The organism is Ramlibacter sp. WS9, assembly GCF_003797765.1.
GTDB lineage: Bacteria > Pseudomonadota > Gammaproteobacteria > Burkholderiales > Burkholderiaceae_C > Ramlibacter.
This window is the reverse complement of the sequence record NZ_RKMB01000012.1, coordinates 114205-170167: the sequence shown is the minus strand read 5'-3', so window position 1 is coordinate 170167 and position 55963 is coordinate 114205. Positions and strand designations below refer to the sequence as shown.

54 protein-coding genes and 1 pseudogene (2 of these 55 running past the window's edge) are annotated in these 55963 nt (G+C 66.4%); 22 read left to right on the top strand and 33 right to left on the bottom strand.

The genetic code is table 11. From position 1 onward, the window contains the following. The 4 genes from EEB15_RS18795 to EEB15_RS18780 all read right to left on the bottom strand — a co-directional run. On the bottom strand, positions 1–270 hold the 5' end (the start) of the coding sequence (locus EEB15_RS18795) for a beta-ketoacyl-ACP synthase III (RefSeq protein WP_141511402.1). 708 nt of this gene lie to the left of the window's left edge; the window shows 270 of its 978 coding nt (coding positions 1–270); it begins with the start codon at positions 268–270; the stop codon falls past the left edge of the window. A 4-nt stretch (positions 271–274) separates the two neighbouring features. After that, complete coding sequence (gene plsX / locus EEB15_RS18790; protein ID WP_141511436.1) at positions 275–1324, bottom strand: phosphate acyltransferase PlsX; 1050 nt, start codon at positions 1322–1324, stop codon at positions 275–277. 88 nt (positions 1325–1412) lie between these two features. After that, the gene (rpmF, locus tag EEB15_RS18785; RefSeq protein WP_141511401.1) at positions 1413–1595 is read right to left on the bottom strand and encodes a 50S ribosomal protein L32; all 183 of its coding nucleotides are present in this window, start codon (positions 1593–1595) and stop codon (positions 1413–1415) included. Positions 1596–1743: 148 nt separating this feature from the next. Continuing rightward, positions 1744–2289, bottom strand: coding sequence for a DUF177 domain-containing protein (locus tag EEB15_RS18780; protein WP_141511400.1), 546 nt, complete (start codon positions 2287–2289; stop codon positions 1744–1746). A gap of 25 nt (positions 2290–2314) precedes the next feature. Here EEB15_RS18780 and EEB15_RS18775 point away from each other — a divergent pair, with 25 nt between their 5' ends. Next, positions 2315–2920, top strand: coding sequence for a Maf family nucleotide pyrophosphatase (locus tag EEB15_RS18775; protein WP_141511399.1), 606 nt, complete (start codon positions 2315–2317; stop codon positions 2918–2920). Next, positions 2920–3687, top strand: coding sequence for an SAM-dependent methyltransferase (locus EEB15_RS18770; RefSeq protein WP_141511398.1), 768 nt, complete (start codon positions 2920–2922; stop codon positions 3685–3687). The genes EEB15_RS18775 and EEB15_RS18770 overlap by 1 nt, the downstream gene beginning before the upstream one ends. A gap of 11 nt (positions 3688–3698) precedes the next feature. On the opposite strand, the gene EEB15_RS18765 is transcribed toward EEB15_RS18770, so the two are convergent. The 5 genes from EEB15_RS18765 to EEB15_RS18750 are packed head-to-tail and all read right to left on the bottom strand — an operon-like array spanning position 3699 to position 6883. Next, the gene (locus EEB15_RS18765) at positions 3699–4709 is read right to left on the bottom strand and encodes a S49 family peptidase (protein WP_141511397.1); all 1011 of its coding nucleotides are present in this window, start codon (positions 4707–4709) and stop codon (positions 3699–3701) included. 4 nt (positions 4710–4713) lie between these two features. Beyond that, complete coding sequence (locus EEB15_RS18760; RefSeq protein ID WP_141511396.1) at positions 4714–5082, bottom strand: Rieske 2Fe-2S domain-containing protein; 369 nt, start codon at positions 5080–5082, stop codon at positions 4714–4716. 5 nt (positions 5083–5087) lie between these two features. Continuing rightward, positions 5088–5756, bottom strand: coding sequence for an HAD family hydrolase (locus tag EEB15_RS18755; RefSeq protein WP_141511395.1), 669 nt, complete (start codon positions 5754–5756; stop codon positions 5088–5090). A 7-nt stretch (positions 5757–5763) separates the two neighbouring features. Then, positions 5764–5913, bottom strand: coding sequence for a hypothetical protein (locus EEB15_RS33730; protein WP_158290167.1), 150 nt, complete (start codon positions 5911–5913; stop codon positions 5764–5766). Beyond that, entirely contained in the window at positions 5900–6883 is a 984-nt protein-coding gene (locus EEB15_RS18750) for an RluA family pseudouridine synthase (protein WP_141511394.1), read from the bottom strand. The genes EEB15_RS33730 and EEB15_RS18750 overlap by 14 nt, the downstream gene beginning before the upstream one ends. A gap of 561 nt (positions 6884–7444) precedes the next feature. On the opposite strand from EEB15_RS18750, the gene EEB15_RS18745 reads away from it, so the two are divergent. Further along, complete coding sequence (locus EEB15_RS18745; protein ID WP_141511393.1) at positions 7445–10543, top strand: Rne/Rng family ribonuclease; 3099 nt, start codon at positions 7445–7447, stop codon at positions 10541–10543. A gap of 137 nt (positions 10544–10680) precedes the next feature. Here the strand turns inward: EEB15_RS18745 and EEB15_RS18740 are convergent, their stop codons facing one another. Genes EEB15_RS18740 through hemC form a run of 4 tightly spaced genes read right to left on the bottom strand, consistent with a single transcriptional unit; the run spans position 10681 to position 14694 of the window. Next, positions 10681–11934 carry a heme biosynthesis protein HemY gene (locus tag EEB15_RS18740; RefSeq protein WP_141511392.1) on the bottom strand — a complete coding sequence of 418 codons (1254 nt, stop codon included), beginning with the start codon at positions 11932–11934 and terminating at the stop codon, positions 10681–10683. Positions 11935–11940: 6 nt separating this feature from the next. After that, entirely contained in the window at positions 11941–13017 is a 1077-nt protein-coding gene (locus tag EEB15_RS18735; protein WP_141511391.1) for a uroporphyrinogen-III C-methyltransferase, read from the bottom strand. Continuing rightward, on the bottom strand, positions 13014–13781 hold the full coding sequence (locus EEB15_RS18730; RefSeq protein ID WP_141511390.1) for a uroporphyrinogen-III synthase: 768 nt from the start codon (positions 13779–13781) through the stop codon (positions 13014–13016). The genes EEB15_RS18735 and EEB15_RS18730 overlap by 4 nt, the downstream gene beginning before the upstream one ends. A gap of 13 nt (positions 13782–13794) precedes the next feature. Then, the gene (gene hemC / locus EEB15_RS18725) at positions 13795–14694 is read right to left on the bottom strand and encodes a hydroxymethylbilane synthase (protein ID WP_141511389.1); all 900 of its coding nucleotides are present in this window, start codon (positions 14692–14694) and stop codon (positions 13795–13797) included. Between the two features lie 77 nt (positions 14695–14771). On the opposite strand from hemC, the gene ppc reads away from it, so the two are divergent. After that, on the top strand, positions 14772–17591 hold the full coding sequence (gene ppc, locus EEB15_RS18720) for a phosphoenolpyruvate carboxylase (protein WP_141511388.1): 2820 nt from the start codon (positions 14772–14774) through the stop codon (positions 17589–17591). On the opposite strand, the gene EEB15_RS18715 is transcribed toward ppc, so the two are convergent. The 5 genes and pseudogenes from EEB15_RS18715 to EEB15_RS18695 all read right to left on the bottom strand — a co-directional run bounded on the left by EEB15_RS18715 (position 17588) and on the right by EEB15_RS18695 (position 21288). Further along, positions 17588–17938 (bottom strand): DUF86 domain-containing protein, encoded by a 351-nt coding sequence (locus EEB15_RS18715; RefSeq protein WP_141511387.1) that lies wholly within the window; start codon positions 17936–17938, stop codon positions 17588–17590. The genes ppc and EEB15_RS18715 overlap by 4 nt on opposite strands. Positions 17939–17957: 19 nt before the next feature. After that, positions 17958–18236 (bottom strand): annotated as a pseudogene (locus EEB15_RS34650) (nucleotidyltransferase family protein); the annotation flags it as partial. 43 nt (positions 18237–18279) lie between these two features. Then, entirely contained in the window at positions 18280–19500 is a 1221-nt protein-coding gene (locus tag EEB15_RS18705; RefSeq protein ID WP_233259541.1) for an AI-2E family transporter, read from the bottom strand. A gap of 13 nt (positions 19501–19513) precedes the next feature. After that, positions 19514–20254, bottom strand: coding sequence for a LytTR family DNA-binding domain-containing protein (locus tag EEB15_RS18700; protein WP_199236567.1), 741 nt, complete (start codon positions 20252–20254; stop codon positions 19514–19516). Next, a complete protein-coding gene (locus EEB15_RS18695; RefSeq protein WP_141511385.1) occupies positions 20251–21288 on the bottom strand; it encodes a sensor histidine kinase in 1038 nt (345 codons plus the stop codon). Before EEB15_RS18695 ends, EEB15_RS18700 begins: the two co-directional genes overlap by 4 nt. Positions 21289–21379: 91 nt before the next feature. Here EEB15_RS18695 and argH point away from each other — a divergent pair, with 91 nt between their 5' ends. From argH to EEB15_RS18675, 4 genes are all read left to right on the top strand, one after another. After that, positions 21380–22771, top strand: a complete 1392-nt coding sequence (gene argH / locus EEB15_RS18690) for an argininosuccinate lyase (protein ID WP_141511384.1) — start codon at positions 21380–21382, stop codon at positions 22769–22771. 50 nt (positions 22772–22821) lie between these two features. After that, complete coding sequence (locus EEB15_RS18685; protein WP_370283703.1) at positions 22822–28752, top strand: MG2 domain-containing protein; 5931 nt, start codon at positions 22822–22824, stop codon at positions 28750–28752. After that, positions 28752–30935, top strand: coding sequence for a penicillin-binding protein 1C (gene pbpC / locus EEB15_RS18680; protein ID WP_141511383.1), 2184 nt, complete (start codon positions 28752–28754; stop codon positions 30933–30935). Before EEB15_RS18685 ends, pbpC begins: the two co-directional genes overlap by 1 nt. Positions 30936–31022: 87 nt before the next feature. Further along, positions 31023–32171, top strand: coding sequence for an alpha-hydroxy acid oxidase (locus tag EEB15_RS18675; protein WP_141511382.1), 1149 nt, complete (start codon positions 31023–31025; stop codon positions 32169–32171). On the opposite strand, the gene EEB15_RS18670 is transcribed toward EEB15_RS18675, so the two are convergent. Then, a complete protein-coding gene (locus EEB15_RS18670) occupies positions 32165–32998 on the bottom strand; it encodes a hypothetical protein (RefSeq protein ID WP_141511381.1) in 834 nt (277 codons plus the stop codon). The two genes, EEB15_RS18675 and EEB15_RS18670, sit on opposite strands and share 7 nt — an antisense overlap. Next, on the bottom strand, positions 32995–33282 hold the full coding sequence (locus EEB15_RS18665) for a hypothetical protein (protein ID WP_141511380.1): 288 nt from the start codon (positions 33280–33282) through the stop codon (positions 32995–32997). The genes EEB15_RS18670 and EEB15_RS18665 overlap by 4 nt, the downstream gene beginning before the upstream one ends. A gap of 73 nt (positions 33283–33355) precedes the next feature. Here EEB15_RS18665 and EEB15_RS18660 point away from each other — a divergent pair, with 73 nt between their 5' ends. Continuing rightward, a complete protein-coding gene (locus EEB15_RS18660; RefSeq protein ID WP_141511379.1) occupies positions 33356–34018 on the top strand; it encodes a TetR/AcrR family transcriptional regulator in 663 nt (220 codons plus the stop codon). A 3-nt stretch (positions 34019–34021) separates the two neighbouring features. Here the strand turns inward: EEB15_RS18660 and EEB15_RS18655 are convergent, their stop codons facing one another. Together EEB15_RS18655 and EEB15_RS18650 are read right to left on the bottom strand one after the other, a co-directional pair. Next, a complete protein-coding gene (locus tag EEB15_RS18655) occupies positions 34022–34477 on the bottom strand; it encodes a DUF4440 domain-containing protein (protein WP_199236566.1) in 456 nt (151 codons plus the stop codon). 32 nt (positions 34478–34509) lie between these two features. Continuing rightward, the gene (locus EEB15_RS18650) at positions 34510–35406 is read right to left on the bottom strand and encodes a c-type cytochrome (protein ID WP_141511378.1); all 897 of its coding nucleotides are present in this window, start codon (positions 35404–35406) and stop codon (positions 34510–34512) included. A gap of 125 nt (positions 35407–35531) precedes the next feature. Between EEB15_RS18650 and EEB15_RS18645 the strand changes: the two genes are divergently transcribed. Beyond that, a complete protein-coding gene (locus EEB15_RS18645) occupies positions 35532–36767 on the top strand; it encodes a DNA polymerase IV (RefSeq protein WP_141511377.1) in 1236 nt (411 codons plus the stop codon). 7 nt (positions 36768–36774) lie between these two features. Here EEB15_RS18645 and EEB15_RS18640 read toward each other — a convergent pair whose 3' ends face one another. Beyond that, complete coding sequence (locus tag EEB15_RS18640) at positions 36775–37230, bottom strand: DUF1569 domain-containing protein (RefSeq protein ID WP_233259540.1); 456 nt, start codon at positions 37228–37230, stop codon at positions 36775–36777. 210 nt (positions 37231–37440) lie between these two features. On the opposite strand from EEB15_RS18640, the gene EEB15_RS18635 reads away from it, so the two are divergent. Genes EEB15_RS18635 through EEB15_RS18625 form a run of 3 tightly spaced genes read left to right on the top strand, consistent with a single transcriptional unit; the run spans position 37441 to position 40138 of the window. Next, the gene (locus EEB15_RS18635) at positions 37441–38763 is read left to right on the top strand and encodes a hypothetical protein (RefSeq protein ID WP_141511375.1); all 1323 of its coding nucleotides are present in this window, start codon (positions 37441–37443) and stop codon (positions 38761–38763) included. Positions 38764–38822: 59 nt separating this feature from the next. Further along, entirely contained in the window at positions 38823–39416 is a 594-nt protein-coding gene (locus EEB15_RS18630) for an RNA polymerase sigma factor (RefSeq protein ID WP_141511374.1), read from the top strand. After that, entirely contained in the window at positions 39413–40138 is a 726-nt protein-coding gene (locus EEB15_RS18625) for an anti-sigma factor domain-containing protein (RefSeq protein WP_141511373.1), read from the top strand. Before EEB15_RS18630 ends, EEB15_RS18625 begins: the two co-directional genes overlap by 4 nt. Before the next feature lie 13 nt (positions 40139–40151). Here the strand turns inward: EEB15_RS18625 and EEB15_RS18620 are convergent, their stop codons facing one another. Beyond that, the gene (locus EEB15_RS18620) at positions 40152–40505 is read right to left on the bottom strand and encodes a hypothetical protein (RefSeq protein ID WP_141511372.1); all 354 of its coding nucleotides are present in this window, start codon (positions 40503–40505) and stop codon (positions 40152–40154) included. A gap of 249 nt (positions 40506–40754) precedes the next feature. On the opposite strand from EEB15_RS18620, the gene EEB15_RS18615 reads away from it, so the two are divergent. Next, a complete protein-coding gene (locus tag EEB15_RS18615; protein ID WP_141511371.1) occupies positions 40755–41015 on the top strand; it encodes a hypothetical protein in 261 nt (86 codons plus the stop codon). A gap of 106 nt (positions 41016–41121) precedes the next feature. Next, positions 41122–41955: an enoyl-CoA hydratase-related protein gene (locus EEB15_RS18610; protein ID WP_141511370.1), complete on the top strand. Its 834-nt coding sequence runs from the start codon at positions 41122–41124 to the stop codon at positions 41953–41955. Position 41956: 1 nt separating this feature from the next. On the opposite strand, the gene queF is transcribed toward EEB15_RS18610, so the two are convergent. Genes queF through EEB15_RS18590 form a run of 4 tightly spaced genes read right to left on the bottom strand, consistent with a single transcriptional unit; the run spans position 41957 to position 44923 of the window. Continuing rightward, positions 41957–42802, bottom strand: a complete 846-nt coding sequence (gene queF, locus EEB15_RS18605) for an NADPH-dependent 7-cyano-7-deazaguanine reductase QueF (protein WP_141511369.1) — start codon at positions 42800–42802, stop codon at positions 41957–41959. 19 nt (positions 42803–42821) lie between these two features. Beyond that, positions 42822–43715, bottom strand: coding sequence for an alpha/beta fold hydrolase (locus EEB15_RS18600; RefSeq protein WP_141511368.1), 894 nt, complete (start codon positions 43713–43715; stop codon positions 42822–42824). A 16-nt stretch (positions 43716–43731) separates the two neighbouring features. Further along, on the bottom strand, positions 43732–44592 hold the full coding sequence (locus EEB15_RS18595; RefSeq protein ID WP_141511367.1) for a 2OG-Fe(II) oxygenase: 861 nt from the start codon (positions 44590–44592) through the stop codon (positions 43732–43734). Positions 44593–44620: 28 nt separating this feature from the next. After that, entirely contained in the window at positions 44621–44923 is a 303-nt protein-coding gene (locus EEB15_RS18590; protein WP_233259539.1) for a hypothetical protein, read from the bottom strand. A 35-nt stretch (positions 44924–44958) separates the two neighbouring features. Between EEB15_RS18590 and hemA the strand changes: the two genes are divergently transcribed. From hemA to EEB15_RS18565, 5 genes are all read left to right on the top strand, one after another. After that, positions 44959–46218: a glutamyl-tRNA reductase gene (gene hemA / locus EEB15_RS18585; RefSeq protein WP_141511366.1), complete on the top strand. Its 1260-nt coding sequence runs from the start codon at positions 44959–44961 to the stop codon at positions 46216–46218. A gap of 116 nt (positions 46219–46334) precedes the next feature. After that, positions 46335–47426 carry a peptide chain release factor 1 gene (gene prfA / locus EEB15_RS18580; protein WP_141511365.1) on the top strand — a complete coding sequence of 364 codons (1092 nt, stop codon included), beginning with the start codon at positions 46335–46337 and terminating at the stop codon, positions 47424–47426. Further along, positions 47426–48262, top strand: coding sequence for a peptide chain release factor N(5)-glutamine methyltransferase (prmC, locus tag EEB15_RS18575; RefSeq protein WP_141511364.1), 837 nt, complete (start codon positions 47426–47428; stop codon positions 48260–48262). Before prfA ends, prmC begins: the two co-directional genes overlap by 1 nt. Positions 48263–48309: 47 nt before the next feature. Beyond that, positions 48310–48636, top strand: coding sequence for a Grx4 family monothiol glutaredoxin (gene grxD, locus EEB15_RS18570; protein ID WP_141511363.1), 327 nt, complete (start codon positions 48310–48312; stop codon positions 48634–48636). 171 nt (positions 48637–48807) lie between these two features. Next, positions 48808–49806, top strand: a complete 999-nt coding sequence (locus tag EEB15_RS18565) for an AAA family ATPase (RefSeq protein WP_141511362.1) — start codon at positions 48808–48810, stop codon at positions 49804–49806. An 8-nt stretch (positions 49807–49814) separates the two neighbouring features. Here EEB15_RS18565 and EEB15_RS18560 read toward each other — a convergent pair whose 3' ends face one another. Beyond that, complete coding sequence (locus EEB15_RS18560; RefSeq protein WP_141511361.1) at positions 49815–50495, bottom strand: lytic transglycosylase domain-containing protein; 681 nt, start codon at positions 50493–50495, stop codon at positions 49815–49817. Beyond that, a complete protein-coding gene (locus tag EEB15_RS18555) occupies positions 50492–52285 on the bottom strand; it encodes a proline--tRNA ligase (RefSeq protein WP_141511360.1) in 1794 nt (597 codons plus the stop codon). The genes EEB15_RS18560 and EEB15_RS18555 overlap by 4 nt, the downstream gene beginning before the upstream one ends. A gap of 92 nt (positions 52286–52377) precedes the next feature. Here EEB15_RS18555 and EEB15_RS18550 point away from each other — a divergent pair, with 92 nt between their 5' ends. Further along, a complete protein-coding gene (locus EEB15_RS18550) occupies positions 52378–53019 on the top strand; it encodes an RNA pyrophosphohydrolase (RefSeq protein WP_141511430.1) in 642 nt (213 codons plus the stop codon). Further along, positions 53009–53500 (top strand): CNP1-like family protein, encoded by a 492-nt coding sequence (locus EEB15_RS18545; RefSeq protein ID WP_141511359.1) that lies wholly within the window; start codon positions 53009–53011, stop codon positions 53498–53500. Before EEB15_RS18550 ends, EEB15_RS18545 begins: the two co-directional genes overlap by 11 nt. 7 nt (positions 53501–53507) lie before the next feature. On the opposite strand, the gene proB is transcribed toward EEB15_RS18545, so the two are convergent. From proB to rpmA, 3 genes are all read right to left on the bottom strand, one after another. Further along, on the bottom strand, positions 53508–54632 hold the full coding sequence (gene proB, locus EEB15_RS18540; protein ID WP_141511358.1) for a glutamate 5-kinase: 1125 nt from the start codon (positions 54630–54632) through the stop codon (positions 53508–53510). After that, the gene (cgtA, locus tag EEB15_RS18535) at positions 54629–55696 is read right to left on the bottom strand and encodes an Obg family GTPase CgtA (RefSeq protein WP_141511357.1); all 1068 of its coding nucleotides are present in this window, start codon (positions 55694–55696) and stop codon (positions 54629–54631) included. Before cgtA ends, proB begins: the two co-directional genes overlap by 4 nt. A gap of 81 nt (positions 55697–55777) precedes the next feature. Next, on the bottom strand, positions 55778–55963 hold the 3' portion of the coding sequence (gene rpmA / locus EEB15_RS18530) for a 50S ribosomal protein L27 (RefSeq protein ID WP_141511356.1). 72 nt of this gene lie beyond the right edge of the window; the window shows 186 of its 258 coding nt (coding positions 73–258); its start codon lies beyond the right edge, outside the window — the gene reads right to left on this strand; it ends in the stop codon at positions 55778–55780.

The window sequence follows — 55963 nt, the reverse complement described above, 5'->3', positions numbered from 1 at the left end:
GGGCGTGGACGTCGCGACGATGATCAGGTCAATCTCGCTGGCCGCAACGCCTGCGGCCTCAAGCGCCTGACGCGCGGCGTGGGCCCCGAGGTCGCTGGTCGTCACGTCAGGCGCGGCGAAGTGGCGAGCCCGGATGCCGGTGCGCTCGACGATCCACTCGTCGGAAGTCTCTACGCCTTTGGCGGCCAGTTCGGCAGCCAGGTCGGCGTTGGTCAGCCGGCGCGGCGGCAAATAGCTGCCGGTGCCGGTGATGCGGGAATATCTTGTCATCAAGTCAGGATGCCACCGCTTCGGCCGGATGCGCATCGCTTTCTGCGGCCGCCAGCAAAGGACGGGCATGGGCGATGCGCGCCTGGACGCGGTCGAGCAAGTTGTTTCGGGCCGAATCATACGCCCGGTTCAAAGCCTGCTCGAAGGCGAACTCGTCGGCCGATCCATGGCTCTTGAAGACCAGACCGCGCAGGCCCAACAGGGCCGCACCGTTGTACCGACGGTAGTCCACGCGATTTTTAAAGGCAGATAGGATCGGGTAGGCGACTATTGCCGCAAGTTTGGTAAGCAGGTTGCGAGAAAACTCTTCGCGAAGGAAGCCGCCGATCATCTGCGCCAGCCCTTCGCTCGTCTTCAAGGCGACGTTGCCGACGAAGCCGTCGCACACGACGATGTCGGTCGTGCCCTTGAAGATGTCGTTGCCTTCCACGTTGCCGTAGAAGTTGAGATCGCCGGAATTGGCCGCCGATCTCAGCAGTTCACCTGCCTTTTTGATGACTTCGCTGCCTTTGATGACTTCTTCACCGATGTTCAACAGCCCGACCGACGGCGCGTCGACATGTTTCAGGGCGGACACGAGGGCAGAACCCATCACGGCGAATTGCAGCAGGTGCTGTTCGGTGCAATCAACGTTGGCGCCCAAATCGAGCACCGTGGTGGCACCACCCTTGGCGTTGGGCAATGGGTAGGCGATGGCCGGACGGTCGATGCCGTCCACGGTCTTGAGGAGATAGCGCGCGAGCGCCATCAGCGCACCCGTATTGCCCGCGGAAACCGCCGCCTGGGCCTGGCCTTCCTTCACCTGCTGGATGGCCACCCGCATGGAGGAATCCTTCTTCCGGCGCAGCGCGACTTCCACGGCGTCGTCCATCGCGACGACTTCGGTGGCGGCAACAACGCGGGCGCGAGGGTGGCTGAAGCCGCTCAACGCGTCGGCCATGCCAACCAGCACCAGCTGCGCGTCCGGCTGCTTCTCGAGGAAATGCCGGCATGCGGCCAGTGTGACGCGGGGGCCGTGGTCGCCCCCCATGCAGTCGACAGCCAATGTAGTCATGGGACTCAAATGTAGAACGAAACCGGGACCCACAAAAACAAAGGCCCGTACTGCCGGGCAGACGGGCCTTGGGGGCGTGAAGCCTGGATCAGGCGTCGTTCTTGGTTTTCAGCACCTTGCGGCCACGGTAGAAACCGGTGGGGCTGATGTGGTGGCGCAGGTGGGTTTCGCCGGTGGTGGTTTCGACGGCGATGCCCGGCACGACCAGGGCATTGTGGGAACGGTGCATGCCGCGCTTGGACGGCGATTTCTTGTTTTGCTGAACGGCCATGAGGGGCTCCTGGATTCAAAAGGCCCCGGGCAGAGCGTCCAAGGCGGGTTAATGGGTTTGACGGTAAGCTGGGTTTGACAGTAAGCGCTCCCAGGTGCGTTGCCTGCAGGCGCGAAGCCCATGATTATAGCCCAAGCCACTGATTTGGCTAGGATTTGCCCGACTTGAGCTTGCCCAGCACCGCGAAGGGGTTCTCGCGCTGGACGGAAACGCTGTCGAAGTCAGCATCTTCCACAGCCAGCTTGACCGGCACCGGGCAGGTTTCGTGGCGCGGCGCGAGCGGCATTTCCATCAGCATCTCGTCTTCGACCAGTTCGAGCAAATCGAAGCTGCGGCTGAGCGCCAGCACGTCCTCTTCGGACTCCTCATCCTGCGCGGCCGCGATTTGCTCGTCGGAGACGAACCGGAAGGCGCGGTCCACGGACACAGGCACGTCCACCGACGCCAGGCAACGCTGGCAGGTCAGCGGCAATGTGGCGTTCGCCTGGAGGTGCAGCCAAACTTCCGGCTGTACGTGCAGTGGGTTGCGGATTTCTCCGCTGGCCGTCCAGACCACCGGCGACTCGGCCCCGCGACCCTGTGTCTCGGCCAGTAGGCGTCCGTATTCGCGCAAGCGCTGCTCGCCTTGCACGTGCGCGCCTTCCTCGGCGAAGGCCTTGATGTCCAGCCTGCGGGCCGCGAACTCTTTGCTCATTGGGCCAGTGTAAGAGAATCAGGACATGCCCGAGTCCACGCCGCTCCATCCCACCCGCCCCTTGGTGCTGGGATCCACGTCGCGCTACCGCCGCGAATTGCTGCAGAGGCTGCAGCTGCCGTTCGAAGTGGCCGCGCCCGATGTCGATGAAACGCCGCAGAGCGGTGAATCTCCGGCCGAACTGGCTCGGCGGCTTGCGCTGGCCAAGGCACATGCCGTGGCCGCGAAATTTCCGGATGCCGTCGTCATCGGGTCGGACCAGGTCGCCGACCTGGACGGCGAACCGATTGGCAAACCCGGCACCCACGACAAGGCGACTGCCCAGCTGCGGCGGATGCGTGGCCGCATCGTCATTTTCCAGACTGCTCTTGCCGTGGTCTGCCGGGCCACCGGTTTCGAGCAACTGGACCTCGCCCCGGTGCGCGTCAAGTTTCGCGACTTGAGCGACGCGGAGATCGAGTCCTATCTTCAAGCGGAACAGCCGTACGACTGCGCCGGAAGCGCCCGCAGCGAAGGCCTGGGCATCGCGCTGCTCGACGCCATCGACAGCGACGACCCCACGGCCCTGGTCGGCCTGCCGCTGATCCGCACCTGCCGCATGATCCGCGCGGCCGGCGTCAAGGTGATCTGATGGCTGCTCCGCCCTTGGGCAAGCTCTATCTCATTCCGGCGCCGCTGGACTTCGGCTGCGCGGTGCAAGCGCCGCTGGCCGAAGCGTTGCCCGCCGGCACGCTGGCGGTCGCGGCGGGGCTGACCCACTGGATCTGCGAGAACGCAAAATCGGCCCGTGCCTACCTGAAGCGCATCGACGAGTCCCATCCCCTGGCCTTGCCGCTGCGCGAACAGCAGATCACCGAACTGCCGCGTGAAGTGCACAAGAAGGGCGATCACGACTCCGGCTTCAACGCCAAACCACTCCTTGCCGCTGCGCTTGAAGGACACGACGTCGGGCTGCTCAGCGAAGCCGGCATGCCCGCGATCGCAGACCCCGGGTCCTCGGTCGTGCGCGCCGCACATGAATTGGGCCTGCGGGTGATTCCGTTGGTCGGGCCGGTCTCGCTGCTGCTGACGCTCGCAGCCAGCGGTTTGAACGGACAGAATTTCGCCTTCGTCGGCTACCTCCCGCAGGACCCGGCCCAGCGGGCGCAGCGCATTCGCGAGCTCGAAGCGCTCGCACTCAAAGGCGGCCAGTCACAGCTGTTCATCGAAACGCCCTATCGCAACGCGGCGCTCTGGGATTCGCTGGTCAAGACGCTGCAGCCGGGAACACGGCTGGCCGTCGGCAGCGGCCTGACGCTCTCCAATGCGGTCACGCGCAGCCAGCCCGTAAGCTTGTGGAAACAGCAGGTCGCACCGGTCACGAACGACGTGCCGGCTGTTTTCGCGATCGGCCGCTAGGCCCGCCGCCGTCAACGAATGGCGGGCACCGATTTCAGCGCGCGGATGGCGCCCTCGCCCATCGCAGCGCCGAACTTCTTGGCCAGGCGTTCTGCAACGTTGTCGCGGCGGGTGTAGTCGACCAGGTCTTCGGCCTTGACGATTTCGCGCGCCACGAAGTCCAGGTTCCCCAACTGGTCGGCCAAGCCCATTTCCACCGCCTGCTGGCCCGTCCAGAACAGGCCGGTGAACAGCTCGGGCGACTCCTTCAGCCGCTTGCCGCGGCCGGCCTTCACCACGTCGATGAACTGCTTGTGGATCTGGTCCAGCATGCCCTGCGCGAACACGCGGTGCTTTTCGGTTTGCGGGCTGAACGGGTCGAGGAATCCCTTGTTCTCGCCCGCGGTCATCAGACGCCGTTCGACGCCCAGTTTTTCCATGAGGCCGGTAAAGCCGAAGCCGTCCATCAGCACGCCGATGCTGCCCACGATACTGGCCTTGTCGACGAAGATGCGGTCCGTCGCCGCGGCGATGTAATAGGCCGCCGAGGCGCACGACTCTTCCACCACCGCATAGATCGGCTTCTTGTGCTTGGTCCTGAGGCGTTTGATTTCGTCGTTGATGATGCCCGCCTGCACTGGGCTGCCGCCCGGCGAGTTGATCAGCAGCACGACGGCCTGGGCGCCGTTGTCCTCGAACGCGGTGCGCATCGCGGCCACCACGGTTTCGGCGCTGGCATCGCTGCCGGACGCGATCTCGCCCTTGATCTCGATCACAGCCGTATGCGCGGTTGTCTTGTCTGTGCTGGGCGTGCCGCGGTGCGTCAACGCCCACAACACGAACACGAACAGCGCCAGCCACGCCATGCTCCTGAACATCCTCCAGCGCCGCTGCGAACGCTGCTCTTCCAGCGTGGAGAGCATCAGCTTTTCCAGGGCACTGCGTTCCCAGCCCGGCACGGCACCCAGGCGCTCCGCCTCGGCGCGGTAGCCGGTCGAAGGCGTTTCAGGGGTCCCGGCTTCGGGCGGCAGCGATTCGTTCATTTTCTTAAAACTCGACGGGTTGGAGATTGAAGTCAGTATGCCAGTGCACCACACCGTCGCGCTCGGTGAGGGTGATCTTCACCAGGCCGCCGCGGCAGGGGCCGCCGGCGCACGCACCCGTAGCGGGCTCGTAGGCAGCGCCGTGCGTGCTGCACAGGAGCCAGCGGCCGGTGTCGTCGAAGAAGCGGTTGGGCTGCCAGTCCATTTCCATGGCCACGTGCGCGCAGCGGTTGAGGTAAGCATGGACTCCGCCCCCATAGCGAACGGCGAACGCTCGGCAGGTCTGGCCGCCGAACAGCACATCGAAAGGCACCGCCTCGCCGCCGTCGGCAAGGTCAGCGGAGTTGCAAAGCGGAATTTCTGCGGGGGCCACGGACGTCACGCGTTCTGCTGGAGCCAGCCGTGCAAGTCGCGCACCGAGTGCGCCACGTGCAAAGGCGCCAGGACTTCGAACTCGGCCGGTTCGTGCGCGCCGTAGCTCACGCCCACGCTCGCGCAGCCGGCATTCATCGCCATCTGCAAATCATGCGTCGTGTCGCCAATCATCAGCGTGCGTTCGGGATCGGTTCCGAACTCGCGCATCAACTCGTGGAGCATCCGCGGATGAGGTTTGCCTGCGGTCTCATCCGCCGTGCGCGAGCCGTTGAACACGCCCTTGAGCTGTACCGTCTGCAAGATCTCATCCAGGCCTCGGCGCGATTTACCGGTCGCGACGGCGAGCCAGTGGTGGCGGTCCTTGAGGTCGTCGAGCATCGGGAGCACGCCGTCGAACAGGCTGAGATCGTCCCGGTGCGCCCTGTAATGGTGCTGGTAGCGCGCGCCAAGCTCGGGGTACTTTTCTTTCGGAACGTCCGGCGCCGCATGGGCCAGGGCTTGCATCAAGGCCATGCCGATCACGTAGGAAGCCGCCTTCTCGGTGGGCTGGGCACCGCCAACGTCGACCACCGCGCGCTGGATGCACTGCGTGATGATCCGGGTGGAGTCGAACAAGGTGCCGTCCCAGTCGAAAGCGATCAGGTCGAAGCGGCGTTGGCGGGTGGAGGGCATGCGCCGATTATCCCCAGCCCAGTAGCAGCCATAGGGTCGATCCGGCGGTGGCCCCGTCCAACGAACTTTCGATTTGCACGCCGTGCATGAAGCCCGCCACGCACAGCAACAGTCCCACCAGGATGGGCACCGCGATCTGCCATTCACGCCTTGTCATTCTTTTTCTCCTCCACGAAACGAACCAGTTCCGCAGGCAGCGGCGACAGCAATTCCACGCCCTGGGCCGTCTGCGGGTGCGCGAACGTCAGGCGCCAGGCATGCAGGAACATGCGCTTGAGCCCTTGTTTTTGCAGCGCCCGGTTGAGTTCGAAATCCCCGTACTTGTCGTCACCCGCAATGGCGTGCCCTTGGGAGGCAAGGTGCACGCGGATCTGGTGAGTGCGGCCGGTCTTGATGGTGACTTCGAGGAGCGTGAAGTCGGCCAGCTTCTGCGCGACCTTCACCAGGGTGATCGACCGCATGCCGTCCGGATCGTCCTTGGCCACCACCTTGACCCGCCGCTCGCCGTCGGCCTGCAGGTACTTGTGCAGCGGTACGTCGATGACCTTCTTGTTTGCCGGCCAGGCGCCCACCACCAGCGCCAGGTACGTCTTGCCGGTTTCCCGCTCACGGAACTGGTCCTGCAGCTTTGTGAGGGCGGATCGCTTCTTGGCGACGAGCAGGATGCCCGACGTTTCACGGTCGAGCCGGTGCACCAGTTCCAGGAACTTCGCCGCGGGCCGGGCCTGGCGCAATTGCTCGATGACGCCGAAGCTGACGCCGCTGCCGCCATGCACGGCCACGCCCGCCGGCTTGTCGATCGCGATGAGGTGTTCGTCTTCCAGCAGGATGGGAAATTCCCGCGCCGGCGCCGGTTTCTCCAGTTTTTCGGCGATCTTTTCGGAAACCCGCACCGGCGGCAACCGGATCACATCGCCGGTTTCCACACGCGTATCCGCCCCGGCCCGTCCCTTGTTTACCCGCACTTCGCCGCTGCGAATGATGCGATACACGTGGGTCTTCGGCACTCCCTTGAGCTCGCGGATGAGGAAGTTATCGAGCCTTTGGCCGGCCGAATCTTCCTCCACGGTCACAAATTTGACCTGCGCGCTTGCGGGGGCTGTATCGCCCCCTATAATGTGTTTCACTAGCGTAACGCTGTAAGTGGTTGATTTGCCTTGGAGTTTAGCTCCACGCCCAACCGCCGCCTGCGCTGGAAGGTCGATGCCACCGTTCCCGGAGCTTACAGATTGCCAGCCAGATGCTGTCGATGGTCCGCTCCAGGTGACGTGAAGCCGGCACTTTGAAACACTGATACGGAATACAGCCTGCGGAGCACCGCTTCGCAGGCGGACTAAAGCGAGACATCCTGTGCTGATGGCAATCCTTCTGGCCTGCTGGCGGTGGCTTACAGCCCCGCCGGGCGGCCTGGTATTGCCAACCGCCCGCGTACCGCAGGCCCAGCACGCTACAGACTTTGTAGCGCCCCGGCACCGCCTTTTCGGCGGCCCCCGCCTCGCCCTCCTCCACGCGCCCTTGCCTCGCCGATTGAGCTAGACCTCAGTCACGCGTACGCATACCCGGCAATTCCATCGTTTCAAAGCGCTAGCAGGCATCGTTGACCCGTCATGGGTCGGTGATGTGTTGCGGGACAGGCCAGGATCGCTTGCGATCTGCTCTGTCCCCAACTGACTAAAGGACTAGACGCTATGAAGCGCATGCTGATCAATGCCACGCAGGCCGAAGAACGCCGCCTGGCCATCGTCGACGGACAAAAGCTCCTCGACTACGAAATCGAAATCGAAGGGCGCGAACAGCGCAAGGGCAATATCTACAAGGCCGTCGTCACGCGCGTCGAGCCTTCGCTGGAAGCCTGCTTCGTCGACTACGGCGAAGACCGCCACGGCTTCCTGCCGTTCAAGGAAATCTCCAAGAGCTACTTCGCCCAAGGCGTGCCGGTCTCCCAGGCCCGCATCAACGACGTGATCAAGGAAGGCCAGGAACTGCTGGTCCAAGTCGAGAAGGAAGAGCGCGGCAACAAGGGTGCGGCCCTCACCACTTTCGTGTCGCTGGCCGGCCGCTACGTCGTTCTGATGCCGAACAACCCGCGCGGCGGCGGCGTTTCGCGCCGCATCGAAGGCGACGACCGGGCCGAGCTCAAAGAGAACATGGACCAGTTGGAATACCCCAACGGCATGTCCATCATCGCGCGCACCGCCGGCATCGGCCGCAGCGCGCCCGAGCTGCAGTGGGACCTGAACTACCTGCTCAAGCTCTGGGGCGCCATCGACGGCGCTTCCAAAGGCGGCAAGGGCGCCTTCCTGATCTACCAGGAATCTTCCCTCGTCATCCGCGCCATTCGTGATTACTTCAACCACGACATCGGCGACATCCTGATCGACACGGACGAGATCTACGACCAGGCCCAGCAATTCATGTCGCACGTGATGCCCGAGCACGCCGCTCGCGTGAAGCGCTACCGCGACGATGCGCCGCTGTTCAGCCGCTTCCAGATCGAGCACCAGATCGAGTCGGCCTACGCGCGTGAAGTGAAGCTGCCGTCGGGTGGTGTGGTCGTCATCGACCACACCGAAGCGCTGGTCTCCATCGACGTCAACTCGGCCCGGGCCATCAAGGGCGGCGACATCGAGGAAACCGCGACCCGCACCAACCTGGAAGCGGCCGACGAAGTGGCCCGCCAGATGCGCTTGCGCGACCTGGGCGGCCTGATCGTCATCGACTTCATCGATATGGAAGAGTCGAAGAACCGCCGCGAAGTCGAAAACCGCCTGCGCGACGCGCTGCGGCAAGACCGCGCTCGCGTGCAGTTCGGCACTATCAGCAAGTTCGGCCTGATGGAAATGAGCCGCCAGCGCCTGCGCCCGGCTCTTTCGGAAGGTGCTTCGATTCCCTGCCCCCGTTGCGGCGGCCATGGCCACATCCGCGACACGGAAAGCTCGGCCCTGCAGATCCTGCGGATCATCCAGGAAGAGTCGATGAAGGACGGCACCGCCGCCGTGCACGTGCAAGTGCCCGTCGACGTCGCTTCGTTCCTGCTCAACGAGAAGCGCCCCGAGATCGCGAAGATCGAGCTCAAGCAGCGTCTGTCGGTGATCATGATCCCGAACAAGACGCTGGAGACGCCGAACTACCGGCTCGAGCGCCTGAAGCACGACGACCCGCGCCTGGACAACCTCCAGGCCAGCTACCACATGGCCGAGGAAGTCGAAGACCCGACAGCCGTGACGCGCCGCACGCACGAGCGCACCAACAAGCAAGAGCCGGTGATCAAGGGCGTGCTGCCCGACGCGCCCGCTCCCATCGCCGTGCCCAAGCCCGAGCCGGTGAAGGCTGCCGAACCCGAAGCCCGCAAGCCCGCTGCTGCCGCGCCAGCACCCGTCGTGCCGGCCCCTGCCGAAGGCGGATTCATGGCATGGATCAAGGGCCTGTTCGGCGCTGCGCCCGCCCCGGCGCCCGCGCCGGTCAAACCGGTCGTGGAAGCCAAGAAGGAAGAAAAGCGCGAAGGCGGACGCGGTGAAGGCGGTCGCGGCGATTCCCGCCGGGGCGGCCGTGGCCGTGACGGCGAGCGCCGGGACGGCCGCCGCGGCGAAGGCCGTGGGGGTGAAGGTCGCGGCGGTGAGGGTCGCGGACGCGATGGCGAACAACGCCGCGAGCGTGCCGAAGCCGGCGCAGAAGGCCAGCCCCGCAACGAAGGCGGACGCCAGCGCGATGGTGAACAACGCCGTGGGGAGCGGACGGATCGCGGCGAGGGCCGCGACAACCGCGAAGCCCGTGGCGAAGCACGCGGTGGTGAGCGCGGCGAAAGCCGAGGCGACCGCCAGCGCGAGCGCCGCGACGGCGACCAACGCGCGCCCGAGGGCACGACAGCCAATCTCCAAGCAGGAGCCGATGGCGCGCCGAACGAGCAGCGCCAGGATCGCCCGCCGCGCACCGAACGAGGCGGTGAACGTGGCGAGCGCGGCGAGGGTCGTGGACGCCGTGGCGGCCGCGGCGGAGATCGTGGCCCGCGTGACCAGGCTCCCATCGCCGAAGGCGCCGAAGCAGCGGCATTGGCAGGCGCGGCGTCTTCTGTCGGCGCGGTTGCGGACACCGGACACCAGCAGGCGCCCGCCGCCGACCCGGTGCTGGAATCGCACACCCACCAGGACGTGCGTCCGGCCGATGCGGCTGAAGGCGAAGAGCGCCGTGAACGCCGTTCGCGCGACCGCTACGGCCGCGACCGCCGCGAACGCGGCGATCGCCAGCCGCGTGAAGACGGTGTGCAAGCGCCGGCGGAGAATGTGCAACCCACAGTGGCCGCGAACGACGGTGAGCCCATGCAAGAGCACGGAGAGCGCGGCGAGCGCCTGCGCTACCCCACCGGTTTCGTGAATGACGAATCCGAAGCGCCGGCAACCGTGGCAGCCGCGCCCGTGTATGCAGCCGAACCGGTATCTGCACCGGCGCCTGTCTCAACGGCCGCTCCGGTGGCACAAACCGCCGCGCCTGCCGTCGCGCCCGCAGCGCCCGCCGCTCGCGGCCTGCCCAAGGTGCAACCCTTCCAGCTACCGGTCGACGACCTGGTCCAGGTCGCCGAAGGTTCCGGGCTGCAGTGGGTCAATTCGGATGCGGAGAAGATCGCCGCGGTGCAGGCGGCGATTGCTGCCGAGCCACGTGCACCCCGCGTGCCGCGCGAGCGCCCGCCGGCGATCGTCGTGGACGACGGCCCCCTGGTGCTGGTGGAAACGAAGCGCGACCTGCGCGAAATGAAGCTGCCCTTCGAACAGACCAATCTACCCTTGCAGTAGAGCCTCGCGGCCACTACAAGGCAGAAGCGCGGGCGGCCACTGCGGAACCGGCTTCGCCGGGCCGCTGGTGGCGCCCCCTTGAGGGGGAGAGGGCAAAGCCCGAGGGGGCATCGCCGAAGGCGCTTCGGGGGTGCTTCCTAATCTCCGGCGGCGCGCTTCCAAGCCTGCGCGGCGGTCTGCTCGTCGCCGCGCTCTTCGGCCAGCAGCGCCAGTGCGCGCCAGGCATTGCGGTGCAGCTTGACGTCGCGAAGGCCCATCGCGGCCTGGCTCATCAGCTGCTGCGCCTTGCCCCAGAGCTGGCGCTTCATGCAGGCCATGCCCGCCAGGTATTGCAGTGTGGCGTCTCGCGGATTGGCGCGCTGCGCGGCTTCGATGCGAGCCAGCCAGGCGCCGTCCAGGCTGTCCAGCCCGGCCTCGAGCGTTTGCACCAGCTTCACCTTCATGCCATCGGCCAACTGAGACTCGCGCTCCCACACGGGCAGTAGCCAGTCACGCGCCAAGTGGGCTTCGCCCCCGAGCGCCGTCAGGCGATGTGCCGCGTGGATGGCCAATTCCGGCATCTGGCGTTCCGCCGGCTCGAGTGATGTCCATGCCCGCTGCAGCTGCGCGACGTCGTGCGCACCGTTCAGCAGGTCGATGGCCAAGCCACGCACGATGCTTTCCGCTGCACCGGCCGAAAACGCGCGATGCTTGCCCAGCAGCCGCGCCGTCTCCAGCGCATCCCCCGTCTGCTGCGCCAACCGCGCGGCTTTCAGCTTCATGCGCAGCGCCAGCGTCCGCCGGGCCGCGCCCTGCGGCAAGCTCTTGAGCCAGGTCATTGCCGCCAGAGGCTCGCGGTCGTTCAACGACCAGCGCGCCGCACGCATCAAGGCGCCCTCGCGCGTCTCTTGCGCGTCGCGCGCCGATGCATGCTCCAGCGCCTGCTTCAAATGCTCTTCGCGCGCGGGCCTGTCCTGCAATGCCTGCGCACTTTCGGCGGCCAGCAGGTGGGCCAGCGTGCGCACCTGCGCGGCATTGCCGGTGGCTTGCCCGCCGCCACTGAGCGATCTTTCCTGGCCCAGCGCTGCCTCGGCCGACTTGCGCGCGCGAATGAAACGGCCCGCCAACAGGTGCGAGATCGCATCCAGCAGCGCGCCGTGCATCGACCGTTCTTTTTGCTGCGTGCGCCAGCGCAGCGCCTGGCGCGGCATGTCGAACAGCGCCGACAGCGCCCCCAGCACCGCATGCAAAAACACGAACGCCGCGAACAGCAGCAGCAAGACGAGATTGAGCGAGAGGTCGACCCGGTACGGCGGCCAGAACACGGTCACCGTGCCCTGGTTGTTGCCGGCGAACAGCGCGATCGCCACGGCGACGCCGAACAGCGCCAGGAGCCAGAGGGCAGCACGCATCAGGGGTTACCTTCCGGCGGCGGCGGTTGTCAGCACGGCGAGTGTCTCGTCGATGCGCGGCAGTTCCACCGCACGCAACTGCGCCTGCACTTGCTGCACCAGCGCCGTGGCAACTTGGGTCTTGCGCGCGGCAGGATCGAAGTACTTGCGCAGCGCCGCCGCGGCGGCCGCCACGTCGCCGCGGGCAGATTCTGTCTGCCGCGACAACAGGCCGAGCCGTGCGTTGAGCAGCTTGAGCTTCAGGTTCTCGCGCAGGAAGAACGCCTGGTCGGGTGCGAGCAGCACGGCTTCAGGCTGGTCGATGCGGCTCACGCGCACCAGGCCCCGGGCTTCGTCCCGCACGTCGGCCACCATGCGCTCCCACCACTGCAGCGGTGCCGACGCGGCTTTGCGAGGCGCCGAAGCGCCGCCGGCGGGCGCCACCGCATTGGCCAACGGCAGTTCGTCCACCTGCCGCGCGAGTTCGTCGAGCTTGACAAGCAGGCCCGGCACATCCGTGACGCTGGCCGCCCGCACGCGGTCGATGTCACGCGCAATCGCCGCGCGCACACGGGAGAGCCTCGGCTGGGCGGCGCGATCGAGACGCTTGTCGGCGCTGCGCAGCTCGGCCAGCAAGGGCTCGACGCTGCCGGTGAGCTGGGCCTGCTGCTGCGCGAGGCGCAACCCCGACTCGATATCGACCACGAGGTTCTCGTCGCGAGAGCGCGAGAGGCTTTGCATCAACTCCTCGATCTGGGAGCGCTGCAAGGCCACTTCGGACAAGCGCGTGTCGTTCAGCGCCTGGCGTGCCGCCGTTTCGCGCGCGAGCTCCTGGGCTTGCTTGGCCAGGGTGCGCGCCTCGACCGCGGTGTTGCCGTTGTCGGCGCTCTGCCGCGCGAGCTGTTCCTGGATGTTGGACAGCTTCTGCCAAAGCATGACGCTGGCCGCGAGCGCCAGCGCGGAGACGGCGAGAAACAGGTAGATCACGCCGCGCGACATCAGCACACCGGCGCGCGGCGATGGCGCTGCGTCCACCGGCGGCGGCACTTCCAGCACGGGAACCTGTGACGGGGCTGGGGTTTCGCTGATGGACTCGGGACTCATCGAAACGATTCTAGGGCCGCCACCACAGCGTCCACGGTGGGACGTGACTCGCAAACAACACCGAAGCCGCAGTCGCGCGCAGCGCTCGCGATACGGGGATGCGTCGCGACGGCGCGTGCCTGAGACCAGTCCTGGCCGGGCAGCAGGCCCTGCAAATGCGCCACCGCCTGGGAGCTGCTGAACAGCCACGCGCTGCCGGTGCCCGCCGCATCCCGCGCTTTCTGGCGCTGCGCTTCGCTCCAGACCGGTGCTCGCCGCACATACGCGACGACGGTTTCGACCCGGGCTCCCGCGTCATGCAGCTGGGTCGCCAGCCAGTCGCGCCCGACAGCGGCACCGTCGGCGTCACCGCCGCGGACGATCAGCACGGCGGCGCCCTCTGCGACCTGGCCCCCCACTTGCTGCCACAACGTCTCGGAGTCGAACTGCGCGGAGGATTCCGGCGGCGCGTCGACCAGCGACGCGGGGACAGCCGCTCGCAGCAGCGCGTCGCGCGTTCCGTTGCCGGTGGCCCAGGCGCGGGTCGCCGCGGGCCAGGCCACCCCGTCCGGCCGCTGCGCGAAGAACTCGCGCACCGCGTTGCCGCTGACGAACATCACCGACTGCCGCTGCGCGAGCCGGCGCCACGCCGCGTGCAATGCTGCCGGCTGCGGCACGGGAGCGATGTCGATCAGGGAAAGCAGCAGCGCATCGATGCCGCGCGCCCGCAAGTCTTCGAGCCAGCGCCGGGCCTCGCTTTCGGGCCGGGTGACGACCACGCGCATGGCGCGGCCCGCGTCAGTGAGCGCCGCCGGCGCGCAGCTTCGCCGCGACCAGCGTGCCCAGTTCCGCTGCCTGCGCGAGATCGGCGGCCACGGACGCGGATTGTGAGCGCACCAACGGCGAAGCCGAATCGGGGTCGCCCCATGCCGCCCGAAGCTGCAGGTATTCGCCGGAGAACGTGGCGAAGGCCGCCAATGGCATGGAGCAGCTTCCGCCCATCGCGCGGCTCACGGCCCTCTCGGCGGCCACCGCCATCCAGGTCGATTGGTGCGCGAGCGATCCCAGTAGCTCCAGCAAGTCGGCACGGCCGGCGCGCACCTCGATGCCCAGTGCGCCCTGGCCAGCGGCCGGAAGCATCTGCTCGGGCTCGAAGACCTGCCGGATGCGCGGTTCCAGGCCAAGGCGCTTCAACCCGGCCGCCGCCAGTACGATGGCGTCATAGTTGCCGTCGTCGAGCTTGCGGAGGCGCGTGTCGAGGTTGCCGCGCAGAGGCTCGATCTTCAGGTCCGGCCGGAGCGAGCGCAGCAGCACGACGCGGCGCAGGCTGGAAGTGCCCACCACGGCACCCTGCGGCAGGTCCGAAAGCGTCGCGTATTTGTTGGAGACGAAGGCGTCTCGCGGATCTTCGCGCTCGAGCACGCAGGCCAGTGCGAACCCCTCGGGCAAATCCATCGGCACATCCTTGAGGGAGTGCACGGCCAAGTCGGCGTGGCCCTGTTCCAGCGCCACTTCCAGCTCCTTGACGAACAGGCCCTTGCCACCGACTTTGCTGAGAGACCGGTCCAGGATCTGGTCGCCGCGGGTGGTCATCCCCAGCAGCGAGACCTGGTGGCCGCGTTGTTCCAGCAATGCCTTCACGTGCTCGGCCTGCCACAGCGCGAGGCGGCTTTCGCGGGTGGCGATGACTAGCTTCATGAATCTCGTAACCTGCTTGTAATGCTTTGGGGGTCTCGGATGCTAGCATGCACGCTGCCGAAAAATTAAGCAAAACCATGTCTTCAGCTACGCCGTCCCCGTCTTCGTCCCCTTCCCGGCGCGCCCGCGACAACGAGCGCCCACTGGTGGAAGACATTCGGCTGCTCGGCCGCATCCTGGGTGACGTGATCCGCGAACAGGAAGGCGTCGAGGCCTACGAACTCGTCGAGCGCGTGCGCAAGCTGTCGGTGGCGTTCCGCCGCGACGCCGACCACGACGCCGACAAGGCCCTGAAGTCGCTGCTCAAGTCGCTTTCGGGCGACCAGACGGTGAGTGTGATACGCGCGTTCACCTATTTCAGCCACCTGGCCAACCTGGCCGAGGACCGCCACCACATCCGCCGCCGCGCCATCCACGAGCGCGCCGGCGACACGCAGGAAGGCAGCATCGAGGTCGCGTTGGCCCGGCTGCGCTGGGCCGGCATCGGCACCAAGGCGGTGTCGCAAACCTTGTCGCAAGCGCATCTGTCTCCCGTGCTCACCGCCCACCCGACCGAAGTGCAGCGCAAGAGCATCCTGGACGCCGAGCGCGACATCGCCAACCTGCTCGCGGCCCGCGACGAGATCAAGGCCCGCGCGTTGCCCAAGGACGCATTGGCCCCGCGAGAGCTGGCGGCCAACGAGGCACAGATCCGCGCACGCGTCCTGCAGCTCTGGCAAACGCGGTTGCTCCGCTTCACCAAGCTCACGGTGGCCGACGAGATCGAGAACGCACTCAGCTATTACGAAGCGACGTTCCTGCGCGAAATCCCCAAGATCTATGCCGACCTCGAGCGCGAACTCGGCAACCATCCGGTTGCCAGTTTCCTGCGGATGGGCCAGTGGATCGGCGGCGACCGCGACGGAAACCCCAACGTGAGCGCGCAGACGCTCGAATACGCACTGCGCCGGCAGAGCGAAGTGGCGCTGCGCCACTACCTGACCGAGGTGCACTACCTGGGCGGAGAGCTGTCGCTGTCGGCGATGCTGGTCGGCGTGACGCCCGAGATGCGCGCATTGGCCGACAGTTCGCCCGACGCCAGCGAGCATCGGCTGGACGAGCCCTATCGCCGCGCGCTGACCGGCATCTACTCTCGGCTGGCCGCCACGCTCAAGGAACTCACCGGCGGCGAGGCCGCGCGCCATGCGATCGCCCCGCAAAACCCCTATCTGCGCGCCGAAGAATTCCTGGCCGACCTCCGCACGATCCAGGCATCGCTGCTCGCGCACCACGGCGCCGCGCTCGTGCAGCAGCGCCTTCATCCGCTCATCCGCGCGGTGGAGGTTTTCGGCTTTCATCTCGCGACAGTGGACTTGCGCCAGAGCTCCGACCAGCACGAGGCAGTGATCGCCGAGCTGCTTGCCGAGGCTCGAATCGAGCCGCACTACGCGAAGCTGGACGAAGCCGCACGCCGCACATTGCTGGTCAAGCTGCTGGGCGACGCCCGCGCGCTGCGGGTGATGGGCGCGGAGTACTCCCCTCTCGCACGCGCGGAACTGGCGATCTTCGAGATGGCCAAGCTGATGCGCGAGCGCTTCGGCGCGCAGGCCATCCGCCACTACATCATCAGCCACACCGAGACGGCCAGCGACCTGCTGGAAGTCTTGCTGCTTCAGAAGGAAGTGGGCTTGATGAAGGGGACGCTGGACGACAAGGCCACGAACGAGCTGATCGTCGTGCCGCTGTTCGAAACCATCGAAGACCTGCGCAACGCCGCGCCCATCATGCGCGAGTTCTATGCCCTGCCCGGCATCGCAAAGCTGGTGCAGCGCTCGGGCGCCGAGCAGGACATCATGCTGGGCTACAGCGACAGCAACAAGGACGGCGGCATCTTCACCAGCAACTGGGAGCTGTACCGCGCAGAGATCGCGCTGGTCGCCTTGTTCGACGAACTCGCCAACAGCCACAACATCCAGCTGCGCATGTTCCACGGCCGCGGCGGCACCGTGGGCCGCGGCGGCGGCCCCAGCTACCAGGCCATCCTGGCGCAGCCGCCCGGCACGGTGCGCGGGCAAATCCGCCTCACCGAACAGGGCGAAGTGATCGGCTCCAAGTACGCCAACCCCGAGATCGGGCGGCGCAACCTGGAGACCCTGGTCGCTGCCACGCTGGAAGCCACGCTGCTGCAGCCGACCAAGCCGGCACCCAAGACCTTCCTGCTGGCCGCCGAGGGCCTGTCGCAGGCGAGCATGGCCGCGTACCGCGCGCTGGTGTACGAGACGCCCGGCTTCACCGAGTACTTCTTCGGCTCGACACCGATCCGCGAGATCGCCGAGCTCAACATCGGTTCACGGCCCGCGTCGCGCAAGGCCACGCAACGCATCGAAGACCTGCGCGCCATCCCCTGGAGCTTCAGCTGGGGCCAATGCCGGCTCACGTTGCCGGGCTGGTATGGCTTCGGCACGGCCGTGCAGCAGTTCCTGCAAGAGAACCCGGAGCAACCGAAGCGCGAGGGCCTGGCGCTGCTGCAGAAGATGTACCGCCAGTGGCCCTTCTTCCGTGCCCTGTTGTCGAACATGGACATGGTGCTGGCCAAGAGCGACCTGGCCCTGGCGTCGCGCTACGCCGAGTTGGTGGCCGACGCGCGGCTGCGCAAGCGCATCTTCACGACCATCGAAGCCGAGTGGCATCGCACCGTCGAAGCGCTCCAGGCGATCACCGGTGAAAAGCAGCGGCTCGCGGGCAATCCGGCGCTACAACGCTCGATCCGGCACCGCTTCCCGTACATCGATCCGCTGCACCACCTGCAGGTGGAACTGGTGCGCCGGCACCGCGCGGGCACGCTGGACGACCGCGCGCGGCGCGGCATCCACATCTCAATCAACGGGATCGCGGCGGCGCTGCGGAATACGGGCTAAGGGCCGCTGCGCTCGTCGAGCAAGCGCCCCAGCTCGTCGACCAGCGGGATCAGATCCTCGGATACCGTCTGGTGAACGATCTCATGGTCAACGCCGTCGTAGCCATGGATGATGCGATTGCGCAGGCCAATCGCCAGCTTGAGACCAGCCAATTGATCGGTCAACGCCGGCTCCAGTTTGGCAAGCCGCGAGCAGGCTTCACCCAAAATCTCCAGTTGCCGCTCGACAGCCGACCGCGTCTTGTGATCCAGCAGGTACTGCTCGATCGACAAATCCCCCAGAAACTCGCGGGCGGTCTTGGCCGCCTCGACCGCACCAAGCAGCAGCTTGGGCGCTTTGCCGGTCATAGATCACCACGCGGCTGCTATTGACCGCCTCCTGGAAGAACGGGTTCTGGATGTATCGGGGGCTCACCAGATCGACGGGCCGGCCAAGGAGTTGCTCAAGCGCTTCCGCGAATTCGATCCAACGCCGCGCCTTCGAATCTTTTTCCGCCGGATCGAGCTCCACCAGAAAGTCATAGTCGCTGTGCGCCGCGTCGAACGCGCCGTTGGACGCAGAGCCGAACAACTCCAGATGGCTCACGCCGAATCGCTCGCAGAGCAATGCAATCTGGGCCAAGTGCCTGACGATCCGGGGTTCCATCGGCCCGATTATCCCGTTGGCTCGCAAATTCTCAAAGTCGTCTTCAAGTCCCTAGCAGTTCCCCCACCGGCTTCAGGTGATCGACGCGGTCGCAGATCGCCTTGATCACCATCATGATGGGGATGCCCAGCAGCAGCCCCCACACGCCCCACAGCCAGCCCCAGCCCAGCACGCCGATGAACACCGCCACAGGGTTCATGCGGCTGGCCTTGCTGGTGAGCCAGGGCACCATCAGGTTGCCCTCGATGGTGTTGATGAACAGGGAAGCGCCGGCCACGGCCAGGGCCATGTCGACCTCGCCGAATTGCAGGAACGCCACCGTCCCTGCCGCGCCGGTGACCAGGATGGAACCGATGTAGGGGATGAGGTTTAGCACGCCGGCCGCAAAGCCCCACACCGCGGCGTGCTTCAGACCGAGCGCCCAGAAGACAAGGCCGGTGGTCACGCCCACGGCGATGCTGGCCACCAGTTGCACCAGCAGGTAGCGCTGGATCTGCGAGGTGATCTCGTCCAGCGCCTGCACCGTGATCTTCTTGTTGGCGAGCGTGGGCCCGGTGATCTTCACCAGCTTGCGGCGAAACGTGTCGCCCGAGATCAGCATGAAGTACGTCAGGAACGTCACCACCACCACCTGGCCTATCAGGCTGGCCAGGCCGACGGTGCCGGTCCACAGGTGGTCGCGGATGTTGAACGCGGGCTTCTCGATCACCACGCGCTGCACGCCGCGCGCCGTGGGCGTGGCGGCGCTCGCATCCTGCGCCGCCTGCTCCAGGTGGACGGCCGCTTTTTGCACCGTCACCAGCGGCGTCTCGGTGCTGCTGGTGCGCCGCATCTTGTCGCGCAGTTTCTTGGCGGCCTCCGGCAGCGATTCGACCAGCTGGTTGGCATCGGCGCTGAACGCATAGATCGAGGCGCCGGCCCCGCCGAGAATGCCCAGGATCAGCACCGCCGCGCTGATGGCGCGCGGGATGCGCAGCCGCCCCATCGCATCGACGATCGGCGAGAGCGCATAGCTGAACATGAAGCCGATCATCACGGGGATGAAGAATGCGGCCGCCCACTTGAGCGTGGCCAGAACCGCCAGCACCGTGAGCACGACCAGCGTCACGCTGCGCACGTGCATGGGAACGTGCAGCAGCACGTGCGAAGGATCTTCCGGATCGGCGGCGAGAGGCGCCGGCGCCTCCTTGGGCTCCGAGTCCGGCAACGGGGATACCGGGGCCGCCTTCGGCGGCTGCGACTCGTGGTAATCGGGGTGATCCACTTTTGCGTTCGGGTCAGCCGGACAGCGCTTCGCGCACCGCGCTCAACTGCCGGCGGGAGACCGCCAGGACTTCGTCGATGCCGGTGAGCCTTACGGCCCAGCCTTCACCTTCTTCGGGGTCGTAATGCTTTTCGAGCGCACGCACCGCACGGCGCGACACCAGCGCATTGCGGTGCACACGCAGGAAGTGCGCCGCGTGGCGCTCTTCCAGTTCGCTCAGCGACGCGTCCAGGATGTAGCTCCGGCTGGCCGTGCGCACGGTCACGTACTTCAGCTCAGCCTTGAAGTACAGCACTTCGGCCAGAGGGACCCGCTCGGTGCGCCCGCGATCCTGGATCAGCAGCACCTCGGGCGCCGCCGCGCTTGCCGCGCCGGTCCGCGCTTGCATCACGCGTTCGACTTTCTGCAGCGCCACCTGCAGCCGCTCGAGCCGTACCGGCTTGGTGAGGTAGTCCACCGCGTCCAGCTCGAACGCTGCCACGGCGTGTTCGGTATGGGCGGTGACGAACACCACCGCAGGCGGCTGGGGGAGCGTGCGCAGGGCCTGCGCCAGCACCAGGCCATCGGCACCCGGCATGTGGATGTCGAGCAGCACCGCGTCGAAACGCAGGCGCTGCAACTGCTCCATCGCCGCGGCGGCGTTGCCCGCTTCGCCCGCCACAATGGCCGCGGGCTCGCCGCAATCGCCCAGCAGCGTCCGCAGCCGCGACCGCGCAAGCGGCTCGTCGTCGACCACCAGCACCTGCAAGCTCATACTGGCACCTCCAACCTCACCTGGTAAATCCCGTCCTTCAGCGCCGCCTGGAACTGGCCCTGCACATCGTGCAGCAGGCGCAGCCGGTCACGCACGTTGTTCTGCGCCACGCCGTGGCCGCGCTGGCCCTGGCCTGCCGGCACAGTGTTGGTGACCTTGATCACAACTGAGCTGCCCCTGCGCTGGGTGCTCACCTTGACCTTGGCACCGGCCGCGCTGGGCTCGACGCCATGCTTCACCGCATTTTCCACCAGCGGTTGCAGCATGAGCGGCGGCACGCGCGCGGCGCCCGCGGCCGGGTCCAGTGCCCATTCGACCTGCAGCCTTTCGCCGAACCGCACCTGCTCGATCTCGAGGTACCGCCGCGCCAGCGTCACTTCGTCGGCCAGTGTCACCGATTCGTCCTGCTCCATGAGGGCATGGCGAAACAGCTCGCTCAGGTCTTCCAGGATGGCTTCGGCCCGCGCCGGGTCTTCCCGCACCAGCGCAATCGCGCTATTGAGCGTGTTGAAGAGGAAGTGCGGTCGGATGCGCGCCTGCAGCTCGGCCAGGCGGGCCGCAGTGTCTGCCGGCGCGCGGCCTTTGGCGCGCAGCACCAGCGCGGCAACCAACGCTGCCGCGAGCAGTGCGCCGGCAAAAGCGGATGCCATCCAGGGGGCGCTATTGTCGGTGGCCACCAACGCCATCATCGCGCAGCCATACAGGCCCGCCAGCCCACCCAGCGCCACTCCGCAGGCCTGCTGCCCCGCTGGCGCCAGCCGTGCCAGCACCCGTTTCAGGCTGCAGGCCACGATCAGCCACGCCAGCGTCGCGGGCAGGGCCGCGCCACTGAGCAGAGCAACTCGCAGCAGCCACTCAGCGGGGCCGGCGGCGCCGAACATGGCGCCTATGGACATCACGACCTCGACGAACAGCACGGCCCGCAGCACCACGCCGATATGGCAGGCGTCGAAAACCAGCGCCCGCGCGGGGCGCGCCGGGGCCACCGGGAGGGTCGTCTCCTGGAAGGCCGATAAAATTTGGGAATCTTTCATCAAACAGCGGTTGCCTTCGGCCCGATTATTGGTGATCCTTGCCGCAACCACCCCCGGGGCGAACCCATCCCGGCCGCCTCCAGCCCTCCTTATGAACCAATTCGACAAGAAATCCCAGGCCTGGTCGGCCCTGTTCTCGGAACCCATGAGCGACCTGGTCAAGCGCTACACCGCCAGCGTGTTCTTCGACAAGCGCCTCTGGAAGGCCGACATCGATGGCTCGCTGGCTCATGCGGGGATGCTGGCGGCCCAGGGGATCATCCCCCAAGGCGACCTGTCGGCGATCCAGAAGGGCATGGCACAGATCGCGCTGGAGATCGAAGCCGGGGCGTTCGAATGGAAGCTGGATCTGGAAGACGTCCACCTGAACATCGAGGCGCGGCTGACCCAGCTGGCGGGCGATGCAGGCAAGCGCCTGCACACGGGCCGCAGCCGCAACGACCAGGTCGCGACCGATGTGCGCCTGTGGCTGCGCGGCGAAATCGACCTCATCTCGGCGTTGCTGGCCGAACTTCAGACGGCATTGCTGGATCTCGCCGACAAGAACGTCGAAACCATCATGCCGGGCTTCACCCACCTTCAGGTGGCGCAGCCCGTGAGCTTCGCGCACCACATGCTGGCTTATGTGGAGATGTTCAGCCGCGATGCCCAGCGCATGGGCGATGTGCGCAAGCGCGTCAATTGGCTGCCCTTGGGCGCGGCCGCGCTCGCCGGCACCAGCTATCCACTGGACCGCGAAGCGGTCGCCCGCACGCTGGGCATGGATGGCGTCTGCCAGAACTCCCTGGATGCGGTGAGCGACCGCGACTTCGCGATCGAATTCACCGCGGCGGCTTCCATCGCCATGGTGCACATCAGCCGTTTCTCGGAAGAACTGGTGTTGTGGATGAGCCAGAACTTCAGCTTCATCCAGATCGCGGACCGCTTCACCACCGGCTCGTCGATCATGCCGCAGAAGAAAAATCCGGATGTGCCTGAACTGGCGCGCGGCAAGGCGGGCCGCGTGGTCGGCCACCTGATGGGGCTCATCACCTTGATGAAGGGGCAGCCCCTGGCCTACAACAAGGACAATCAGGAAGACAAGGAGCCGCTGTTCGACACCGTGGACACGTTGAAGGACACGCTGCGCATCTTCGCCGAGATGGTGGGGGGCATCACCGCCAATCCCGAAGCGATGGAAAAGGCGGCTCTGAAGGGCTACGCCACGGCGACGGACCTCGCCGACTACCTGGTGAAGAAGGGCCTGCCTTTCCGGGACGCGCATGAAACGGTGGCTCACGCCGTCAAGGCGGCCGTGTCGCACCGGGTCGATCTGTCGGAACTGCCCCTGGCGGTGCTCCAGCAGTTCAACCCCGCGATCGAGAAGGACGTGTACGACGTGCTGTCGCTGCGCGGATCGCTCAACGCCCGCAACGTCCTGGGCGGAACGGCGCCGCAGCAGGTGCGCGCGCAAATTGCGCTGCACCGCGCGCGTCTCGGCTAGCGTTTACAGGGGAATCTGCGCTACCCTCCAGCTCGCATCAGGAGGGAAGAGTGGGCAAAATCCAAAAAACCATCGTCGCGGCGGCGCTGTGCGCAGCCGCGCTCTCGGCCGGGGCCGTCCAGGTCACCAGCGTCTCGCCGCAAGGCGAAGTTGCCCGGGTACGGCAGGTCGTCGCCAAGTTCGACGAAAGCGCCGTGAATTTCGGCGACCCCAAGGCGCCCGCCCCGTTGGTGCTGGCCTGCAGCGACGCGCAGGCCACCAAGGGCACGGGCCGTTGGACCAGCGACAAGGAATGGGTCTTCGACTTCGAGAACGACCTGCCGCCGGGCGTGAGCTGCACGCTGCAGGTTCGCGCGGGCTTCAAGAACCCCAAGGGTGCGGAGCTGCCGACGGGCAGTGGCTGGAAATTCAACACCGGCGGGCCGTTCGTGCAGCAGGTGCGGCCCGGCACCTACCAGCGCATCGACGAGGAGCAATTCTTCCTGATGCAACTCAATGGCGCTGCCACACCGGCCAGCTTCAAGGACAACGTCTGGTGTTCGGTCGAAGGCCTGGGCGAGCGCGTGCCGCTCAAGATGCTGGAGGGCAAGGAGCGCGCGGACTACCTCAAGTCGCTCGGTATGGAAAAAGCCGCCGCGAAGGACCCGCTGCGTTACCTGACGTTCTCCTGCAACCGGCGCCTCGCACCCAATGCGAAGGTGCAGCTGGTCTACGGCAAGGGCGTCGCCACCCCGAGCGGCATCGCGAACTCCGTGGAGCGCCGCTTCGACTTCCAGGTGCGCGAGCCGTTCGCCGCGACCTTCAGTTGTGAGCGGGAAAACGCGCAGGCCGCATGCCTGCCGATCCGTCCGCTGACGCTTTCGTTCAATGCGCCCGTCGCGCGCGCCCATGCCGAACAGATTCGCCTGAAGTCTGCCAAGGAGAGCCTCAAGCCGGTGCTGGACAAGTCCGACGGAGACGGCGAGACCGTCGTGACATCTGTCACCTTCAAGGCGCCATTGCCGGAGCAGGCGCAGTTCACGCTGGAATTGCCCAAGGACTTCAAGGACGCGTCGGCTCGCCCCCTGCGCAACGCGGACAGCTTCCCGCTCAAGGTCGCCACAGGGGCGATGCCGCCCCTGGCCAAGTTCGCGGCGGCGCCCTTCGGCATCCTCGAGCGCTTCGCCGAACCTGAGGGCGGCCCGATGCTGCCTGTCACCCTGCGCAATGTCGAACCGGGACTGCAGGCCAAGGCGTACGCCCCGGGCCAGGTGAGCGACATACAGCCGCAAACGGACGCGGAGATCATCGCGTGGTTCCTCAAGGTCCAGCGCTATGACGCGTTCAAGGTTTTGCGCAAACAAGCTGCGGTGGACGTGAAGGACAAGCTCCCGAAGGCCGTGGAGCCCGACGAGAAGGAGTGGGTCCAGTCGCGCATGGTCTCGCTGCTGTCCGGGCAGCCGCGCCTGAAGACACTCGACCTGCCCAAGCCCGTCGGGGGCGCCCCGCGGCCATTCGAGGTAGTGGGCATCCCGCTCACTCCGGGCTTCCATGTGGTCGAGATCGCATCGCCGATGCTGGGCCAGTCGCTGCTGGACGAGCGGCACGGCCAGCCTCGCACCATGTACGTCCGCACGTCGGCGCTGGTGACCAACCTGGGCGTGCACTTCAAGCTCGGCCGCGAAAACGCGCTGGCCTGGGTGACAACGCTGGACAAGGGCCAGGCCGTCGCCAACGCCACGGTGCGTGTGTCGGACTGCCGCGGCAAGGAACTGGCCACGGCGCAGACCGACGCCCGCGGCATTGCGAACCTCAAGGGCCTCAACCCCCAAGCGCCGAATTGCATCGGCAGTGCCGACGAGGAGGAGGGCCGCGCTGCCTATTTCATCAGCGCTCGCGCAAAAGATGCACAGGGCGTGCAGGACATCGCCTTCACCTGGAGCGACTGGTACCGCGGCATCGAACCCTGGCGATTCAACGTCCCCACCAGCCGCGAAGCGCTGCCCGACGAGCGCCTGCACACAATCTTCGACCGCACGCTGCTGCGCGCGGGCGAGACGGTGTCGATGAAGCACCTGGTGCGCACGGAAACGCGCAGTGGTTTCGGCCTCCCTGCGTCGGTGCCCGACACGATGGTCGTCACGCATACCGGCAGCGGCCAGCAATTCACGCAGCCGCTGGCCTGGCGCAAGACCGCTACCGGCGGGCAGAGCGCTGAGAGCACCTTTCAGATTCCGCCCGGCGCCAAGCTCGGCCAGTACCAGGTGGAGCTCAAGGGTGGCACGCGAGGCGGCCAGGCGTCAGGCGAATTCCGCGTTGAGGAATTCAGGCTGCCCGTCCTGGAAGGCCGCATCGGCCCGGCCCAGAAGGAAGCCCTGGTCAACGTCAAGGCCGTGCCCACCGACGTGCAAATCAACTACGTCTCGGGTGGGCCCGCGGTGGGCCTGCCCGTACGCGTCTCGGCCCTCCTGCGCGCGAAGCCGCTTTCGTTCCGCGACTACGACGAGTTCAGCTTCTCGCCACCACGTGGCAAGCGCGAAGGCGGCACCGAGGGCGAGGAGGAAGCCGCCGCGTCGCAGGACCAGCGCGTGATCGCCGACAAGCTTCCGCTCACGCTTGATCGCAGCGGCGCGGGCAAGCTCACCATTCCCGAGATTCCCGCGGCACGCCAGCCGCGCGAGCTGCTGATGGAGGCGACCTATGCCGACCCGAACGGCGAGGTGCAGACCATCCGCAACGTGGCGACGCTCTGGCCGGCCGGCGTGGTGGCCGGCATCAAGACCGAAGGCTGGGTTTCGGCCAGCCAGAAAATCCGCTTCCAGGCGCTCGCGCTCGACCTCACCGGCAAGCCGGCGGCGGGCGTGCCGCTTGAAGTGAAAGCCGCTGCGCGCGTCGTCACCACCAGCCGCAAGCGCATGGTCGGCGGCTTCTACACCTACGACAACAAGACCGAGGTCAAGGACCTGGGCCAGGTCTGCAGCGGCACGAGTGACTCACGCGGCCTGCTCCTGTGCGAAACGAAGATCGGCGAGCCCGGCGAGGTGGAGCTCATCGTCTCCGCCAAAGATGCGCAGGCCAACACCATCCAGGCAGCGAGCTCCGTATGGGTGACGCGCCAAGGCGAACTGTGGTTCGGCGGCGAGAACCACGACCGCATCGATGTCCTGCCGGAGAAGAAGGCCTACCAGCCTGGCGAGACGGCTCGTCTGCAGGTGCGCATGCCGTTCCGTTTTGCCACGGCGCTCGTGACCGTGGAGCGCGAAGGCATCGTCGAGACACAGGTCGTCCAGCTGAATGGCGAAGATCCAACGATCAACCTGCAGATCAAGGAAGGCTGGGGGCCGAACGTCTACGTCGGCGTGCTGGCGTTGCGCGGGCGGCTGCGCGAGGTTCCCTGGTACAGCTTCTTCAGCTGGGGCTTCAAGGCGCCGCGCGAATGGTGGACGGCGTATTGGTACGAGGGCCGCGAGTACGTCGCACCCACCGCGATGGTGGACCTCAGCAAGCCGGCCTTTCGCATGGGCCTGGCCGAAATACGCGTGGGCACCAAGGGCCACCAGATCGACGTGGCGGTGAAAGCCGACAAGCCGAGCTACCCGGTGCGCGGCAAGGCGCGGGTCGTCGTCACGGCGAAGCTACCCAATGGACAGCCGGCAGCCAACGCCGAAATTGCGCTGGCCGCTGTCGACCAGGCGCTGTTGGAGCTCATGCCCAACACCAGCTGGAACCTGCTGGAGGCGATGCTGCAGCGGCGTGCGTGGGGCGTGGAGACTTCGACCGCGCAGATGGAAATCATCGGCAGGCGCCACTACGGCCGCAAGGCGGTGCCGGCCGGCGGCGGTGGCGGCAAGGGCCAGACGCGCGAGCTGTTCGAGACGCTGCTGCTGTGGAATCCGCGGGTCGCGCTCGACGCGAATGGCCAGGCGACGGTCGACGTGCCGCTGAACGACGCGCTGACGACGTTCCGTATCGTTGCCATCGCCGACGCGGGCACCGGCCTGTTCGGCACGGGGCAGACCGACATCCGCACGACGCAGGATCTGCAGATCATCAGCGGCCTGCCGCCGCTGGTGCGCGAGGACGACCAATACCGCGCTCAGATCACCCTGCGCAACACGACCGCCAAGCCGATGAAGGTCGAAGTCGCGCCGCGCGCAACGCTGTTGACACTTCAGCCACAGACTGTCGACATCCCTGCAGGAGAAGCGCGCGAGGTGGCCTGGACCGTCACCGCGCCGGCGCAGCTCGCGCAAACGCGCGCCGAGGCCATCCTGTGGGAAATTGAAGCCAAGGACACGCTCGGCGGCGCCCGCGATGCGCTCAAGGCCCGGCAGCGCATCGTGCCCGCGGTTCCGCTGACGGTGCAGCAGGCCACACTGGTGCAGATCGACGGGTCCCTCTCGCTGCCGGTGGCGGCTCCGGCGGACGCCCTGCCCGGTCGCGGCGGCTTGCGGCTCGCGCTGCAGCCGAAGCTGGCGGAAGGTCTTCCCGGCGTGCGCGATTGGTTCGCGGCCTACCCGTTCATCTGCCTCGAGCAGAAGACCAGCAAGTCGGTGGGCCTGCGGGATGGCAAGCTGTGGCAGACGGTCGTCGCTCAGATACCGACCTACCTGGACGGCGACGGTCTCGCCAATTACTTCCCGCCGCGCGATGGTGAGGGCAACCGCGGCAGCGACGCGCTGACGGCCTACCTGCTGGCGGCGACGCACGAAGCTTCAGCGCTCGATCCCGCCTTCGCCATTCCGGACGACGTGCGCGCGCCGATGGAGCGCGGCCTGATCGCTTTCGTGGAAGGCCGCATCCAGCGCGAGTTCTGGAGTCCACGCAAGGACCTGGACATGCGAAAGCTGGCTGCGCTGGAAGCACTGTCGCGTTACGGCAAGGCGCAGGGCCGCATGGCGGGCAGCATCACGATCGCGCCGAACCAGTGGCCAACCCATACGGTGATCGACTGGCTGCTGGTGCTCAAGCGCGTGGCCGATGTGCCTCAACGCGAGCAGCGCATTGCCGAGGCCACGCAGGTGCTGCGTTCGCGGCTGTCCTACCAGGGAACGAAGCTGATCTTCAGCACCGAGCGCGACGACTACTGGTGGTGGCTGATGACCAATGGCGACGTCAACACGGCGCGCCTGCTGCTGGCGGTGATGGACGACCCGGCGTGGAAAGACGACATGGGACGCCTGGCCAATGGCTTCATCGCGCGCCAGCAGCGCGGCGCCTGGCACACCACCACGGCCAACTTGTGGGGCGGGCTGGCGCTGGAAAAGTTCTCGGCGAAGTTCGAGAGCGTGCCCGTCGCCGGTGTGACGCGCGCAGTGATGGGCGCGGGCACGGCTGCGGTCGACTGGAGCAAGGTCGATCGCGTCAAGGCGTCCGACGCAGCCGGCGCCGCGCACCAGACCAGTACGTTCGGCGCGCCCGCGTCTGCTGGGAACCTTCGCAACAACACGATGTTCCTGCCGTGGGCGCAGGATGCCGCGAAGGACACCCTGAGCGCCACCCACCAGGGCGCGGGAAAACCGTGGCTCACGTTGCAGTCGGTGGCGGCCGTCGCGCTCAAAGCGCCTTTCAGCGCGGGCTACCAGATCACACGCACGGTCACGGCGGTGGAACAAGCCGTGCCAGGCAAATACTCGCGCGGTGACGTGCTGCGGGTGAGCCTGGAGGTCAACGCGTCGGCGGACATGACCTGGGTCGTCATCACCGACCCGGTGCCCGGAGGCGCGACGATCCTGGGCGGCGGCCTGGGCCGCGATTCGCAGATCGCCACGCAGGGCGAGAAGCGCGCGGGCTGGTCGTGGCCGGCATTCGAAGAGCGCAGCTTCGAATCCTTCCGCAGCTACTACGAGTACCTGCCCAAGGGCGTCGTGAAAATGGAATACACGCTGCGCCTGAACAACGTCGGCGAGTTCGCGCTGCCGCCGACCCGGGTCGAGGCAATGTACGCACCCGAGATGTTCGGCGAAACGCCGAACGCCAAGGTGAAGGTGGAGGCACGCTGATGTTGCGTACCGCCGCGGCCGTCCTGGCGCTGCTGTGCGGGCTGCCGACGGCGGCCCGCGCGCTGCCGTCGTACGACGAGGTCAAGGCAGATTTCAAGTCGTCGGAAACGCTGGTGCTCGACCGTGACGGCGAAGTGCTCCAGCGCGTGCGCACCGATCTCACGGTTCGCCGCGGCGCCTGGACAGTACTGGGGGATGTTTCGCCGGCGCTGCGCACGGCCATGGTGCTGTCCGAGGACAGGAATTTCTACGAGCACAGCGGCGTCGACTGGAGCGCGGTGTCGGCGTCGGCATGGGGCAACCTGTGGAACACCCGCACGCGCGGCGCCTCGACGATCACGATGCAGCTGGCCGGGCTGCTGGACGAGGACTGGAAGCGCGGCGCAGGCGGCCGCAGCGTCGCGCAGAAGCTCGGCCAGACCGTCGCCGCCCGTGTGCTCGACCGCCGCTGGCGCAAAGACCAGATCCTGGAGGCGTACCTCAATCTCGTGCCTTTCCGCGGCGAACTGGTGGGCATCGACGCGGTGTCGCGCACGCTTTTCGGCAAGGCACCGCACGGCCTCGACGAGCGGGAGGCCGCCGTAGCGGCCGCGCTGGTGCGGGCGCCCAATGCGCGCCCGGCGCAGGTTGCGCGCAGGGCGTGCCAGGTGCTCCAGGCGATGCAGCGCGCGGCCGGCCGGTCGGACTGCGATGCCCTGGACGTGTACACAACAGGCGCCCTCCAGCGCAAGGCGCTGGCTGCATCCGACGGCATCGCCCCGCACGTCGCCCGCGCCCTGGTCAAGCAGTCGCCCGGCCAGGAGCGCGTCGTTTCGACGCTGCGCGCACCGCTGCAGCGCTTTGCTTTGGACACCTTGCAGCGCCACCTGCGCGAACTGCGTGGCCGTAATGTCGAAGACGGCGCCATCGTGGTGCTGGACAACGCGAGCGGGGAAGTGCTCGCCTGGGTCGGCTCATCGGGCGTGCTGAGCGACGCCGCCGAAGTGGACGGCGTCACCGCGATGCGGCAACCCGGCTCGACGCTCAAACCCTTCCTGTACGCGCAGGCCATAGCCGAGCGCCGCATCACGCCGGCGTCGTTGCTTGAGGACTCCCCTGCCCATATCCCCACCGCGGGCGGCCTCTACATCCCGCAGAACTATGACCGCCAGTTCAAGGGCTGGATCTCGGTGCGGACGGCCCTTGGCGGCTCGCTCAACGTCCCGGCGGTCCGCACCCTTGTCATGGTGACGCCCGACGCCTTCGGGCGCCAATTGCGCGCCCTCGGATTGCCGCTGAAGGAGACGGGAGACTTCTACGGCTACAGCCTGGCCCTGGGCAGCGCCGAAGTGTCGCTGCTGTCCCTCGCCAATGCGTATCGCTCGCTGGCCAACGGAGGGGCCTACAGCGAGACCACCACGGCGCGCCGCACGCCGTCGGCGCCCCGGCGCCAGGCCATCGACCCGCGCGCCGCCTTCATCGTCGGGGACGTTCTTGCCGACGGCAACGCCCGCGCACGCACGTTCGGGACCGACAGCGTGCTCGCCACACGCTTCTGGAGCGCGGTGAAGACCGGCACCAGCAAAGACATGCGCGACAACTGGGCCGTCGGCTGGTCACAGCGCTACACCGTGGGCGTGTGGGTCGGCAACGCCAGCGGCGCGGCCATGCACGACGTGAGCGGCACCAGCGGCGCCGCGCCGGTCTGGGCAAGCGTCATGAACCATCTGCATGCGCGGGAACGAAGCAGAGCGCCTGCGCCGCCGCCGGGTCTGGTCATGGGCCCGGCTCGCTTCGGCGATTCCCTGGAAGCGCAGCGCTCCGAATGGTTCCTGCAAGGCACCGAACAGCCGTTGTTCGCGATCGACTCGCCGCAGGACGGAAAGGCCAAGGGCCGTAGCGGTGCGCCGGCGGCCGGCGGCACGGCACGCATCACCGCGCCGGCCGAGGGCACGATCGTCGCGCTCGATCCCGACATCCCGCCCCTACGCCAGCGCCTCGCGTTCAGTGCGCAGGGCGGCGGCCGTTGGCTGATCGACGGCAAGGAGATCGGGCGCGGCCAGGCCGCCCAGTGGCTCCCCTGGCCCGGCCGCCATCGCGTCCAGCTGGTCGACGCGCGCGGCGCAGTCCTTGATGAAATCCGCATCGAAGTGCGCGGCGCCGGTGTGAAAGTCGGGGCCAAGGCCGGCGTGCGGCATCCGTGAGCAAATTTCGGCGGCGTCGCAAATTTTCTCAACCCGGCGCTTCGCCGCTGCCGCTACGATGAGCGACTGCCTGAGGAGACCTGCCCCGTGCCCGTGATCACCAACATCGAAGACCTGCGCGTGCTCGCGCAAAAGCGCGTGCCGCGCATGTTCTACGACTATGCCGATTCGGGCTCGTGGACGGAAAGCACTTACCGCGCCAACGAGGCCGACTTCAACCGCATCCTCTTGCGCCAGCGGGTGGCGGTGAATATCGAGAACCGCAGCACCCGCACGAAGATGGTCGGCCAGGACGTCGCCATGCCGGTGGCGATCGCCCCGACGGGGCTCACCGGCATGCAGCACGCCGATGGTGAAATCCTCGCCGCCAAGGCAGCGAAGAAATTCGGCATTCCCTTCACGCTGTCGACCATGAGCATCTGCTCGATCGAGGACATCGCCGAAGCGACGGGCCGCCACCCCTTCTGGTTCCAGCTGTACGTGATGCGCGACCGCGGCTTCATCGAGCGGCTGATCGACCGCGCCAAGGCCGCCAACTGCTCGGCACTGGTGCTGACGCTGGACCTGCAGATTCTCGGCCAGCGCCACAAGGACCTGAAGAACGGATTGTCGGCGCCGCCCAAGCTCACCATTGCCAACATCGTCAACATGATGACCAAGCCGCGCTGGTGCCTGGGCATGCTGGGCACGAAGCGCCGCGAGTTCGGCAACATCGTGGGGCACGTGCAGGGTGTCGACAACATGGGCTCGCTGTCGGAATGGACTGCCAAGCAGTTCGACCCGGCCCTGTCGTGGAACGACGTCGAGTGGATCAAGAAGCGCTGGGGCGGCAAGCTGATCCTGAAGGGCATCCAGGACGCCGAGGATGCGCAGCTGGCAGTGGACAGCGGCGCCGACGCCGTGATCGTCTCGAACCACGGCGGGCGCCAGCTCGACGGCGCGCCCTCCTCCATCTCCGCGCTGCCCGGCATCGTCGAAGCCGTGGGCAACAAGATCGAAGTGCACATGGACGGCGGCATACGCTCCGGCCAGCACGTGCTGAAGGCACTGGCGCTCGGCGCCAAGGGCACCTACATCGGCCGCGCCATGCTGTACGGCCTGGGCGCGATGGGCGAGGAAGGCGTGGACTACGTCCTGCGGATCATCCACAAGGAGCTGGACCTGTCCATGGCCTTCTGCGGCCGCACCGACGTCACCCAGGTCGACCAGAGCATCCTGCTGCCCGGAACCTACTGAGCCGGCCCGGCGAAGTTCAGGCGCGAGGCCACGGTGACGAAGCCGCAGCGCTTCATGTTGGCCAGCGAGGGGTTGGGCTCGTCAGCGATGGGCTCGCCGGTTTCCGTGACGACGTGGAGCGCCCCGGCTTCGATGGCATCGGCGATGCGCCGCGCCATCAAGGCCCCCTGCCCGCCGCGCCGGCGGTGCGAAGGCAGCACCGCGCCCATGCCCAGCCACGCCAGCTCGCCCGACACGTAGAGACAGCCACCGCCCACCACCAGCGCCCCGTCGGTGACGGCATAGACGCGCCAGTGCGGCTGGCCGTGCAGCGCCGCGAGCCAATCCGCCATGAAGGGCGGCATCTCGAATGCGGTCACGATGGCGCGTATCACTTCGCCGAGCTGCGATGCCGTGGCGGGCGCTATGTGCAGATCCGTCGGGATCTTCGGCGCCGGCTCGGGGCCGTGCAGCACCTTGGCCCAGCTGCGGCGCGCGGGCTGGGTAAAACCCATCGAGGGCAGCATCGCGGGCAGGCTCTCTGGCGTCGAATGCGGATTCCAGTGCAGCCACCAGGTGGGGCACCCGGCCGCGCGATAGGCCTGGACGATCGCATCGACTTGCGCCGCGCCCGCCTCCTGCCGGAGCCCCAGGCCGATGGCGCGATTGAACATCGACTCCGGCAGGCCCGGCGCGAGAAGCAAGGTGGCGTCCGCGATCCGCTCCACCCGCAGCCCCAGCCGCGACTGCAGAGCGGGCGGCGCGCAGGCATAGAGCTCGGCGAACGCGGCTGCTTCCGCGTCGTCGGCCACCGTGGCGGCCCCGTGAGCCGAAAGCACCCCGCTCATGCCAGCCGCCTGCCTTGCGCGAATGCGGCGCGGGTTTCACCCAGCGGCACGATTTCCGGCGACGGCAAGCCGGCCTGCGCCAGGGCGCCGCGGAACTCGGGACTGGCCACGAACGCCTCGTGCACTTCGCGCGTGGGGCAGGCGTCATAAATCTCGATGCCGCCGGGCCTCTCGATGCAGGCGTGGAAATCGAACTTGTCGGTGGGCATGGATGCCAGCAGCCGGCCGTATGCGGCGGCGAGCACGGCGGTGTCGCCCTCGAAGCGATAGACACTCAGGTACATGATGGGCTCCTGCGCTGCACCTTACAGCGTAAAGTCATTGTAGACAAGGAACCATACGGTGTAAAGTCCAGCCATGGCCAAAGCCGGAACCAAGCCGCCCACCCCGACCCGCCGCACCCCGTTGTCGCGCGAGCGGATCGCGCGCTCGGCCCTGGAACTCATCGATGACGAAGGACTGGAGAGCTGTTCAATGCGGCGTCTCGGAGCGCGCCTCGGCGTGGAAGCCATGGCGCTCTACCACCACTTTCCGAGCAAGGGCGACCTGCTGGACGGTGTGGTGGACTGCCTGCTGGAAGAGGTCGAGCTGCCGGCCTCAGGCACGCCGCGGCAGCGCCTGCGCGCCTGCATCCGCAGCTACCGCGCCTGCGCGATCCGCCATCCGCCAGCCTTCGTGCTGCTGGCGGCTCGGCGCTTTAACACCGAGCGGGCCTTTGCGTTCTACGAAGCGCTGCTGGGCGTCTTCGGCGAATTGGGTCTCACGGCGCAGCAGTCCGCCCGCTGGTTCCGATTGATTGGCGGTTTTGCCAGCGGCGCGGGCATGGCCGATGTCGCCAGCCGCGAACGGATAGCGGACGCGACGCCGCTGCGGCTGGAGCGCGCGCCCGAGCTCATCGCCTTTCCGCGCGTACGCGCGGTGGCGCCGCACCTGAGCGTGAAGAACCTGGATTCGGTTTTCGAGTTCGGCCTCGACGTGCTGTTCGACGCTCTGGCGGCGCAGACCGGGTCAAAGGTCTAGGGTCTAGGGCTTGGCGCAGTCGCAGACCTCGTTGCCCTTGTCGAAGATGATGCGCCATTGGCCGGGCGCTTCCAGCCGCCAGACCGAGGTGAACCGCGCGAACAGCTTGCCGTTCGGGTCACGCACCGGGCCAGAGCTGATGGCGAGCGTGCCGGAATCGAGCACCTCGACTTCATCCGGCTCCCACGAGAACGGGGCCTGCGGCTTCTGGTAGAGCCGCGACCAGAAGTCGACCACGGCCTGCTTGCCGTGCAAGGGCTTGGGCCCCGAGAAAAACACCGTGTCGTCCGAGATGAAGCTCGCGAACGCCTTGAGGTCCCGATCGGCCATGGTCTTGGCGAACGCGCGCTCCGTGGCCATCACCTGCTGCCGGGCCTCTTCAGGCGCGACGCGCGGCATCGATGCGGCGCAGCCCCACAACGACAGTGCCATTGCCAACGAAACGAGCGCCTTGAACATGGATGCCTCCTGGTTGCTGGCGCGACGGTGGTCTAACGGCCGCCCGCGGGCCGTGGCGGCACCGTCTTGAGAAATTCGTAAATGGCCTGCGCGTCAACGTCGTTGAGCTTGGCGAGAGATTCGAACGGCATGACCTTGATCGGCGTGCCGTCCGGGCGCTTCCCGCTGCGCAGCATGGTGACGAACGCCGCCGAGTCCTTGTAGCGGGTCATGGCCGAGCCCTCGCCTGGCGTGATGTTGGCTGCCGCCGGCCAATCGGGCGGGCCGCCGGGGATCTTGCCGCCGGAAAGTTTTTCGCCGTGGCAGCCGATGCACATGTTGGCCACGTAAGCACCGTGCTGGACGGTCACGCCGGCAGCCACAGGCTGCGCAGGCGGCAAGGAATGGTCGATCTTGGCGGCCGCATCCTTGATCGCGCCGAAACCGTAGAGCACGCGCACCGGCACCGGCAGTTGCACCACGGCGGCACCGCCAGTCACCGGCGGCAGCCCCCGCACGTAGGCGACGAGAGACGCCAAGTCCTGGTCGGTGAAGCGGTTGTAGTCTTCGCTCGGCATGATCATGGCGGCCTGGCCATTGCTCTTTACGCCGTGGCGAATGATGCGCACCCAGTCGTCCGGCTTGTAGCCCGCCGTCGCGCCGCCGGGCGTGATGTTGGGGCCGGCGAGCTTGAGGCCCTTGTCGTTTTCCACGAAAGTCCGGCCGCCGCCGTTCGCGCCGTGGCAGTCCACGCAGCCGCGCGACTCGAACAGGTACTTGCCCCGCTCCAGCGATTGCGCGTCCGTCACGTAGGCCACCGGCTTCACCGTGACCTCCACCTTGCGCGCCATCTTGCTTTCGGCGAGCTTGTAGCCCACCGCGCCCGCGCCCGCCACCACCACAACGACGGCGCCCACCAGGCCTGCCGTCCACTTGATCCATGTTTTCATCAGTTGGTCTCCATCCTCGTCGTACTCCCCTGCCCAGCCGGCGATTCTAGGAACTGCACGCCATTCCGTCAGTAAACAAAATCACGGGGATCGGACAAGGCCGGCGGTGGCGGCAAAATCGCCGCATGACACTGCGCCGCATCGCCCACCTCGACATGGACGCCTTCTTCGCGTCGGTGGAGCTGCTGCGCTATCCGCAGCTCAAGGGGCTGCCGGTGATCATCGGCGGCGGCCGGCGCACGGTGGACGAGATGGTGCGTCAACGCTTCGCGGACCTGCCATTGCGCGAAATTCCGGCCTCGGCCTTCCCGCTACTAAAGGACTACGTGGGCCGCGGCGTCATTACCACCGCGACGTATCCTGCGCGCCAGTTCGGCGTCGGTTCCGCCATGGGGATGATGAAGGCGGCCAAGCTGTGCCCGCAAGCGATCGTGCTGCCAGTGGATTTCGAGGAGGTGCGAAAGTACTCGCGCCTCTTCAAGAGCACCATCGCCGAGATCGCGCCGGTCATCGAGGACCGTGGTGTCGACGAGGTCTACGTGGACTTCACCGACGTGCCAGGCGGGCAGCGTGAAGGCGGGCGCGTCCTGGCGCGTCTGATCCAGCGTGCGATCGTCGAGAAAACGGGCCTGACCTGCTCCATCGGCGTCGCGCCGAACAAACTCATCGCCAAGATGGCGAGCGAATTCAACAAGCCCAACGGCATTTCCGTGCTGTACGAAGCCGACGTGCAGGCGAAGATCTGGCCGCTTGCGGTGCGCAAGATCAACGGGATCGGCCCCAAGGCCGAAGTGAAGCTGCACAAGCTGCACCTGCACACCATCGGCGATATCGCCGCGCAGGAGCGCGAGTGGCTCATCGACAACTTCGGCAAGTCGTACGGGGCCTGGATGCACGACGCCGCCTGGGGCCGCGACGACCGCCCGGTCGTCACGGAAAGCGAGCCGGTCTCGATGAGCCGGGAGACCACCTTCGACCGCGATCTCCATGCGGTGCGGGACCGCGCGGAACTCGGCACGATCTTCACCGACCTGTGCAAGCAGGTGGCGGGCGACCTGCAACGCAAGGGCTACGTGGGCAAGACCATCGGCATCAAGCTGCGCTACGACGATTTCAAGATCGCCACGCGCGACCAGACGATCGAGCAGTTCACGGCCGACGCGAAGACCATACGGCAGATCGCGGGCCAGTGCCTGAAGCGCGTACCGCTGGAGCGGCGGCTGCGTTTGCTGGGGGTGCGCGTGGGAAAGCTGGCCAAGGCCGGCTCGCCTGAGGCGCAAGCCCCGGCCGAGGCTTCGGCGGCCGGCGTTCATCGCGTGGCCGAGCCCGCGCCCTTCGAAGGGACCCTGGACCTGTTCTGAACGCCGCCTACGCCGTGACGATCTCGTCCTGGTGGTTCGCGATGTGCATGTTGTGGGCCAGCGCGAACTCGGACCGGGTCAAGGCGCCGTAGGCGAAGTGCGGCTTGAGGGGCCCGGTGTAGGCATTGAAACGCGTGATGGCCTGGCGCAGCCGCAGGGCACCCGGCTTCCAGTCCGCTCCGGCTCCAAGCGCGGGCGCGCCCGGGATGGGTTCGGCCAAGCCATGGGTCATGCTTCCGCGCCACTTGAAGTAGGCGAACGCGGCGCCGCCGGCTGTACTCTGGAACAGGGCACTTCGAGGCTGAGGAAACCCATCCATGCTCATCTCGATGCTCTGCGCGAGGTGCTCGAACACCGCGCCGAGCGGCCAGGCGCCCACCGCTTTCGCCTCGCGCGCCTTTTCCAGCCGGTCGAGCCAGCGCAGGGAGTCGTCGAGCGATTGCACTTTGGGCAGGTCTGCCATGGCGATACCTCCAGCACAGGCGATAGGAAAGATAAGAAATTGGCGTCGGTTCATGACTACCAATGGTAACAAGCACCGCCGGCCTTGGCCGCCGTTCCCGATATGGCCAAGTTGGACGAGTCCTACCAACCCATTCCCCCATCGCCTACGTCAGGCCGCAGCTTTCAGCCCTACCGTCATGACGTCAACTTTTTGTTCAGGGGGTTAAATATGAAAGCACAACTGCGCAATCACGTGGCAGCACTGTTCCTGCTGGCACCGATGGCCGGCGCCTTGACGGCGCTGCCCACCGCGGCCATCGCCCAAGCAGGGTCACCCGAGGTGAGCTCACTCCAGGTCACGAGCGATCATGGACTCGCGCCCGGCTCACGCCTGCACTTCAGGCTGGAGGGCACACCACGGGCCAAAGCCAGCATCCGCATTCGCGGCGCACAGGCCCTGATTCCGCTGGCCGAGAGGTCGCCGGGCGTGTACGTCGGGCGATACGTGATCGCCCGCAGCGACCGCATCGAGGAAGGCGACGCCGTGCGGGCGATCATGCGCCGGGGCAACCGGACCGTGACGGCGAGCTATGAGGTGCCGGCGGGGCTGGGCAATGTGGCCACGGCGCCGTCCGCCCCACCCCCGCCGGTGCCCTTGCGTATCGAACGCTTCCAGGTTGCCGCGCTGGACCGTATCCAGCCCGGCGTCGAGATCCGATTCACGCTCGAAGGTGTTCCGGGTGCCGCCGTGTCGGTCGACCTGCCGGGCATGGCCAACGACGTGGCCCTGCGTGAGACACGCCCGGGCCACTACGAAGGCAGCTACACCGTGCGCCGCGCCGATACGATCAACACGGCGGGGCCGGTGGTGGCGACGCTGCGGATGGGCGAGCGTGCGGTGACCATGAACCTGGCGCAGCCGTTGGTGGCAGCCGACACCCGGCCACCCCAGCTCACCAACGTGTCCCCGCGTGAAGGCGAAACCCTGCCCGGGGCACCGGCCACGACCATCTCCGGCAACTTCAACGACCGCGGCGGCACCGGTGTGGACCCGCGCAGCGTGCGCATCATGATTTCCGGCCGCAACGTGACCGACGACGCCCATGTGACGCCCGAGTCCTTCAGCCTGCGCACGCCGCTTCCGCCCGGGCGCCACACGGTAGACGTGCAGGCGCGCGACAACGCCGGCAATGCCATCCGGCGCAGCTGGAGTTTCGACATCGCATCCGGCCCCGCGACCGTGCCGATCCAGATCCTGAGCCATGTGAACAACGGCCAGGTGGACGGCAACGTGACGCACGTGCGCGGCCGCACGGCACCGAACGCCGTCGTGCAGGTGCGGGTCGACGCGATCCCGCCCATGGTGGGCCAGTTCGGAGTCGCGCGGAACGTGTTCTCCCGCGCTGTGGAAGCGGATTCGAGCGGGCACTTCGAGTTCAGCTTCGTGTCGCCCTTCCCGTTGCCCGGAGCACGTTACGACGTGGCGATGACAGCGAGCAAGGCCGACGTGACGACGGAAGCCAAGCTCGTCTTGTTCCAGCGCCAGGGCTGACGCGCCGGTCGGCGCCCATGGAGGGCCGCACCCGGAAGTGCGGCCCTATACTGCGCCGCATGAAACCCGACGGCCTCCCCCTGCAGGAGCTGCTGGCCAAGGCCGCTCGCGGCGACCACGCCGCCTTCGCTTGCGTCTACGACCGCACCCACGCGCATCTGTTCGGCCTCGCGCTGCGTATGTTGGGGCGTGAACAGGCGGCCGAAGACGTGCTGCAGGAGGCCTTCGTGAGCATCTGGAAGAGCGCGGCCCAGTACCGGTCGTCCATCGACGGGCACGAGGTGCAGCCGATGACATGGCTGATCGCCATCGTGCGCAACAAGGCGCTGGACGCCTTGCGCTCGCGCGCGCGCCTGAAGGAGACGGAACTGCCCGACGATGCGCATGACGGCGCCGGCGAGCCGCTGCAAGGGGCCGGGCCCAGCGCGCTGGAACTGCTGTCGCAGGCCAGCCGCACATTGCAGATCGAGGGCTGCCTGAACGGCCTGGACGGCAGCTACCGCCAGAGCCTGGCCCTGGCCTACTACCAGGGCCTTTCGCACAGCGAAGTGGCCGCGCAGATGGGCGCGCCGCTCGGCTCGGTGAAGGCCTGGATCCGCCGCGGCCTGGAAAAGCTCAAGGCTTGCCTCACCATGCAAGGACCGTCGCTTTGAAATACAGCGACCCCAAGCTGGTCGAGTACCTCGCATCAGCCTATGTGCTGGGCACGCTCGCGCACGGTGCGCGCAGGCGCTTCGAGCGGCTGCGGAGGGATCGCGCCGACGTGCAACTCGCCGTGAACCAGTGGGAAACGCGGCTCGGCCGCCTGGCCGAGTCGATCCCGCCCATCCATCCGCCACCCCGCGTGTGGCGCGCCATCGAGGCGCGCACACGCCCTGCCCAGACCTCGCGCGCCGCCGCGGCGGGCGGGTGGAGGCTGGCCGGCTTCGGCCTGGGTGGCGTCGCGGCGGGCCTGGTGGCGGCATGGGCGCTGGTCGCGACCACGCCGGCATTGCTGCTCTCAGCCGACCAGGTGGCGATGCGCACCGGCGAGAAGCTGCCGCAGAGCTACGTGGGCCTGCTCACCGATGCACAGGGCGACGGCAAGCTGCTGGTGAGTTCCCTGCGCCACGGCCGCACGATGACGGTAAAGGTGATCGGCCCCATCACGCCACCGGCCGCGGGCAAGCTGGTGCTGTGGGCTGTGCCCGGTGACGGGCCGGCCTTCATGCTGGGTACGGTGCCCACGACCGGTTCGGCTACGTCGCAGTTGCCGGACACCTCGGAAAAACTCCTGTCCAAAGTCCGCAAGCTGGTCGTGACCCTGGAGACCAGCGACCGCCCGGCGACGCCAGGCACGGTCGTGTTCAGCGGCAACTGCGCCAAGCTCTGGTAGGCGGCGCTTCAGTTCAGGTGTGCGACAGACGCGCGAGCGCGGTGACCGGCCGCGGCGCGTATTCGCTGCGGTCGGATGGGCGCACGTAGCGCGGCGACTGCTGCGGCGAGACTTGCTCGATGAGGCCCAGCGCCAGCAGCGACTGCAGCGACTCCTCGAGCGACCGCGGCGGCATGAACTGGCGCAGTTGCTCGAACCAGGTGCCCGTACCGCACAGCATCAGCACGTCGTGCAGGTAGCGCGACAGGGACCCGATGGTTTGTTCCGGCGTCTCGACCAGGTCCACGCAGGCGCGGCCTTGGACGGTCAGGCGGTAGCAGCCCGATGCGAGGGCCGGCGAGGCAGCAGACAGAGTGGCGTATCCCATTTCATGTCTCCTTCAACAAACGTACTTCTGTGAATTCACTTTGGTACGCGTCACTGACGACACGCTGACTCGGCGCATTGGTACTTACGCTGACCGAAACTGAACCGGTTCTGACAAACCTTCTGAATCCCTTTCCAAATAAAGTGTTATCGCTCCTATTTCAGGAGCGCTTGACGGAAACTTACTCCTAACTTACAGTCGTTCTTACGCCGAACTTACAGCCGTCTCACCCCGCCTCCGGAGTCCGCCATGACGCTCAACGAACTGCAACGCATCAAGAAATGGCACGTCGCGCATCGCGCTCAGCATCCGGTTGAATATCACTTGTGGGACGCGATCCTCACGGTTTGGGTGATGGGGTGGGTGGGCTGGTTGCCGGCCTACGCGTTCGAGCAGTTCCTTTTCCTGCCGTTGTGCGTCCTGGCGATCGCGGCACCAGGCCTCTATACGAGCTGGCGCATGAAGGCGCATCGCGCGCAGAAGCTGCGCTGCGACTGGCTGCGCTCCTAGCGCTTCTCCACCCTCTCCTTTCCCGACCGTTGTCCCGCATTTGCCATGCGGGCGCATCGCCGCGCGCTACAGTGACCCGAACCACTTTTCGTATTCGAGGATCGCCATGGAATGCTTCGCGCTGACGCAACAGGACCACATCGCCCATCTGGTACTCAATCGCCCCGAGGCCATGAACACGATGCACCCGAAATTCTGGCGCGAACTCGATGAAACCCTGGCACAACTGCACCGCGAAGGCACCGCGCGGGCGCTGGTGATCTCCTCGACCGGCAAGCACTTCAGCGCGGGCATGGCGCTGGAGACCTTCGGTGGCGAGATCGCGATGGACGACCGCACCGCCGAAGGCCGCGCCGCGATCTTCGACATGCTCACCGACATGCAGTCCACCTTCACCAAACTCGAAACCTTGCGCATCCCCGTGATCGCGGCCATCCAGGGCGGCTGTATCGGCGGCGCCGTCGACATGGTCACGGCCTGCTGCATCCGCTACGCCACGGCCGACGCCTTCTTCTGCATCCAGGAGATCAACATCGGCATGGTGGCCGACGTGGGGACGCTGCAACGCCTGCCCAAGCTCATCCCGCTGGGCGTGGTCAAGGAACTGGCCTACACCGGCCGCCGCCTGCCCGCGCAAAAGGCGCTGGGCTACGGCCTGGTCAACGAGGTGTTCGACACGCAGGCGTCCATGCTGGCCGCCGCGATGACGTGCGCGGCCGAAATCGCAGCCAAGCCGCCCGTCGCGATCTGGGGCAGCAAGCAGGTCATCCACTACACGCGCGACCATTCGGTCGACGATTCGCTCAAGCAGATGGGTTGGATCCAGGGCGCGATCTGGAGCAACGCGCATGTGCGCGAAGCAGTGACGGCGATGAAGGAAAAGCGCGCCGGCCAGTTCCCCGCCTTGGCGCCGCTGGCTTCGTTTCGCGACCTCGGCTGAGCTACTGCCGCGCCGTGCGGATATTCGGCGGGATGGCCATCGGGTGGCTGGTGCGGAAGGGGTTGATGTCCAGCCCGCCGCGGCGCGTGTAGCGCGCGTAGACCGCGAGCTTGACTGGTTTGCACTGCTTCCACACGTCCATGAAGATGCGCTCGACGCACTGCTCGTGGAACTCGTTGTGGTTGCGAAAGCTCACCAGGTAGCGCAGCAGGCCGCCCTGGTCGATCTGCGGGCCGCTGTAGCGGATCTGTACGCTGCCCCAGTCGGGCTGCCCCGTCACCAGGCAATTGCTCTTGAGCAGGTTGCTGGTCAGCACTTCGTCCACGGGTTTCTCGTCGAACGCGGCCGTGAGCAACTCGGGTGCAGGCGTGTACTGCGTGCACTCGATGTCCAGCCGGTCGAGGTTGAGGCCGTCCAGCTCATGCACCGGCTCCTTGTCGAACTGGTCGGGCATCAGGATGCGAACGCCCACCGACGACTGCGCGGGCGCACCGCGCCAGGCGGCCTCGCTGATGTCGGCACGGATGCGGTCACGCACCTCGTCCGCCGACGCGAACGCGGTATTGGTGAAGCTGTTCAGGTAGAGCTTGAACGACTTGCTCTCGACGATGTTCGGCGTCTCGCAAGGCACGGTGACGTGCACGATCGCCACCTGCGGCTTGCCGCGCGGCGTGAGCCAGCTCAGCTCGAACGCCGTCCACAGGTCGGCGCCGAAAAAAGGCACCGCACCATGCAAACCCAGTTCCACGCGCTTGGGCTGGCGCGAGATGGGGAACAGCAGCGACGCGTCGTAGTGGTCGATGTAGGGCGCGGGCTTGCCCAGCTGCGATTGCTCGGGAGTGTTCATGCGGGGTCGCGATAGGGGTTCAGGCCGCTTGGAGATGCGGCACCAACGGGCCGAGCAGCCGCTCGACCACGCCCGGCGGCAAATCGTGGCCCATGCCGGGAATGGTGATGAAATCGGCGCCGGGGATGCGCCGCGCCGTGTCATGGCCGCAAGCCACGGGTACCAGCGGATCGTCGGCACCATGCAGCACCAGCGTGCGCGCCTTGATGCGGGGTAACTCGTCCGCCCGGCGGGCGTCGGCCGCTATCGCCGTCATCTGGCGCAACGTGCCCGCCGGATGGAAGCTGCGCCGGGTGCCGAGAAGGATGCGTTCGCGCAGCGCCGACTCCTCGACCGGAAAGCCCGGGCTGCCGATCACCTTGAACAGCTTGACGTAGTGGCTGACGATCGCGTCTTCGCCCGAGCCCGAAGGGCGGCTGAACAGGGCGCGCAACACGTGAGGCTTCGGTCCGGGCAGGTACCGGGCTCCACTGGAGCTCATGATGCTGGCGAGGCTGCGGACGCGCCGCGGCGCGGCCAGCGCGACGCGCTGGGCCACCATGCCTCCCATGCTCACGCCGACGATGTGCGCGCTTTCGATGCCGAGGACATCGAGCACGCCGATGGTGTCGGCCGCCATGTCGTGCACGGAATAAGGCGCGTTGACCTTCATGCCCACGCGGTGCTTGAAACTTTCCCACACCAGGTTGGGCGTGCCCAGGTGATCGAGGTGCTGCGACAAGCCGATGTCGCGGTTGTCGAAGCGCACCACACGAAAGCCCGCATCGACCAGGCCCTGCACGAACGCCGGCGGCCACGCCACCAGCTGCATGCCCAAGCCCATGATCAGGAGCACCACCGGACGGCTTGCCTGGGCGCCGCCTGCGCCCGTGTCCTCGACCTCGATGGCGAGGCCGTTGGCCTTGACTTTCATGCGGGGGCCTGGACGGTCACTCGAAACGCCGCTCGCGCAGCCATTTCGTGGCGATCCACTTTTCGCCCGCCAGCACCGGCGCGCCGCCATGCAGCGTTTTGGTGGAGGGATGCGGCTTGTCGTAGCTGAAGAAGACCGCGTTGCCACGTTTGGGCGCGACTTCGAGGTTCACGTCCGGAAAGGTGGTGCCTCCGCCCTTGTCGGGCTCGCCCAGGTACATCACGATCGTGGCGACCCGCTGGCCACCGCGCTTCAGGATGGTGGGCGTGCCGGGCTCGCTGGGATCGAAATAGTCGTAGTGCGGCTTGTACTCGGTGCCCGGCTGGTAGTGCAGCACCTGCAGGCCCTCGCCGTTCTCGACGGGCCAGTCCAGCAGGCGGGCCAGGCGCTCCTCGATCTTGCGCACCACGTCGTTTTCGCCACGCTGGAAGAACATGCCGTTGCTCGTGCGGTCGGCGTTGATTTCCTCGCCGCCGGTTTTTGTCGCCACCGTCAGTGAGCGTGCCAAGCGCGGCTTGGCCAATGCAATCAGCGCCTCGCACTCTTCGTCGGACAGGAGGCCCCCGAAAACCACCACACGCGGCTCGGCCATCGTCTGCAGCACACTGACCTTGCGGTCACCGCCGTCCAGATACAAAGGCGATTCATCGAGTTGGGGCTCCGGCACGGTCGTGGCCACAGGGAGGCCCTGGGCCGCTGCTTTCTGCTCGAGGTGGCCGCGCAGCGTCGATTCCATGGCCAGGGCGGCCACGTCCTCGCTCCAACCCGAGGCGAGCATGGACTTGAGGACGACTTCGGCGGTGAAACCGGCCTCGGCCTGGTCGATGATCCATTGTCGCAATTGAGGCGTGATCGATTGGGTCTGGGTCGTGCTCATGGTGCTGTCATTCGATTTTGCCCCGCTTTCAGCCCCGCCAGGCTCGGCTGGACGTCCATTGGGCACTGGCCACCGCGACCACCAGCGCCGCATAGGTGGCCATCTTGCCATCGACGCCAAAATACCACAGACCGGCTGCGGACACACCGAGGCCGACTATCGAATTGATAGCTGCATTCGCCCACCATGAGCCGCTGTCCGGGCGGCGCGGCAGTAAAATGCGGGCGGCGGCCGCCATTGCGGTGGCGACTGCGAGGGCTGGCGCCATGAAGGCGGCAACGTGAAAAAAAAGCTCCAAAGGGCCCATTCGCGGGGACTTGACGATGCGCAAGCGCTTGATAGTTCAGCAAATTTTATAATCTCTGGATGGCAGTCTGGGCTTTAGGCATTAACCACACGACCGCGCCGCTCGATTTGCGCGGCCGGTTCGCCTATGCCATCGACCAGGTGGAGCCTACGCTCAAGTCGTTGCGCGAGGCGTTGGCGCGCCGGCCCGAAGCGGCCATCCTGTCCACTTGCAACCGAACCGAAATCTATTGCGCGGGCGACCACGGCGACATCGACCCCACCCTGGAGTGGCTCGCCCATTCCGGCGGCGTGTCACCCTCAATACTGCGCTCGCACGCCTACACGTTGCATGACGGCCTGGCGGCCCGGCACGCATTCCGTGTGGCCAGCGGGCTCGATTCGATGGTGCTGGGCGAGCCCCAGATCCTGGGCCAGATGAAGGACGCCGTCCGCATGGCCGACCAGGCCGGCGCGCTGGGCACCACGCTCAACCAATTGTTCCAGCGTTCCTTTGCCGTCGCCAAGGAAGTGCGCACCTCCACCGAAATCGGTGCTCACTCGATCAGCATGGCCGCGGCTGCCGTGCGCCTGGCGGGCCAGCTGTTCGAGGACCTGGGCAAGATCCGTGTGCTGTTCGTCGGCGCCGGAGAGATGATCGAGCTGGCCGCCACCCATTTCGCGGCGCGCAACCCCAAAGGAATCGCCATCGCCAACCGCACGCTGGAGCGCGGCGAACGGCTGGCCACCCGCTTCGGCGGCGAAGTCATGCGCCTGGCCGACTTGCCCAGCCGGCTGCACGAGTTCGACGCCGTCGTCAGCTGTACGGCGAGTACCCTGCCAATCATCGGGCTGGGCGCCGTCGAGCGCGCGCTCAAGGCCCGCAAGCATCGCCCGATGTTCATGGTCGACCTGGCCGTTCCGCGTGACATCGAGCCGGAAGTCAAGGCGCTGGAAGACGTTTACCTCTACACCGTGGACGATCTCGCGCATGTGGTGCAGACCGGCCAGGCCAACCGCCAGGCCGCCGTCCAGCAGGCCGAGGCCATCATCGACGCCGGCGTGCAAAGCTTCCTGCACTGGATGGACCAGCGCGGCAGCGTCCCGCTGATCCAGCAGCTCAACGCGCAGGCCGACCAATGGCGTGTGCTCGAGCTGGCCCGGGCTCGCAAGATGCTCGCCAAAGGCGAGAACGTCGATGCGGTGCTCGAGGCCCTGTCGAAGGGTCTCACGCAAAAGATGCTGCACGGCGCCATGGCCGAACTGCACGCGGGCGACGCCCAGGCGCGGCAACGCGCCAGCACGGCGATCGAGCATTTCTTCTTGCGCAAAGAGCGTTAGCGGCGCTCACATGACGCGCCCTGCGGGCGCATGACCTCGCTGCGCGTCGATGACAAATGACAAAGTAGCGCGGTCATTGAAGCGCAGCGAAGTCATTTGTCATCTGTCATTCCCCCATGAAAACCTTTCTCCGCCAGCAACTCGAACGCTACCCGATCCGCCTGAAAGAGCTGGACTTCTTCCTGCAACAGCCCGAAGTCGTGCAGGACATGGATCGCTTTCGCGCGCTCGGCCGCGAGCACACCGAAGTCAGCGAAGTGGCAGCGCTTTTCGAGCGCTTCCTCGATCGGGAAAGCGGCTTGGCACAAGCCCGTGAAATGCTCGAAGACCCCGAGATGGCCGAGATGGCACGTGACGAGATCGCCGCGCTCGAGGCCGAGATTCCTGGCCTTGAGGAGGAACTGCAGCGCCTGCTGCTGCCAAAGGACCCGGACGACGTGCGCAATACCTTCCTCGAAATCCGGGCCGGCACCGGTGGCGACGAGTCGGCCTTGTTCGCCGGCGACCTGCTCCGCATGTACACGCGCTACGCGGAGCGGCAGAGCTGGCGCGTCGAGATCGTCAGCGAAAGCGAAGGCGAAGTCGGCGGCTACAAGGAAGTGGTGATCCGCGTCGTCGGCGATGGCGTGTACGGGAAGCTGAAGTTCGAGTCGGGCGGCCACCGCGTTCAACGCGTGCCCGCCACCGAGACGCAGGGCCGCATCCACACCAGCGCCTGCACCGTCGCCGCGCTGCCCGAACCCGACGAGGCCCAGGCGGTGCAGATCAACCCGGCCGACTTGCGCATCGACACGTACCGCGCCAGCGGGGCCGGCGGCCAGCACATCAACAAGACGGACTCCGCCGTGCGCATCACCCACTTGCCGACGGGAATCGTCGCCGAGTGCCAGGACGATCGGTCGCAGCACCGCAACAAGGCCAAGGCGATGCAGGTCCTTGCGGCGCGCATCAAGGAAAAGGAGCGCAGCGAACGCGCCGCCAAGGAAGCCGCCACGCGCAAGGGCTTGATCGGCAGCGGCGACCGCAGCGACCGCATCCGCACCTACAACTTCCCGCAGGGGCGCCTGACCGACCACCGCATCAACCTCACGCTCTACAAGCTTCAGTTCATCATGGAAGGCGACCTCGACGAGGTGGTCGAGGCGCTGCTGCTGGCGCGCAAGGCCGAACAGCTGGAAGAGTTGGAAATCGGGCTGGGCGGTCGCTGATGACGATTGCGCAGGCGCTCGCAGCGGCCGCCGCGCTGGGACTGGAGCGGCTGGATGCTCAATTGCTTCTTCTTCATGTGGTGCAACGCGAAGACGAGGGCCGCGCCTGGCTGCTGGCGCATGACGATGACGCGCTGGACCTTGCAGCGCACGAGGCGTTCATGGGTTCTTGCCGCAGGCGTACAGCGGGCGAACCGCTGGCGTACATCGTGGGGCACAAGGAGTTCTTCGGCCTGCGGTTGGCGGTGGATCAGCGCGTGCTTGTGCCTCGGCCCGACACCGAAACCCTGGTGGAATGGGCTCTGGCTGTCATCCGGGGTCAAGCCCGGGATGACAACCCCTCGGTCATCGACCTGGGCACAGGCAGCGGAGCCATCGCCTTGGCGATCAAGAAGCACTGCCCTCAGGCGAGCGTCGAGGCCATCGACGCCAGCGAAGGCGCCCTCGAAGTCGCAGCCGCAAACTCGCGGGCCCTGTCGCTCGACGTGGCTTTTCGGCGATCGTGCTGGCTGGCGGAAGCTGGTGGCCGCTACGACCTCATCGTCAGCAACCCGCCCTACGTCGCCGCCACCGACCCCCATCTGGGCGCCCTCACCCACGAACCCCTGGCCGCGCTTGCCTCGGGACCCGACGGCCTGGACGACATCCGCGCCATCGCCACCCAGGCCCCCGCTCACCTGAGGCCCGGCGGCTGGTTGCTGCTGGAACATGGTTGGGACCAGGCGCCTGCCGTGAGGCAATTGCTGGCCGCGGCGGGGTTCCGCTCGGTGGCCAGCCGCAAGGACCTGGCGGGCATTGAGCGCTGCTCCGGCGGCCAATGGCTTGAACTGGGATAATCCGTCCCAACGTGTCACAGGCCCGCAGCCTGCCCAGGAGATTCCCCATGAGCGCCACCCAGCAACGCATCGACCAACTCGTCAAAAACAGCGACGTCCTGCTGTTCATGAAGGGCAACGCCAGTTTCCCGCAATGCGGCTTTTCCGGCCGCGCGATCCAGATCCTGAAGGCCTGCGGCGTCGATCCGAAAGCCGTGACCACCGTCAACGTGCTGGAAGACGAGGAAATCCGCCAGGGCATCAAGGAATACAGCAACTGGCCGACCATCCCCCAGCTCTACGTGAAGGGTGAGTTCGTCGGCGGCTCGGACATCATGATGGAGATGTATCAGAGCGGTGAGCTGCAGCAAGTCCTGGGCACCACGCAAAGCTGAAGATAAAGCCGTCCCGGACTTGATTCGGGATCCACGGCTTTGATAGCAGTCGCGCAACGCGGCTGCCAGCAGTGATCGCATTTTTCCGACATCCGCTCGGGCTTGCGGTCCCCGCCATTGCCTCCTGGCACGGCTTATGCTGGAATGAGCAAAGCCCGACAGGAGTGTGAAGTGGAATCACGCAGTCTCGTTCCTCATCAGTCTTCTTCGTTCCAGCTGCCCGTGGCAAGCTTGCGAAGCGTGTTCCGCCCGCATGACGTGGAACGCAAGCTGGCCAAGCTGCCCGGCCGCGACCATGAGAGTCTGCGCACGACCTACGAGCGCATGCTCGAACGCGGTCCCGAACGCTTCCAGGTCAAGCCCAGCGGCCTGCCCGACATGGCAAGCCTCTACGAGCAATTGCCCAACTTCACGGACGCGCTTGACGACGTGAAACGCCATGTGGCGCTGTCGCAGGATTGCCGGGACGGCCTCGAAGTCACGCCCATGCTGCTACTCGGCCCGCCGGGCATCGGCAAGACCCACTTCGCCCGCAAGCTGGCCGAGCTGCTGGGCACCGGCATGAACCTGGTGCCGATGAGCTCGATGACAGCCGGTTGGCTGCTGTCGGGTGCATCGTCGCAATGGAAGGGCGCGAAGCCCGGCAAGGTGTTCGAAGCCCTGGTCGAGGGCCAGTACGCCAACCCGGTGATCGTGGTGGACGAGATCGACAAGGCCAGCGCCGACGCGCAATACGACCCTCTCGGCGCGATGTACGGCCTGCTGGAGCACGACACCGCCAGCGCCTTCATCGATGAATTCGCGGAAGTCGCGATCGACGCCAGCCAGGTGATCTGGATCATGACGGCCAATGACGAAAGATCGATCCCCGAGCCGATCATGAACCGCATGAATGTGTTCGAGATCGAGCCGCCGTCGTTCGATGCGGCACGGCAGATCGCACGCAACCTCTACGCTTCCATACGCGCTGAACACGGTTGGGGCGATCGGTTCGATCCGGAACCCGCCGACGATTTGCTCGACCAGTTGGCTGACCTGGCGCCGCGCGACATGCGCCGTGCGTTGATGACGGGCTTCGGCAATGCGAGGCTAGGCCAGCGCGGTGAAGTGTCGGTAGACGACCTGCCGAAGGCAGGAACCGCGAAGGGAAAGATCGGCTTCGTCCAGTAGAGGGGCACTCAGTTAGGCCCGCCGGTGGTGGGCTTTGTGGGGTCGGCGGGCCGCTCGGGGGCCGGGGGCTGATGAAAGAATTCCCAGTTTTTTTTTGCAGCAAGCACGGCGTTGGGATATTGCGGCTTGCCGCGGCTTCCGTTGTAGCGTCCCAGCGCCATGAACAAGTCGAGGCGTTCACGGTCCACCAAGTAGTGGCGCAGTATTACGCATCCGAAACGCAAGTTCACCTGCATTATGAATAGCTTGTCCACCTCACCATTGCCAATCAATCGGGCCCAAAATGGCATGACCTGCATGTAGCCCCTCGCACCGACGGGGCTCACGGCGTACTTGCGGAAGTTGCTCTCGACTTGGATCAGACCAAGCACGAGACTAGTCTCAAGAGCGGCCCGCTTGCTCTCATACCAAACCCACTGAAGGAATGCTTTTCGTTCGTCCCAATTCTGTATCCGACTTCTGAGCCGTCCGCTCATCTGGCCCAGCCAGCGGAGATGAGCAAGTCGCTCATCGATATCACGGAACTCGAGTTCGGGCGGAGCCGAACTGGCAATAGCGGAGCGCAACGCATTGCGAACGGAATCCGCGAGCGCTTCCTCCTGTTGCGCACCAGCCCAGGCCTCTGACGGCAGCCACAGGGACGTTGCGCCTGCGATGCCGGTCCGCAGGCAATTGCGCCGGGTAATCAAGGTTTCAACCGGCCCTTGATGAAACCGAACACCTCGCCCGCCGGCACTTTGGTGGCTTGCGCGTCGCGGCGGTGCTGGTATTCGAGCTGGCCTTCTTTCAAGCCGCGGTCGGAAATGACGACGCGGTGCGGCACGCCGATCAGTTCCCAATCCGCGAACATGGCGCCCGGACGCTCGCCGCGGTCGTCCAGCATCACGTCGACACCCGCTGCCAGCAGTTCATCGTGCAGCTTCTCGGCCGCCGCCTTCACGTCGGCGCTGCGGTCCATGCCGATCGGGCAGACCACGACCGTGAAGGGCGCAATGGCGTCGGGCCAGATGATGCCGCGCTCGTCGTTGTTCTGCTCGATGGCGGCTGCCGGCAGCCGAGTGATGCCGATGCCGTAGCAACCCATCTGCATCAGTTGCGGCTTGCCGTTCTCGTCGAGGAAGCTCGCCTTCATCGGGTCGCTGTACTTGGTGCCGAGGAAGAAGATGTGGCCGATCTCGATGCCGCGCTCGATGGCGAGTGCGCCCTTGCCATCGGGCGAAGGATCGCCTTCCACGACGTTGCGAATATCTGCTCGAACCGCGGACGAAAGATGGCTCAACGTCCAGTTCGCGCCTCTGCGGTGATATCCGTCGCGATTTGCACCGCAAACCCAATCCGACAAACATGCGACCTCAAGATCAACCACTAGGTTCACGCGTGGACGACCAACAGGGCTCGATATGAAACCATCATCGACCGGAAACGGCGGCAGCACAACTTCTTCGGGCTTACCAAACGGCCCGATGTAACCGGGCCGACATCCAAAATTCTCGAAGATTTCGCTTGCTGAAGCGGGTCGCCATCCATTTTCGAAACCTGCGATTTTGGCGACCTTGACTTCGTTCATGGTGTGATCCCCACGAATCAGAAGCAGCCAAATCTTAGGTTGTTGACCGCTGGCCTCTGTAGCCAAGACGATGGACTTGACTGTTTTTGCGAGGGGCACATCCAAAAACTGCGCAACTTGCTCACAGGTTGTCATGCCTGGTGTCTCTACTTCGACGGGGGATTCAATTCCCTCAACAGGTCCGGCTTTCGGCGGCAGCGCCTCGGCTTTTTCCATGTTGGCCGCATAGGTGCTATCGGGGCAGTACACGATAGCGTCCTCGCCCGTCGCGGCGATCACCTGGAACTCCTCCGACAGGTCGCCACCGATCGCACCACTGTCGGCAGCCACGGCGCGGTAACGCAAGCCGAAGCGATCGAAGATCGCGCGGTAGGCCTTGGCCATCGCCTGGTAGCTTGCCTTGGCGCCGGCTTCATCGCGGTCGAAACTGTACGCATCCTTCATGATGAATTCGCGGCTGCGCATGACGCCAAATCGGGGCCGGCGCTCGTCGCGAAACTTCGTCTGGATGTGGTACAGGTTCTTCGGCAACTGCTTGTAGCTGCGCAGCTCCTGCCTCGCAATGTCCGTCACCACCTCTTCGCTGGTCGGCTGGATGATGAAGTCGCGGTCGTGCCTGTCCTTCACGCGCATCAGCTCGGGGCCCATCTTTTCCCAGCGGCCTGTCTCCTGCCAGTACTCGGCCGGCTGCACCACCGGCATCAGCAGTTCGACGGCGCCGGCGCGGTTCATCTCTTCGCGCACGATGGCCTCGATTTTGCGCACCACCCGCAGTCCCATCGGCATCCAGCTGTAGATGCCGGCGCCCAGCTTCTTGACCATGCCCGCCCGCATCATCAGTTGGTGGCTCACCACTTCGGCGTCGGCCGGTGCTTCTTTCTGGGTGGAAATAAAAAACTGGGATGCTTTCATCGGATGGGGGCCGCCGTCTGGCCGCTGAGCTCTTTGCCTGCGCAGAGCGCGCCGTGCATAATGAACTCAGTTTAAAAATTTGGGGTTTGATTATGCTTGACCGGGACGGCTTTCGGCCCAACGTCGGCATCATCCTGCTCAACCAGAAGAACCAGGTTTTCTGGGGCAAGCGCATACGCACCCACAGCTGGCAGTTTCCGCAGGGTGGCATTGACCGGGGCGAGACGCCCGAGCAAGCCATGTTCCGTGAATTGCACGAAGAGGTGGGGCTGCAGCCTGAGCATGTGCGCATCATTGCCCGCACCCGGGACTGGTTGCGCTATGAGGTGCCCGACCGGTACATCCGGCGCGACGCGCGTGGCCATTACAAGGGCCAAAAACAGATCTGGTATCTGCTTCAGTTGACGGGGCAAGACTGGAACCTGAACCTGCGCGCCACCAACCATCCGGAGTTCGACGCCTGGCGTTGGAACGACTACTGGGTGCCGCTCGACGTGGTGGTCGAATTCAAGCGTGGTGTCTACGAAATGGCGCTCACCGAACTGGCGCGCTTCCTGCCTCGGCACGACCACCGCAATCGCTACTTGCGCAGCGGCATGCGAGGCCGCGACCATGAAGGCCACGACATGGAAGCGCCGATGCCGGGCGCGGGGATCGAACTGCCGCCCGGTGCGACTTTCGAGCCTGACCCGCAGTCCAGCCTGAACCCTCAAGGGGGCAAACATGCGCCTTGACCGTGTCCTGGCGCTGGGGCTCGCCTTGGCGGCCTCGCTCGCACACGCCCAACTTGCGCCGGTCGATCCCGACTGGCGTGAAGTCGAGGCGCCGCCGCCGGGCGCAATCAACGTGGACGGGTTGATCACGCTCGACATACCGCGGTCGACACTTCGGTTCGGTGTGGCCCCTGGGTCGGTGACGCTCGGAAGCGACGGCATCGTCCGCTATGTGGTGGTGGCCACCAGTACCAGCGGCGTGGTCAACGGCCTGTACGAGGGCATCCGGTGCAGCACGGGGGAACACAAGGTCTATGCGCGCCACAACCCCGGCAGTGGCTGGGTGGTCGCGAAAGACGCGCAGTGGCAGGCGGTGCAACAGTCACGGCACGCATTGGTGATCGCCCGCACGGGCGCTTGCGTGGGCCACGGCGCGAACCGCTCGGCGTCGAAAATCCTCGGCGACTTGCGCTCGCCGATCGACCGGTTGGACCGGCCCTAGCCGACGGCTAGCGCAGCACCACGAGGTTGGTGCGATGGATCATTTCGGGCTCGGCGACGTAGCCCAGCAAACGCTCGATTTCTCCGGATGGCTTGCGGCACAGCAAGCGCGCTTCGGCGCTGGCATAGTTGGCCAGGCCGCGGGCGATCTCGCTGCCGCCGGCATCGCGCACAGCAATGACATCGCCGCGCGAGAACTCGCCTTCCACCGCCATCATGCCGATCGGCAGCAGGCTCTTGCCTTCGGCGCACACCTTGGCTGCGGCGCCCTCATCCACCGTCACTGCGCCGCGCAGTTGAAGGTGATCGGCGATCCAGCGCTTGCGCGCCTGGCTCTTCTGCGTGGGTGCGACAAGCAAAGTGCCGATCGCTTCGCCGGCCACCAGCCGCAACAGACAATCCCGCTCGCGGCCCCAGGCGATGACAGTCGATGCCCCAGACCCCGCGGCGCGCTTGGCGGCGAGGATCTTCGTGATCATCCCGCCGCGACCGAGGCTTGAACCGGCGCCACCGGCCATCGCCTCGAGCGCCACATCGCCCGCGCGCGCTTCGTGCACGAACGTTGCGGCCGGGTCCTTGCGCGGGTCGGCGCTGTAAAGGCCCTTCTGGTCGGTGAGGATCACCAGGGCATCTGCTTCTACGAGGTTCGCCACCAGCGCGCCCAGCGTGTCGTTGTCGCCGAACTTGATCTCATCGTTGACGACAGTGTCGTTCTCGTTGATCACCGGCACCACGTTGAGCTGCAGCAACGTGAGCAGCGTCGAACGCGCGTTGAGGTAGCGCTCGCGGTCGGCGAGGTCGGCGTGCGTCAACAGCACCTGCGCCGAACCCATGCCGTTCTCGCGCAGCTTGGTCTCGTACATCTGCGCTAGGCCCATCTGGCCCACGGCCGCGGCCGCCTGCAATTCGTGGATTTCGTGCGGGCGCGTCGCCCAACCCAGGCGTTTCATGCCTTCCGCGATGGCGCCGCTGGACACCATGATCACTTCGCGGCCGTCCTTGGCCAGCGCGGCGAGCTGGCGGCACCATTCGCCTATGGCGCCTTCATCCAGGCCCCGGCCGTCGTTGGTGACGAGGCTCGACCCCACCTTGACGACGATGCGGCGCGCGCGCTGCAGGACCGTGGAACTCATTCGGGCGCGTCCCCGGCAAAGCGGGGATCGACGTAGACCGCAGGCTGCTCGGCCACCTGCTGTGCCTTGATGTGCTGCCAGGCAGCCTTGGCCAAGTCCTGGCAACCTTCGTGCGTGAGCGCGGAAATCTGGAACACAGGCCCCTTGTACTTGAAGCGCTTGACGAAGTCCTTGACGCGCGCTTCGCGCTCGTCGGCGTCGATCATGTCGACCTTGTTGAGAACGAGCCAGCGCGGCTTTTCATACAGGCCCGCGTCGTACTTCTTCAGCTCGCCCACGATGGCCTTCGCCTGCACCACAGGATCGACGTCGTCGAACGGCGCCAGATCCACGACGTGGAACAGCAGGCGGGTGCGCTGCAGGTGCCGTAAAAACAGGTGCCCCAAGCCCGCGCCCTCGGAAGCGCCTTCTATCAAGCCGGGCAGATCGGCAACCACGAAGCTCTGCTCCGGCCCGACGCGCACGACTCCCAGGTTCGGATGCAATGTCGTGAACGGGTAGTCGGCGATACGAGGGCGGGCATTGGAGATGGCGGAGATGAGCGTCGACTTGCCGGCGTTGGGCATGCCCAGCAGGCCGACATCGGCGAGTACCTTGAGCTCGAGCTTGAGCTTCTTGGCCTCGCCGGGCCAACCGGGCGTTTTCTGGCGCGGCGCGCGATTGATCGCGCTCTTGAACCGCATGTTGCCGAACCCGCCGTCACCACCCTTGGCGATGGTGATCATCTCGCCGGGTTTGAGCAGTTCGTACAAGACTTCGCCGGTCTCGGCATCGGTGATGATGGTGCCCACGGGCATCTTCAGCACGATGTCGTCGCCGGCGGCGCCGAACATGTCGGAGCCCATGCCGTGTTCACCACGCTTGGCATCGTGGCGGCGCGAGAAGCGGTAGTCCACCAGCGTGTTCAGGTTCGGATCGGCCACCGCGAAGACGTGCCCGCCGCGGCCGCCGTCGCCGCCATTGGGACCGCCGAATTCCTTGTACTTCTCGTGGCGGAACGAGACGCAGCCGTTGCCGCCATCGCCCGCGGAGATGTCGATAAAGGCTTCGTCTACGAATTTCATGATTGCTCGATTTTAAGTACCGACCAACAAAAAGGCCCTGCGCAATGAACGCAGGGCCTTCTTGCAGGAAAGCCTGATGACTTACGCCGGGACCACGCTCACGGTGGACTTGTTCATCGAGCCCTTCACGGCGAATTGCACGTGACCCTCGACCAGGGCGAACAGGGTGTGGTCCTTGCCCACGCCGACGTTGGTGCCGGGGTGGAACTTGGTGCCGCGCTGGCGCACGATGATGGAGCCGGCGCTGATGAGTTCACCGCCGAAAGC

What these genes read in the sequence shown, in the direction of transcription:
- EEB15_RS18695 (WP_141511385.1), bottom strand. Translation starts at nt 21,288, where the DNA reads ATGAAAGATTCCCAAATTTTATCGGCCTTCCAGGAGACGACCCTCCCG.
- proB (WP_141511358.1), bottom strand. Translation starts at nt 54,632, where the DNA reads ATGAGTTCCACGGTCCTGCAGCGCGCGCGCCGCATCGTCGTCAAGGTG.
- EEB15_RS18780 (WP_141511400.1), bottom strand. Translation starts at nt 2,289, where the DNA reads ATGAGCAAAGAGTTCGCGGCCCGCAGGCTGGACATCAAGGCCTTCGCC.
- EEB15_RS18640 (WP_233259540.1), bottom strand. Translation starts at nt 37,230, where the DNA reads ATGGCAGACCTGCCCAAAGTGCAATCGCTCGACGACTCCCTGCGCTGG.
- EEB15_RS18645 (WP_141511377.1), top strand. Translation starts at nt 35,532, where the DNA reads ATGACACTGCGCCGCATCGCCCACCTCGACATGGACGCCTTCTTCGCG.
- EEB15_RS33730 (WP_158290167.1), bottom strand. Translation starts at nt 5,913, where the DNA reads ATGACAAGGCGTGAATGGCAGATCGCGGTGCCCATCCTGGTGGGACTG.
- EEB15_RS18545 (WP_141511359.1), top strand. Translation starts at nt 53,009, where the DNA reads ATGCGCCTTGACCGTGTCCTGGCGCTGGGGCTCGCCTTGGCGGCCTCG.
- EEB15_RS18740 (WP_141511392.1), bottom strand. Translation starts at nt 11,934, where the DNA reads ATGCGTGCTGCCCTCTGGCTCCTGGCGCTGTTCGGCGTCGCCGTGGCG.
- prfA (WP_141511365.1), top strand. Translation starts at nt 46,335, where the DNA reads ATGAAAACCTTTCTCCGCCAGCAACTCGAACGCTACCCGATCCGCCTG.
- EEB15_RS18650 (WP_141511378.1), bottom strand. Translation starts at nt 35,406, where the DNA reads ATGAAAACATGGATCAAGTGGACGGCAGGCCTGGTGGGCGCCGTCGTT.
- EEB15_RS18555 (WP_141511360.1), bottom strand. Translation starts at nt 52,285, where the DNA reads ATGAAAGCATCCCAGTTTTTTATTTCCACCCAGAAAGAAGCACCGGCC.
- EEB15_RS18775 (WP_141511399.1), top strand. Translation starts at nt 2,315, where the DNA reads ATGCCCGAGTCCACGCCGCTCCATCCCACCCGCCCCTTGGTGCTGGGA.
- EEB15_RS18755 (WP_141511395.1), bottom strand. Translation starts at nt 5,756, where the DNA reads ATGCCCTCCACCCGCCAACGCCGCTTCGACCTGATCGCTTTCGACTGG.
- EEB15_RS18660 (WP_141511379.1), top strand. Translation starts at nt 33,356, where the DNA reads ATGGCCAAAGCCGGAACCAAGCCGCCCACCCCGACCCGCCGCACCCCG.
- queF (WP_141511369.1), bottom strand. Translation starts at nt 42,802, where the DNA reads ATGAACACTCCCGAGCAATCGCAGCTGGGCAAGCCCGCGCCCTACATC.
- EEB15_RS18770 (WP_141511398.1), top strand. Translation starts at nt 2,920, where the DNA reads ATGGCTGCTCCGCCCTTGGGCAAGCTCTATCTCATTCCGGCGCCGCTG.
- EEB15_RS18670 (WP_141511381.1), bottom strand. Translation starts at nt 32,998, where the DNA reads ATGAGCGGGGTGCTTTCGGCTCACGGGGCCGCCACGGTGGCCGACGAC.
- hemA (WP_141511366.1), top strand. Translation starts at nt 44,959, where the DNA reads ATGGCAGTCTGGGCTTTAGGCATTAACCACACGACCGCGCCGCTCGAT.
- EEB15_RS18615 (WP_141511371.1), top strand. Translation starts at nt 40,755, where the DNA reads ATGACGCTCAACGAACTGCAACGCATCAAGAAATGGCACGTCGCGCAT.
- EEB15_RS18715 (WP_141511387.1), bottom strand. Translation starts at nt 17,938, where the DNA reads ATGACCGGCAAAGCGCCCAAGCTGCTGCTTGGTGCGGTCGAGGCGGCC.
- argH (WP_141511384.1), top strand. Translation starts at nt 21,380, where the DNA reads ATGAACCAATTCGACAAGAAATCCCAGGCCTGGTCGGCCCTGTTCTCG.
- plsX (WP_141511436.1), bottom strand. Translation starts at nt 1,324, where the DNA reads ATGACTACATTGGCTGTCGACTGCATGGGGGGCGACCACGGCCCCCGC.
- cgtA (WP_141511357.1), bottom strand. Translation starts at nt 55,696, where the DNA reads ATGAAATTCGTAGACGAAGCCTTTATCGACATCTCCGCGGGCGATGGC.
- EEB15_RS18550 (WP_141511430.1), top strand. Translation starts at nt 52,378, where the DNA reads ATGCTTGACCGGGACGGCTTTCGGCCCAACGTCGGCATCATCCTGCTC.
- pbpC (WP_141511383.1), top strand. Translation starts at nt 28,752, where the DNA reads ATGTTGCGTACCGCCGCGGCCGTCCTGGCGCTGCTGTGCGGGCTGCCG.
- EEB15_RS18765 (WP_141511397.1), bottom strand. Translation starts at nt 4,709, where the DNA reads ATGAACGAATCGCTGCCGCCCGAAGCCGGGACCCCTGAAACGCCTTCG.
- EEB15_RS18610 (WP_141511370.1), top strand. Translation starts at nt 41,122, where the DNA reads ATGGAATGCTTCGCGCTGACGCAACAGGACCACATCGCCCATCTGGTA.
- EEB15_RS18700 (WP_199236567.1), bottom strand. Translation starts at nt 20,254, where the DNA reads ATGAGCTTGCAGGTGCTGGTGGTCGACGACGAGCCGCTTGCGCGGTCG.
- EEB15_RS18745 (WP_141511393.1), top strand. Translation starts at nt 7,445, where the DNA reads ATGAAGCGCATGCTGATCAATGCCACGCAGGCCGAAGAACGCCGCCTG.
- EEB15_RS18595 (WP_141511367.1), bottom strand. Translation starts at nt 44,592, where the DNA reads ATGAGCACGACCCAGACCCAATCGATCACGCCTCAATTGCGACAATGG.
- EEB15_RS18730 (WP_141511390.1), bottom strand. Translation starts at nt 13,781, where the DNA reads ATGCGCGTGGTCGTCACCCGGCCCGAAAGCGAGGCCCGGCGCTGGCTC.
- EEB15_RS18620 (WP_141511372.1), bottom strand. Translation starts at nt 40,505, where the DNA reads ATGGGATACGCCACTCTGTCTGCTGCCTCGCCGGCCCTCGCATCGGGC.
- EEB15_RS18600 (WP_141511368.1), bottom strand. Translation starts at nt 43,715, where the DNA reads ATGAAAGTCAAGGCCAACGGCCTCGCCATCGAGGTCGAGGACACGGGC.
- EEB15_RS18635 (WP_141511375.1), top strand. Translation starts at nt 37,441, where the DNA reads ATGAAAGCACAACTGCGCAATCACGTGGCAGCACTGTTCCTGCTGGCA.
- grxD (WP_141511363.1), top strand. Translation starts at nt 48,310, where the DNA reads ATGAGCGCCACCCAGCAACGCATCGACCAACTCGTCAAAAACAGCGAC.
- hemC (WP_141511389.1), bottom strand. Translation starts at nt 14,694, where the DNA reads ATGAAGCTAGTCATCGCCACCCGCGAAAGCCGCCTCGCGCTGTGGCAG.
- EEB15_RS18735 (WP_141511391.1), bottom strand. Translation starts at nt 13,017, where the DNA reads ATGAGTCCCGAGTCCATCAGCGAAACCCCAGCCCCGTCACAGGTTCCC.
- rpmF (WP_141511401.1), bottom strand. Translation starts at nt 1,595, where the DNA reads ATGGCCGTTCAGCAAAACAAGAAATCGCCGTCCAAGCGCGGCATGCAC.
- EEB15_RS18630 (WP_141511374.1), top strand. Translation starts at nt 38,823, where the DNA reads ATGAAACCCGACGGCCTCCCCCTGCAGGAGCTGCTGGCCAAGGCCGCT.
- EEB15_RS18665 (WP_141511380.1), bottom strand. Translation starts at nt 33,282, where the DNA reads ATGTACCTGAGTGTCTATCGCTTCGAGGGCGACACCGCCGTGCTCGCC.
- prmC (WP_141511364.1), top strand. Translation starts at nt 47,426, where the DNA reads ATGACGATTGCGCAGGCGCTCGCAGCGGCCGCCGCGCTGGGACTGGAG.
- ppc (WP_141511388.1), top strand. Translation starts at nt 14,772, where the DNA reads ATGTCTTCAGCTACGCCGTCCCCGTCTTCGTCCCCTTCCCGGCGCGCC.
- EEB15_RS18655 (WP_199236566.1), bottom strand. Translation starts at nt 34,477, where the DNA reads ATGTTCAAGGCGCTCGTTTCGTTGGCAATGGCACTGTCGTTGTGGGGC.